The sequence below is a fragment of the Arthrobacter sp. lap29 genome (assembly GCF_032458965.1).
GTDB classification, from domain to species: domain Bacteria; phylum Actinomycetota; class Actinomycetes; order Actinomycetales; family Micrococcaceae; genus Specibacter; species Specibacter psychrochitiniphilus.
Genome location: NZ_JAUCEK010000005.1, coordinates 226891 through 284561 on the forward strand (window position 1 = coordinate 226891; position 57671 = coordinate 284561).

50 protein-coding genes (1 of these 50 running past the window's edge) are annotated in these 57671 nt (G+C 59.6%); 14 read left to right on the forward strand and 36 right to left on the reverse strand.

Annotation, left to right across the window (positions count from 1 at the left end):
* Window positions 1-87: 87 nt before the first annotated feature.
* Window positions 88-588: a DUF4190 domain-containing protein gene (locus RY113_RS10675; protein WP_110105798.1), complete on the reverse strand. Its 501-nt coding sequence runs from the start codon at window positions 586-588 to the stop codon at window positions 88-90.
* Between the two features lie 166 nt (window positions 589-754).
* On the opposite strand from RY113_RS10675, the gene pgm reads away from it, so the two are divergent.
* Entirely contained in the window at window positions 755-2398 is a 1644-nt protein-coding gene (pgm, locus tag RY113_RS10680) for a phosphoglucomutase (alpha-D-glucose-1,6-bisphosphate-dependent) (RefSeq protein ID WP_315914525.1), read from the forward strand.
* Window positions 2399-2488: 90 nt separating this feature from the next.
* Here the strand turns inward: pgm and RY113_RS10685 are convergent, their stop codons facing one another.
* Window positions 2489-3418, reverse strand: coding sequence for a cation diffusion facilitator family transporter (locus RY113_RS10685; protein WP_110105796.1), 930 nt, complete (start codon window positions 3416-3418; stop codon window positions 2489-2491).
* Between the two features lie 53 nt (window positions 3419-3471).
* Between RY113_RS10685 and RY113_RS10690 the strand changes: the two genes are divergently transcribed.
* On the forward strand, window positions 3472-3783 hold the full coding sequence (locus RY113_RS10690; RefSeq protein ID WP_110105795.1) for a helix-turn-helix transcriptional regulator: 312 nt from the start codon (window positions 3472-3474) through the stop codon (window positions 3781-3783).
* A 68-nt stretch (window positions 3784-3851) separates the two neighbouring features.
* Window positions 3852-5165, forward strand: coding sequence for a uracil-xanthine permease family protein (locus RY113_RS10695; RefSeq protein WP_110105794.1), 1314 nt, complete (start codon window positions 3852-3854; stop codon window positions 5163-5165).
* Between the two features lie 27 nt (window positions 5166-5192).
* Here the strand turns inward: RY113_RS10695 and RY113_RS10700 are convergent, their stop codons facing one another.
* From RY113_RS10700 to RY113_RS10720, 5 genes are all read right to left on the reverse strand, one after another.
* Window positions 5193-6308 carry a glycerate kinase gene (locus RY113_RS10700; RefSeq protein ID WP_315914526.1) on the reverse strand — a complete coding sequence of 372 codons (1116 nt, stop codon included), beginning with the start codon at window positions 6306-6308 and terminating at the stop codon, window positions 5193-5195.
* A 38-nt stretch (window positions 6309-6346) separates the two neighbouring features.
* Window positions 6347-7129: a glycerophosphodiester phosphodiesterase gene (locus RY113_RS10705; RefSeq protein WP_315914527.1), complete on the reverse strand. Its 783-nt coding sequence runs from the start codon at window positions 7127-7129 to the stop codon at window positions 6347-6349.
* 31 nt (window positions 7130-7160) lie between these two features.
* Window positions 7161-7964, reverse strand: a complete 804-nt coding sequence (locus RY113_RS10710; protein ID WP_110105791.1) for an HAD-IIB family hydrolase — start codon at window positions 7962-7964, stop codon at window positions 7161-7163.
* A 78-nt stretch (window positions 7965-8042) separates the two neighbouring features.
* Window positions 8043-8573, reverse strand: coding sequence for a YbhB/YbcL family Raf kinase inhibitor-like protein (locus tag RY113_RS10715; protein WP_110105790.1), 531 nt, complete (start codon window positions 8571-8573; stop codon window positions 8043-8045).
* A 24-nt stretch (window positions 8574-8597) separates the two neighbouring features.
* Window positions 8598-9548, reverse strand: coding sequence for a carbohydrate kinase (locus RY113_RS10720; RefSeq protein WP_315914528.1), 951 nt, complete (start codon window positions 9546-9548; stop codon window positions 8598-8600).
* A 136-nt stretch (window positions 9549-9684) separates the two neighbouring features.
* On the opposite strand from RY113_RS10720, the gene RY113_RS10725 reads away from it, so the two are divergent.
* Entirely contained in the window at window positions 9685-10788 is a 1104-nt protein-coding gene (locus RY113_RS10725) for a GTP pyrophosphokinase family protein (protein WP_110105788.1), read from the forward strand.
* Between the two features lie 69 nt (window positions 10789-10857).
* Here the strand turns inward: RY113_RS10725 and RY113_RS10730 are convergent, their stop codons facing one another.
* The 4 genes from RY113_RS10730 to RY113_RS10745 all read right to left on the reverse strand — a co-directional run bounded on the left by RY113_RS10730 (window position 10858) and on the right by RY113_RS10745 (window position 14747).
* On the reverse strand, window positions 10858-11097 hold the full coding sequence (locus RY113_RS10730; RefSeq protein WP_110105787.1) for a hypothetical protein: 240 nt from the start codon (window positions 11095-11097) through the stop codon (window positions 10858-10860).
* Between the two features lie 187 nt (window positions 11098-11284).
* Window positions 11285-11953, reverse strand: a complete 669-nt coding sequence (locus tag RY113_RS10735; protein WP_315914529.1) for a response regulator transcription factor — start codon at window positions 11951-11953, stop codon at window positions 11285-11287.
* 407 nt (window positions 11954-12360) lie between these two features.
* Window positions 12361-13515, reverse strand: coding sequence for a sensor histidine kinase (locus RY113_RS10740; protein ID WP_146213020.1), 1155 nt, complete (start codon window positions 13513-13515; stop codon window positions 12361-12363).
* A gap of 212 nt (window positions 13516-13727) precedes the next feature.
* Window positions 13728-14747: a proline racemase family protein gene (locus RY113_RS10745; protein WP_315914530.1), complete on the reverse strand. Its 1020-nt coding sequence runs from the start codon at window positions 14745-14747 to the stop codon at window positions 13728-13730.
* 282 nt (window positions 14748-15029) lie between these two features.
* Here RY113_RS10745 and RY113_RS10750 point away from each other — a divergent pair, with 282 nt between their 5' ends.
* Window positions 15030-15293 (forward strand): hypothetical protein, encoded by a 264-nt coding sequence (locus RY113_RS10750; RefSeq protein WP_146212954.1) that lies wholly within the window; start codon window positions 15030-15032, stop codon window positions 15291-15293.
* 262 nt (window positions 15294-15555) lie between these two features.
* Here the strand turns inward: RY113_RS10750 and RY113_RS10755 are convergent, their stop codons facing one another.
* Window positions 15556-16353 (reverse strand): substrate-binding domain-containing protein, encoded by a 798-nt coding sequence (locus tag RY113_RS10755; RefSeq protein ID WP_110105783.1) that lies wholly within the window; start codon window positions 16351-16353, stop codon window positions 15556-15558.
* Between the two features lie 90 nt (window positions 16354-16443).
* Between RY113_RS10755 and RY113_RS10760 the strand changes: the two genes are divergently transcribed.
* Window positions 16444-16806, forward strand: coding sequence for a DUF5997 family protein (locus RY113_RS10760; protein ID WP_110105939.1), 363 nt, complete (start codon window positions 16444-16446; stop codon window positions 16804-16806).
* Window positions 16807-16903: 97 nt separating this feature from the next.
* On the opposite strand, the gene RY113_RS10765 is transcribed toward RY113_RS10760, so the two are convergent.
* The 3 genes from RY113_RS10765 to RY113_RS10775 all read right to left on the reverse strand — a co-directional run bounded on the left by RY113_RS10765 (window position 16904) and on the right by RY113_RS10775 (window position 20846).
* The gene (locus tag RY113_RS10765; RefSeq protein ID WP_110105782.1) at window positions 16904-18436 is read right to left on the reverse strand and encodes an APC family permease; all 1533 of its coding nucleotides are present in this window, start codon (window positions 18434-18436) and stop codon (window positions 16904-16906) included.
* Window positions 18433-19392: a universal stress protein gene (locus RY113_RS10770; protein WP_315914531.1), complete on the reverse strand. Its 960-nt coding sequence runs from the start codon at window positions 19390-19392 to the stop codon at window positions 18433-18435. The genes RY113_RS10765 and RY113_RS10770 overlap by 4 nt, the downstream gene beginning before the upstream one ends.
* Window positions 19393-19466: 74 nt before the next feature.
* On the reverse strand, window positions 19467-20846 hold the full coding sequence (locus tag RY113_RS10775; RefSeq protein WP_315914532.1) for an NAD(P)/FAD-dependent oxidoreductase: 1380 nt from the start codon (window positions 20844-20846) through the stop codon (window positions 19467-19469).
* Window positions 20847-20992: 146 nt separating this feature from the next.
* Here RY113_RS10775 and RY113_RS10780 point away from each other — a divergent pair, with 146 nt between their 5' ends.
* Window positions 20993-21676, forward strand: coding sequence for a TetR/AcrR family transcriptional regulator (locus RY113_RS10780; RefSeq protein WP_315914641.1), 684 nt, complete (start codon window positions 20993-20995; stop codon window positions 21674-21676).
* 115 nt (window positions 21677-21791) lie between these two features.
* Here the strand turns inward: RY113_RS10780 and RY113_RS10785 are convergent, their stop codons facing one another.
* From RY113_RS10785 to RY113_RS10795, 3 genes are all read right to left on the reverse strand, one after another.
* Window positions 21792-22604, reverse strand: a complete 813-nt coding sequence (locus RY113_RS10785; RefSeq protein WP_315914533.1) for an ABC transporter ATP-binding protein — start codon at window positions 22602-22604, stop codon at window positions 21792-21794.
* A gap of 9 nt (window positions 22605-22613) precedes the next feature.
* A complete protein-coding gene (locus RY113_RS10790; protein ID WP_315914534.1) occupies window positions 22614-23639 on the reverse strand; it encodes an ABC transporter substrate-binding protein in 1026 nt (341 codons plus the stop codon).
* A 68-nt stretch (window positions 23640-23707) separates the two neighbouring features.
* The gene (locus RY113_RS10795; protein WP_315914535.1) at window positions 23708-24376 is read right to left on the reverse strand and encodes an ABC transporter permease; all 669 of its coding nucleotides are present in this window, start codon (window positions 24374-24376) and stop codon (window positions 23708-23710) included.
* Window positions 24377-24917: 541 nt separating this feature from the next.
* Here RY113_RS10795 and RY113_RS10800 point away from each other — a divergent pair.
* The 5 genes from RY113_RS10800 (at window position 24918) to RY113_RS10820 (ending at window position 28723) form a co-directional block, all read left to right on the forward strand.
* Window positions 24918-25292 (forward strand): hypothetical protein, encoded by a 375-nt coding sequence (locus tag RY113_RS10800; protein ID WP_315914536.1) that lies wholly within the window; start codon window positions 24918-24920, stop codon window positions 25290-25292.
* A 12-nt stretch (window positions 25293-25304) separates the two neighbouring features.
* A complete protein-coding gene (locus RY113_RS10805; protein ID WP_315914642.1) occupies window positions 25305-25574 on the forward strand; it encodes a transposase family protein in 270 nt (89 codons plus the stop codon).
* Window positions 25575-25640: 66 nt separating this feature from the next.
* Window positions 25641-25919, forward strand: coding sequence for a hypothetical protein (locus tag RY113_RS10810; protein WP_315914537.1), 279 nt, complete (start codon window positions 25641-25643; stop codon window positions 25917-25919).
* Between the two features lie 208 nt (window positions 25920-26127).
* Window positions 26128-26550 (forward strand): DoxX family membrane protein, encoded by a 423-nt coding sequence (locus tag RY113_RS10815; RefSeq protein ID WP_315914538.1) that lies wholly within the window; start codon window positions 26128-26130, stop codon window positions 26548-26550.
* 574 nt (window positions 26551-27124) lie between these two features.
* Window positions 27125-28723 (forward strand): stealth conserved region 3 domain-containing protein, encoded by a 1599-nt coding sequence (locus tag RY113_RS10820; protein ID WP_315914539.1) that lies wholly within the window; start codon window positions 27125-27127, stop codon window positions 28721-28723.
* Window positions 28724-28784: 61 nt separating this feature from the next.
* Here RY113_RS10820 and fdhA read toward each other — a convergent pair whose 3' ends face one another.
* Together fdhA and RY113_RS10830 are read right to left on the reverse strand one after the other, a co-directional pair.
* Window positions 28785-29996: a formaldehyde dehydrogenase, glutathione-independent gene (gene fdhA, locus RY113_RS10825; RefSeq protein WP_315914540.1), complete on the reverse strand. Its 1212-nt coding sequence runs from the start codon at window positions 29994-29996 to the stop codon at window positions 28785-28787.
* Between the two features lie 178 nt (window positions 29997-30174).
* Window positions 30175-30651, reverse strand: a complete 477-nt coding sequence (locus RY113_RS10830; protein WP_315914541.1) for a MarR family winged helix-turn-helix transcriptional regulator — start codon at window positions 30649-30651, stop codon at window positions 30175-30177.
* Window positions 30652-30766: 115 nt separating this feature from the next.
* On the opposite strand from RY113_RS10830, the gene RY113_RS10835 reads away from it, so the two are divergent.
* A complete protein-coding gene (locus tag RY113_RS10835; protein ID WP_315914542.1) occupies window positions 30767-32188 on the forward strand; it encodes an MFS transporter in 1422 nt (473 codons plus the stop codon).
* A 103-nt stretch (window positions 32189-32291) separates the two neighbouring features.
* On the opposite strand, the gene RY113_RS10840 is transcribed toward RY113_RS10835, so the two are convergent.
* The 5 genes from RY113_RS10840 to RY113_RS10860 all read right to left on the reverse strand — a co-directional run bounded on the left by RY113_RS10840 (window position 32292) and on the right by RY113_RS10860 (window position 36397).
* A complete protein-coding gene (locus RY113_RS10840; protein WP_315914543.1) occupies window positions 32292-32801 on the reverse strand; it encodes a mycothiol transferase in 510 nt (169 codons plus the stop codon).
* Window positions 32802-32871: 70 nt separating this feature from the next.
* Window positions 32872-33522, reverse strand: a complete 651-nt coding sequence (locus RY113_RS10845) for an LUD domain-containing protein (protein WP_315914544.1) — start codon at window positions 33520-33522, stop codon at window positions 32872-32874.
* Entirely contained in the window at window positions 33519-35057 is a 1539-nt protein-coding gene (locus RY113_RS10850) for a LutB/LldF family L-lactate oxidation iron-sulfur protein (protein ID WP_110105771.1), read from the reverse strand. The genes RY113_RS10845 and RY113_RS10850 overlap by 4 nt, the downstream gene beginning before the upstream one ends.
* The gene (locus RY113_RS10855; RefSeq protein ID WP_315914545.1) at window positions 35054-35851 is read right to left on the reverse strand and encodes a (Fe-S)-binding protein; all 798 of its coding nucleotides are present in this window, start codon (window positions 35849-35851) and stop codon (window positions 35054-35056) included. Before RY113_RS10855 ends, RY113_RS10850 begins: the two co-directional genes overlap by 4 nt.
* 90 nt (window positions 35852-35941) lie before the next feature.
* A complete protein-coding gene (locus RY113_RS10860; protein WP_315914546.1) occupies window positions 35942-36397 on the reverse strand; it encodes an Lrp/AsnC family transcriptional regulator in 456 nt (151 codons plus the stop codon).
* A 117-nt stretch (window positions 36398-36514) separates the two neighbouring features.
* Between RY113_RS10860 and RY113_RS10865 the strand changes: the two genes are divergently transcribed.
* A complete protein-coding gene (locus RY113_RS10865; RefSeq protein ID WP_315914547.1) occupies window positions 36515-37237 on the forward strand; it encodes a LysE family translocator in 723 nt (240 codons plus the stop codon).
* Between the two features lie 40 nt (window positions 37238-37277).
* On the opposite strand, the gene RY113_RS10870 is transcribed toward RY113_RS10865, so the two are convergent.
* The 11 genes from RY113_RS10870 to RY113_RS10920 all read right to left on the reverse strand — a co-directional run.
* The gene (locus tag RY113_RS10870; RefSeq protein ID WP_315914548.1) at window positions 37278-38330 is read right to left on the reverse strand and encodes an adenosine deaminase; all 1053 of its coding nucleotides are present in this window, start codon (window positions 38328-38330) and stop codon (window positions 37278-37280) included.
* A gap of 58 nt (window positions 38331-38388) precedes the next feature.
* On the reverse strand, window positions 38389-39519 hold the full coding sequence (locus tag RY113_RS10875) for a type I restriction enzyme HsdR N-terminal domain-containing protein (protein WP_315914549.1): 1131 nt from the start codon (window positions 39517-39519) through the stop codon (window positions 38389-38391).
* Window positions 39520-39630: 111 nt separating this feature from the next.
* Window positions 39631-40578, reverse strand: coding sequence for a hypothetical protein (locus tag RY113_RS10880; RefSeq protein ID WP_315914550.1), 948 nt, complete (start codon window positions 40576-40578; stop codon window positions 39631-39633).
* A 56-nt stretch (window positions 40579-40634) separates the two neighbouring features.
* On the reverse strand, window positions 40635-41702 hold the full coding sequence (locus RY113_RS10885; protein WP_211315105.1) for a hypothetical protein: 1068 nt from the start codon (window positions 41700-41702) through the stop codon (window positions 40635-40637).
* A gap of 92 nt (window positions 41703-41794) precedes the next feature.
* Window positions 41795-42853, reverse strand: coding sequence for a hypothetical protein (locus RY113_RS10890; RefSeq protein ID WP_315914551.1), 1059 nt, complete (start codon window positions 42851-42853; stop codon window positions 41795-41797).
* On the reverse strand, window positions 42853-45651 hold the full coding sequence (locus RY113_RS10895) for a hypothetical protein (RefSeq protein ID WP_315914552.1): 2799 nt from the start codon (window positions 45649-45651) through the stop codon (window positions 42853-42855). Before RY113_RS10895 ends, RY113_RS10890 begins: the two co-directional genes overlap by 1 nt.
* On the reverse strand, window positions 45641-48199 hold the full coding sequence (locus RY113_RS10900) for a hypothetical protein (protein ID WP_315914553.1): 2559 nt from the start codon (window positions 48197-48199) through the stop codon (window positions 45641-45643). The genes RY113_RS10895 and RY113_RS10900 overlap by 11 nt, the downstream gene beginning before the upstream one ends.
* An 86-nt stretch (window positions 48200-48285) precedes the next feature.
* The gene (locus RY113_RS10905) at window positions 48286-50964 is read right to left on the reverse strand and encodes a hypothetical protein (RefSeq protein ID WP_315914554.1); all 2679 of its coding nucleotides are present in this window, start codon (window positions 50962-50964) and stop codon (window positions 48286-48288) included.
* 1 nt (window position 50965) lies between these two features.
* On the reverse strand, window positions 50966-54493 hold the full coding sequence (locus RY113_RS10910) for a tubulin-like doman-containing protein (protein ID WP_315914555.1): 3528 nt from the start codon (window positions 54491-54493) through the stop codon (window positions 50966-50968).
* A gap of 62 nt (window positions 54494-54555) precedes the next feature.
* Window positions 54556-57387, reverse strand: a complete 2832-nt coding sequence (locus RY113_RS10915) for a VWA domain-containing protein (RefSeq protein WP_315914556.1) — start codon at window positions 57385-57387, stop codon at window positions 54556-54558.
* Window positions 57388-57671: the 3' portion of a hypothetical protein gene (locus tag RY113_RS10920; RefSeq protein WP_146213017.1), read on the reverse strand. It continues 241 nt past the right edge of the window; only the last 284 of its 525 coding nucleotides appear in the window; its start codon lies off the right edge, out of view; the stop codon is at window positions 57388-57390.

The following is a 57671-nucleotide window of genomic DNA, read 5'->3' on the forward strand; positions in this document are numbered from 1 at the left end:
CTCAAGCACTCCTGCGTTAAAGCACATGAGGCGGCACTGACCTTTGCTCGAAAAGGTCCGTGCCGCCTCATGTACTTTGGCAGATTATTAGTAGGAGTATGAGGAGGAGGAACCAACGGCCACCATCAGGACCACCCACAGCCCAACAATGAGGCCGTAACCCACCAGGGCCAGGTAGTTTGTCACCAGACCCGTGATAGCGAATCCACGGCCCTGGGGACTTTCCTGCTTGAGGCCCTTGTGTCCTAAGATGACGCCCACAATTTGCGGGACAATGAAGATGCCGAGCATGAAGATTGAGACCAGCCCAATGACCATGCTCGCCACGCTCAATCCCTTGGGCCCATAATTTCCGGGGTAGCCAGGGCCGCCTTGATAGTAGGCGGGGGCGTTGAACTGTGGCGGCTGCTGAAACTGCGGCTGGGCGTACTGCTCCTGCTGCGCCGGCTGGGCGTAGTTCGGTTGCGCATAGTTCGGCTGCGCATAGTTCGGCTGTTCCTGCTGGGCCGGAGGAATGTACGGGGGAACCGGTGGGGCGTAGTAGCCCGGGGGCACGTATGGCTGCGGCTGATCCGGCTGGTTGGACACTTTTTTCTCCTACAGGATGTGTGCCCGCCATGGCACAAATTTATAACTGGTATTGACCTCCATGGTAATCCAGCAGCCATCGTCACCCTAGAAACGGCACTCCTTTTGTAGTTCACACTCTGGGCAACGCGTGCCATACGGGGTTCGGCTCTGTCATGCTGTGTTCATGGCTAGCCGCGCGGGCACTCTTGCCCTTCCCCAAGACCTTGTTGACATCACTGCTTTGATGGATGCGTACTACGATCTGTTGCCGGACCTCAGCGATCCGGGGCAGCGGGTTGCCTTTGGCACCTCCGGACACCGCGGCAGCTCGTTGAAGGCATCCTTCAACGAGGGCCATATTGCCGCTATCACGCAAGCTATTGTGGAATACCGTGCCGGCCAGGGCATCACCGGCCCCTTGTTCATGGGCAAGGACACCCACGCCTTGAGTGAGCCTGCACAGAACACCGCCCTTGAGGTGTTGGCTGGCAACGGCGTACAGGTTTTGATCGACGCACGCCACGGCTACACACCGACCCCTGCTGTTTCGCACGCCATCCTCTCCTACAACAAGGGCCGCACTGATGCTTTGGCCGACGGCATTGTGGTGACCCCGTCCCACAATCCGCCTGGCGACGGAGGCTTTAAGTACAACCCCCCGCACGGCGGCCCGGCCGATTCCGACGCGACAGGCTGGATCGCCAACCGTGCCAATGCGCTGCTGGAGGACGGATTGCGCGGTGTGCGCCGAGTGCCCTTCACCGAGGCTCTGGCCGCGGCCACCACGGGGAAGTTCGATTTCCTCTCCGGCTACGTGGATGATCTGCCCTCCGTACTGAATCTGGATGCCATCCGGTCCGCGGGCGTGCGCATCGGGGCGGACCCCATGGGCGGCGCCTCCGTTGATTACTGGGGTGAAATTGGTGAGCGCCACCACTTGGACCTGACAGTGGTGAACCCCCTTGTGGACCCGCAGTGGGCCTTCATGACCCTGGACTGGGATGAGAAGATCCGCATGGACTGCTCATCGCCGTCGGCCATGGCCTCCTTGATCAACAAGCTTGCGGCCGGGGCACCTTATGACATTGCCACCGGTAACGACGCCGACGCCGACCGCCATGGCATCGTCACCCCGGATGCGGGGCTCATGAACCCGAACCACTACCTGGCCGTGGCCATCCAATACCTCTACACGCACCGCACCCAGTGGCCCGCAACAGCCGGGGTTGGCAAGACACTGGTGTCCTCCTCCATCATTGACCGGGTAGCTGCGGATCTTGGCCGCCAACTCGTCGAGGTGCCCGTCGGCTTCAAGTGGTTTGTGCCCGGACTACTCTCCGGCGAGGGCGTCTTTGGCGGCGAGGAGTCCGCTGGCGCATCGTTTGTAAAGAAGGACGGATCTGTCTGGACCACGGACAAGGACGGCATCCTGCTGGCCCTGCTCGCCTCGGAAATCACCGCCGTCACCGGCAAGTCTCCCTCGGTTCATTATGGTGAGCTGACAGACCGCTTCGGGGCGCCGTCGTACGCGCGCATTGACGCGGCCGCCACCCGTGAGCAAAAAGCTGCGTTGGGCAAGCTCTCCGCTGCGGACGTTTCCGCCACCACCTTGGCCGGGGAAACCATCACGGCCAAGCTGACCGAGGCGCCCGGCAACGGGGCGGCAATTGGCGGGTTGAAGGTCACCACCGAAAACGCCTGGTTCGCGGCCCGCCCCTCAGGCACCGAGGACGTCTACAAGATCTACGCCGAATCCTTCAAGGGTCCCGAGCACTTGGCACAGGTGCAGGCAGAGGCGAAGGCGCTCGTGGACGGCGTCATCTCCTAGCCTCGGCGGAAGTTTCGCGCCCGCCTCCCGAAAATGCGCCCCGCAGACGGGGCGCATTTTCGGGAGGCGGGCGCATTTTTCATGTCTCTCTTAGTGATGGGCGCCGAGTTCGTGTTCTGCGTGACTCGCGGTCTCCAGCTGGAAGGTGGAATGTTCAATGCTGAGAGCAAAGTGCCCAGCTACACAACTTTGCAGGGCGTCGAGCATCTGAGGTGCGTGCCCGTCATGGAAGCATTCATCGTCCACCACCACGTGGGCCGAGAGAATGGGCAGACCCGTTGCGATCTGGCTGGCGTGCAGATCGTGCACGCTGCGCACGTGGTCAATGCCGAGAATGTGCTCGCGGACTTCGTCCAGGTCCAGCCCGGACGGCGTCGATTCCAGCAGCACGTGGACTGTCTCCAGCAGCAACTTCACGGTGCGCGGCAGGATCAGGGCGCCAATCAGCATGGCAACAAGGGCGTCGGCCTGCATCCAGCCAGTGGTGGCGATGATGATCGCGGCCACAATCACGGCCACCGAGCCGAGCGCATCGTTGACCACCTCAAGGAACGCTGCCCTCATGTTGAAGTTCTTGTTGCGCCCGCCCATCAGCACAAACATGGAGACAATGTTGCCCAAGAGGCCGATGGCTCCGAACACAATCATTTCCTTGGAGGCAATCTCCGTGGGATTAAAGAGCCTCTGAATGCCTTCCACCAACACCACAAGTCCGACGGCGAGAAGCACCGCGGCTTGCGCTGTGGCCGCCAGTACCTCGGCACGGGCAAAGCCCCACGTGCGCCTGCTGTTAGCTGGCCGCACCATCAACCGTGCAGCCAATAGCGCCATGGCCAGCCCCCCGGCATCGGTGAGCACATGCGCTGAATCGAAAAGCAGGGCCAGCGAACCAGTGATAATGGAACCGATCACTTGGACAACAAAGACCACCAGCGTGATCCCCAAAGCCACAGCAATGCGGCCATGGTGACTTTCGCCGGGAGCCCCAGCATGGGAGTGGGAATGATTGTGACCAGACATGCTCTAATAGTACAGTCAACGCTGAATTCACCAAATGCTGTATGATATTGAGAATGAAGCCCATTAGCAACGCAGCAGTGCTGGCCCGTTTTGGCTATGCACTCTCCGACCCCACCCGGGCCGAAATCTTGATCAGCTTGGCCAGGGAACCGCAGTATCCCGCAGACCTGGCGAAGCGCTTGGACGTTTCCCGCCAGAAAATGTCCAACCACCTCTCCTGCCTGCGTGAATGCGGCCTGGCCGTTGCAGTAGCAGAAGGCCGGCGATCCCGGTATGAGCTAGCCCACCCGGACTTGGCCCACGCACTGAACGATCTCCTCGGCGTCGTACTTCTGGCCAACGAGGGACACATCCCGCACCCCTAAGCCCCGCGCCTCCTATATTCTTATCTGCGGACCGGATACTTAAGCCCGGCACAAACAGAGAGAAAAAGATGAGTTTGCTGGGCACAAAATGGAGCGTTCACGGCGATGGCAAGTCCATCACTCCAGGGCAGGTTGTCACTCCTGATGAGCGGCTAAGTTGGCCCCTCACCATCGGCATAGGCTTACAGCACGTGGTGGCCATGTTCGGCGCCACCTTCTTGGTGCCCCTGATCACCGGCATGCCCCCTGCCACCACACTGTTCTTCTCCGGCATCGGCACCTTGCTGTTCCTGGTCATGACCCGGGGCCGTGTGCCCAGTTACCTTGGCTCAAGCTTCGCCTTCATTGCCCCCATCATGGCCTCCCAACAGCAATTTGGCGTGTCCGGAGCACTGGGAGGCGTTGTGGTGGCCGGCGTGACACTGGCCCTCTTGGGGTTGATTGTGCAAAAGTTCGGTGCGGAGTGGATCAACCGCCTCATGCCCGCCCCGGTGACGGGAACTATTGTTGCCCTGATCGGCTTGAATCTGGCACCGGCGGCTCGCGGCAACTTTGAGCAGGCGCCCATCACGGCGCTCGTCACTCTCCTGACCATCATCTTGGTCAGCGTCTTGTTCCGCGGTATTTTGGGCCGTCTGGCCATATTGGTTGGCGTGGTGGTGGGTTACTTGGTGGCCGTGCTGCGCCATGAGGTTGACTTCAGCAAGATGGACTCCGCCGCATGGATTGGCCTGCCCCATTTCCAAACCCCCACGTTCCACTTCGCCGTCCTGGGCCTTTTCATCCCCGTGGTGCTGGTTCTGATTGCCGAGAACATTGGCCATGTGAAGTCTGTGGCACTCATGACCGGTGAGGACCTTGACCCGTACGCTGGGCGGGCCATTATTGCCGACGGCGTTGCCACCACCTTGGCCGGCTTTGGCGGCGGCTCCGGTACCACCACCTATGCAGAAAACATTGGCGTCATGGCGGCCACCAAGGTGTACTCCACCGCCGCCTACTACGTGGCCGGCCTGGCCGCGCTACTGCTGAGCTTCTCCCCCAAGTTCGGTGAACTGATCGCCACCGTCCCCGTGGGCGTATTGGGCGGCGCCGCGACGCTGCTCTACGGCATGATCGGTGTCCTGGGGGTGCGGATTTGGGTGCAGAACAAGGTCAGCTTCTCCAACAACATCAACTTGACCACGGCCGCCGTCGCACTGATTGTGGGCATTGCGAACTTCAGCTGGTCCGTAGGAACCCTCAGCTTTGAGGGCATCGCACTGGGCACGGCCACCGCGTTGATCATTTACCACGGCATGAGCGCCCTGGCGAAGTGGCGCGGCACGGCAAGCGATCCTTTGGAACACGAAGAAGAGCCGGCCCTGAGTAAGGCCCCCTAGCCGCACCTTATTCTCAACGCTGGGTTTTTAGATGCCGTTGAGCGCTTCGGAGGTGGCACGCGTGGTGTACCGGGCAGCGTCCGCCAATGCCGCTTCCGGGGACCCGGCAACATCCGTTACGCTGACCGCTGCAACCACCCCGTGCTTGGCCAATTGCTCGAACGTCACGGTGATGCGTCCGGCCACCACCACCACGGGAATGCCCCTCGCGTGGGCGGCGTCAGCCACGCCCAGGGGCCCCTTCCCTGATAACGACTGCTCATCCAGGGAGCCTTCGCCCGTGATGACTAGATCAGCTTCATCCAGGGCTTTTTCAAGTTCGATCAGGTCAGCGACAAGGTCAAATCCGCGCTCCACCAGGGCGCCGGCGTAGGCGATGAACGTTGACGGGAAACCGCCCGCTGCTCCCGCTCCGGGTGTGTCAATATCAACGCCTGTGGCTTCCCTGACCACCGAGGCCAGGTTGCGCAGCCCGGCATCCAAAAGTTCCACGGCGTCCGGGTCCGCTCCCTTCTGAGGGCCAAAAATGTGTGCGGCACCGTTGAGGCCGTAGAGCGGATTGTCCACATCCACAGCCATCCGCACCTTCACGTCCGCCAGCCGGGGATCCAAGCCGCTGGCATCAAGCGCCACCACGTCAAGCAGTGAGCCTCCGCCCAGCGGTACCAGGTTCCCTTGGCCATCTAGGAGTTTCAGGCCCAGCGCACGCAGGGCGCCCGTACCGGCGTCGGTCATGGCGGAACCACCCAAACCAATAATGATTTCCGTGGCACCGGCATCCAGTGCCGCGGCAATCAACTGTCCGCAGCCATAAGAGTGAGCGCGCAGGGAGTTTTCCACTGTGGGCTCGCTCAGCAGGTATCCACTGGCCTGCGCCGTTTCAATGACGGCCACCTTGCTGTCTTCGTGAAAACCCCAGACGGCACCAACGGGCTTGATGATGGGCCCCACCACGGCGTTCAGGCGCTCTGAAAAACCAGCAGCAACAGCAGCCTCCACTGTCCCTTCGCCGCCATCGGCTATGGGCAAGGCGGTGACTACTGCGTCGGGGTAGACCCGCAGCGCACCTTCAGCCATGGCTGCAGCGGCTTCCGGACCTGTGAGGGTCCCCTTGAACTTGTCCGGGGCAATGAGGATTCGCATGTCTCCATCCTCCCACCCGTCTCTAACATGGCCGAACGTTACGCCCAATAGCCCCTGCGGCGCATGACGGCGGCTAAAAGGTCTGCCCTGTCCGTCATAATGCCGTCCACACCCATGTCAAAAAGCCGTTCCATCTCTGCCGGATCATTAATGGTCCAGACATGAACTTTCAGGCCCAGCGCGTGCGCCCGGCGCACCCCAGACTCCGTAACAAGCGGTACACGGCCGTAGTGCGTAGGGATCTGCAAAACGTCCACATCACGCATTAATTTCCGAATAACCGGTGCCGGCAGCCACCATGAGAGAAGAAAATATGCCACAAGAAGACGTTGTCCGGGTGAGCTGGCCACGGGTTGACTCAACCCGGCCAACACCGAACGGCGCCGCTTGTCGGAGAAGGAAGCCACGCAAACCCTATGGTGCAGCCCGTGCTTTTCAATGGCCGCAATCAACGGGCCCACGGAGCCGGCATCCTTGACGTCAATGTTGAATCTGGCCTCCGGCAGGGCCGTAACAAATTCCTCCAGCGTGGCGATGACTTCCCTGCCAGCAATGCGCGCCTTGCGCACCTCGGCATACGGTAGCTCGGCAATGCTGCCATGACCATCGGTGGTGCGCTCCAGCGTTGCATCATGAAACACCATGGCAACACCGTCTGCCGTGGTGTTGATGTCAGTTTCAACGTAGTCAAAGCCTAAATCGAGAGCCTCTTTGAAGGCCGTTAAGGAATTCTCCAGACCATCCCGGGAGTAGCCTCGATGCGCAATGGCCAACCGCCCAGCGGAGAGTAAAAATGGTTTCGGAGGTTTATTCTTAGCCATCGGCTTCAGTCCCCGGCCCGTTCCCGCGCACTCATGCCAGCCGAAGCGCGGCCAGACGGGACTCGATGACTTGGGCTACGCCGTCGAGCTCAAAACGTGGCGCCTGCAACGCTGCGGCCGCGAGCGCATCCGGATGTCCACTGGCCATGGCGTACCCGGCCCCTGCCCAGGACAACATTTCAATGTCATTGGGCATGTCACCGAAAGCCACAACGTCAGCGGCATCGATCCCCCGGGCTGCTGCGTACTGGGCCAAGGTGACGGCCTTGTTGACACCCAGCGGGCCCATTTCAAGCAGGGCCATATCGGGTGCCGAGTGGGTGACGGTCATCAGGGAGGCCACGCCGGGGCGGACCAGGTTCAGGAACTCGTCGGCATTGCCGCTGTGGAGAATGGCGAGCATCTTGATGATGCCACCATCGGCCATGCCCGGGGTGAGCGCACCGGGCACCAAGCCTGCGCCGGCGGTCCGGTTGCCAAAGAAGCCGTCTTCCACGTGAAAGCCTGTGAGTGATTCCAGTGCAAAGTACGGTTCGGGCGCCAGCTCTGTGACGATGGCGCGTACCTGCGCCACGGTGTCCCAGTCCAGGACGTGCGACGCCGTCACTTCTTCCGTGGCGAGATCGTAACTGACGGCGCCGTTGGAGCAGATGACTGTGCCGGTGTGGCCGATCTGTTCCCGGATGGGGTCGAGCCAGCGGGGCGGACGTCCTGTCACAAACACAATGTCAACGCCCGCTGCGGCAGCGCCGGCAAAGGCCTCCACGGTGCGCTGGCTGATCAAACCGTCGTGGCCCAGAATGGTTCCGTCTATATCGCTGGCAATTAAACGCATACTCAAGGCTATCCAACTTCTGCCAAAGTCCCACTTGTGCGGGCCGCACTACGGCTACGGCTATGGCCCACCCAGTAGTTACAGTTCAAAAAGTCCCGTGAGCCGGGCACGGGCCAGCGTATGGAAATGCAGGTTGAAGCCCAGGGTAGCGGCAGTGGTATCTGGGGAAAGCTCCAACGTCTGCACATCCACAGCATGCACCACCACCATGTACCGGTGCGCCCCATGCCCTGCAGGAGGTGCCGAGCCCATGTAACCGGGGAACCCGGCGTCGTTCTTCAGGCACAGGGCTCCGGCGGGCAGCTGCGGCGATCCGGGTGTCCCGGCACCTTGCGCCAGCGAGGTGGTGGAAACCGGGAGGTCCGCCACTGCCCAATGCCAATACCCGCTCGCGGTGGGCGCGTCGGGATCAAACATGGTCACCACAAAACTGCGTGTTTCTGCCGGGAACCCGCTCCAGGACAGCGCCGGTGAAAGATCCAAACCGTCCGGATGCGCGCCGGCATGGACTTGCGCGGGGGCAAAAACGCTCCCGTCGGTGAAGGAATCACTGCGCACCTCAAAGCTCGGCACGGGGGTCAAAAATGCGTATGGATCGTAGTCAAACATGGTTACCTCTCTAGTTACTTCTGCTTAATTCTGCAGTTCGGTGCGGTGTGGCGGGTTGGCTCCCGCACGGGAAACGGTGATTGCTGCTGCACGGGCAGCATAATCAATGATGTCAGCCAGGACCCCGCTACTGATGGCTCGAAGTTCGGCTCGACGCTGGGCGCCGTCCAATTCCCTGTCCACGAGGCCAGAGAGCAGTGCCGCCATAAACGAATCCCCCGCCCCCACCGTATCCACAACCTCTACGGAGGGCACTTGGCAGGCTACTTCACCGGCTGCGCACACTGCCCACGGCCCGTCTGCACCCTGTGTAAGAACCACGACGGCGGGGCCTTCCGCACCGCCGTGAGCCAGCCATTTGCGGGCCGATTCCTTAGGGTCAACGCCGGGGTATAGCCAGGCGAGGTCCTCATCGGAGGCCTTGATGACGTCAGCTAGCTGGACAAATTTTTTCACCTGGCTGCGGGCGTGGGCCACATCCGCAATGATGCTGGGGCGGCAGTTGGGATCGTAGGAGATGGTTGCGTGAGGATGGGCGCTGATGACGGCAGCCAGCACGTGGTCCTCGCCGGGGGCCAGCATGGTGGCAATGGAGCCAGTGTGCAGCAAGGTGGTCCCGTTCAGCATGAAGCTCCCAACGCTTTCGCCCGAACCCCCGGAACTTGCCAGGGCAGGCAGCGTCCAGTCCAGCGCAAATTCGTAACTGGCGGCGCCGTTGGCATCCAACACCGCCCGAGCCACGGAGGTGGGCAGCTGATCGGGAAGCAACGGCACCAGGACGTCATTGCTTTTCAAGTGGCCGGACACCATGTCACCGTAGGCGTCCTGGCCCATGCGGCCAAGGAACTGGACGGGGTGCCCCAACCGTGCCAGCCCAACAGCCACGTTCATGGGGCTGCCACCCACATGCGGAACAGCCCCCTGTCCGGCGTGCACAACTTCATCGATCAAGGCTTCACCAATAACAGTCAACATGGCACAAGACTACGGTGCCAGCTGTGTTGGCGCTCTCATCGCAGCAGGCTGCCTAGCGACCAACTGGACTCAATTTTTCTCTGACACGCGGCATCGCTGTTCGCCCGTGCACCGCAATGCCGATTAAGCTCGGATAATGAGTAGCAATTGGGAACGTCTCGATGATTCACTGCGCCCGGCCGTGCGCGCCTCGGTGGCAGACTTCGAACGGACCAGGCCGGCACTAATGGACGTCACCGCTGAGCTGGAATCTCTCATCCGCGAAGTTCTTTCAGAAGCCGAGGACAAGCCGCTCTTTGTCACGAGCCGCACAAAAACAGTTGAATCGTTTAGGGAGAAGGCTTCCCGGATGGTGCCCGAACCCGATGCCGCCCCCACCTTGCAGTTCCCTGACCCGTTGCGCAACCTGACCGATATGGTGGGCGTGCGTGTCATCACCACCTTGCCGGGCGAGAACGCGCAGGCCGCCAACCTGATCAAGCGCCAGCGCAGTATTTTTGACTGCCGTGGCGATACCGAAAAGGATATTGGTTCCATTGAGTCGGGAACGTATGGCTACTCCAGCCGTCACCTGATCCTGCGCACCATTCAAAATGATGTGGTGCGGGCTTATCAGTCACTCCTGGATCCAGAGACAAAGCCCAGCGGCAGTTACTTTTTTGAATGCCAAATCCGCACCATCTTCGCGCATGCGTGGAGCGAGATTGAGCATGATATTCGTTTCAAGTCCCAGGATCCACGCGCGTGGAGCCCGTACTTTGACCGCCAGTTCACGGCTACGGCAGCCATGTTGGAGACCGTTGAGTCTGCGTTCTCGGAGCTCCATGACCGGTATGAAACAGTCACTAGTTACTGGGATACGGACGGTGAGGGCAATGTTTCACTGACCCCCAACCGGATCAAGGCTGTCTGGCAAACCTTGCTGCCGCATGTTGATAGGAAATCCGACGATGATTGGGGCTGGGCTGCCGAGCTGGTAGCCGCGCACGGGTTGGGTAAGACAGTGGACTTGGCCGCGCTCTTGCAGCCAGAGATCATTTCCAATGTTCGCAAGGCGCTGGATCACAGGTACTCCCCCGGACCGGATCGGTTATTGGATGATTTGCTGCTGTGGCAGTTCGGGGAGAGTCACATCGATTTGACAGCGGAAGAACCCGGAACGGAGCAAACCCCGCGCCGGGACAGCCTGATCCGCCGTCACCAGCAGATGCGCCGCTACCGTAAAGCCCAGGGTTTCTAAAGCAGAGAGCGTCATCGGGTTCACCCGATGACGCTCTCACTGCTATCAATCTGGATTGTATCGCTGCTTCTAGCAGAGGCGGAGGAAAAAGATGTTGCAGGGGATGAAGAACATGCCATAAGTGCTTACAGCCCCGCTAGAAATGGGATTGCCCGCATTCGAGCCTCCAGTAACGTTGGTGGACTGCGTCGACGTGATGGGGGCTTGAGTATCAGGGCCGCTAGCCTGGGCAGCTGAAAGCCCCGGCGCCATGATGAGTCCTGCGGTGAGCACTGCAGCGATGCCTACGGAGGTAAAGGGGGATTTCATGGGTGTTCCTTTCAATGGCGGGCCTGTAGCACCAGAGGCCACAGTTCTCTCAGCTTAGGTCCACAGCTTCCGCCCGGATACGGACAGCACACCCTTTAAGCCTGTCCTTTTGGATAGTCTTTAAAGAACGCTGCTGTAAGACCCCTTTTGGGGCCTTAAATGAGTGCTTTTGAGCAATAAGAGCTCTCTAGCTGACCAATCCGGAACGCAACGCTGTTACCACCAGTTGCAGGCGGTCTCGCGTGGAAAACTTCCTGCCTAATCGAACTAGATGGTATTTCACGGTCGATTCAGAGAGGTAAAGCTCAGCGGCAATCTCACTGTTGCTGCGGCCATCGCACAGCAATTTGAGTACTTCTTCTTCCCGCTCCGTCAGCTCAATGTTTTGGTCTCCCCGGGTCACCGGACGGCTGCCTCGGAGATCTTCAATAAGTAAGTGCGCAACGGCAGGGTCAATAGGGCAATCCCCCGCGTGTACATCCCTCACGGCTGCCACGATTCTTTCGGGTTCCGCGTCCTTGACCACGTAGCCGCCCGCACCTGCCAGCAGTGCCGCTTTAAGATGGATGTCGGAGATGTGGCCAGTGACCACAAGAATGCCTATCTCCTGATTTTGAGCCACAATGTGGCGAATGGCGGTGACACCGTCCATGACTGGCATCTGCAAATCAATTAGCATGACGTCGGGGCGGTGCTCCCGAGCCAGACGAATGGCATCTTCGCCGTTCTCCCCCTCAGCAACAACCACAAGGTCCTTGGTCTGGGATAGGTATGTTCGCAGGGCTCCCCGCACAAATTTTTCGTCGTCAACAATGACTATCTCAATTGTCTGGACTTCATCAATCGGCACACTCATGGTGTCAGTCTACGTAGCTCTGGCACTAGGGGAAATCATCCAGCCCGTCTCTAGCTACCTTCTAGCGCGTGGGAAGGGTGGTGGAATCTGTGGGCCAGATACCTGCCGGCATCAACTTTGCTGGCGCTACGGCGCTTGTGCGTGTTGAGAAAATGTGTGCGTTCATGATGATCTCCAAACGTGCGGGTTGGACGTGCTCTGGCTAGGTCCCTAATTAGCTGGGATAAACTGCCGCCCAATACATTTCAGGTTATGCACAGAGCACCCGCGCTTCAATGCTTTAGGGGCATGACTGTCCCCGTGGACTAGGGTTTGAAGAGCAAAAAGATCAAGATTAGCCTTATGGTCACTTTTTTCGATCGAGCCAATAAAATACCTTTTGTGGTCATCCTGACGGAGTTAGTCTGCTAGGCCAGTGTCTGGCGCCCTTTAAACGGCAAGACGGCACTGACACTCCACCAGCGTCCCTCTGCGCCTGCCTCGAGACTTCCGCCCAGCCGCGAAGTCCGTTCACGCAGCCCCGCCAAGCCGGTTCCGGAAGCAGGTAAGCGCGGCGTCCCTGCTGTCATGCGGCTGCGGATCACTACCTTCAAGCTGTCCTCTCCCACATTCAAGGAGATCTCACAGTGCGCACCCTTGCCCGAATGCTTGAGCACGTTGGTGGCGCTCTCTTGAAGAATTCGCAGGACTGTGGGACGCAGACCGTTGGGGATCCGCTCTAGATCTCCTGAGGTTGTCACCCGGGTGGGACGTCCCAGACCGCTGAGCCGCTTCTGTGAGTCGTTAAGACTAAGCCCCAAGTCAATACAAGCAACACTGGGCTTTATTCCAACATTATTCTCGGAGGAATTCTGGTTAGGGCGCTCGTCGATGCGAATGGTCACAAGTAGCCGGCGTAGATCATCTAGAGAACTGCGGGCCATGGACCCAATTTCATCGAGGGCCTCCTGCTTCGCCTGGCTTTCATGGGAAAACTTGCCAAGGTTGGCTTGCACAGCGATCATGGTGAGCCCATGAGTGACAACATCATGAAGCTCGCGCGCTAGTTCGCTGCGTTCTTCCAAGGCAGCACTGACAGCCTTCTCATCAGCTGCCATTTGGGTGCGCTCAACCTGGATAGCCCGCTCCCGCAACACTTTGATAGCTAATCCCGGTGTCATCACGAAGAGGGTGACCGGCACATAGGCCCACAGCTGCACAGTTCCCAAATCCGAGACAAAAGACGCCCAGAGAAACTGCCACACCAAGAAACTACCCGCCATCACTGCAAGGGAGCGCGCGGAAACCCTGTACGCCGCTACAGCTAGCGTGCCGAAGGCCAACAGGAGGGGCCCACCCAACTCTGTTTGTGGCAGCATGGTGGCAAGTTGGAGAACAAACAACGCAGCGACTAACCGTGGCCGGAAAGCCATTGACATCCACACTAACCAGTAGGCGAACGTGCAGGCGATCACCAGCCACTGGGCCTGTGATCCCTTATCGGAGAAGAAAAATAGCCGTACATCGTCAAAGGCCGAGACAGTGGCGAAAACAGCAAAGACGAAAGCAATCCACAGCGGCATGGGCGAGCTTCCCGCCCGCAGCACATCAGAAAATTTCAGATTCCGCCGGATTGCAGGCGCTTGTTGCGCGTGGTCCAAAGAAGGGCTTTTGTGTTCAATCACAGGCTTATCGTCCCAGCTTTTGCGCCAATCCACGAGCCCACCCCCACGCTGTAACGAAGCCGGCTCAAACAGCCGGGCCAACCAGTCCACTCAAACAGCCGGGCCCCGGGTTACCGCAAGACAAACCCCAGTCCCAGCTCATCGTCGGCATCGAGAGAAAATTTTCCTTCGCCTACGGGGAAAGACCGGCCGCTAACCTCCACCACGAGCCCTCCGTCCGGTCCGCTGAGCCGATCCACCACGCGTGCGGCAAAGCGCGAGTCAATGATGGAATAGCTCTCCAATGTCTCGCCCTCGGCCAACTCTCCTGAATCGCTGAGCAACGCCACACGTGCCGCCGTGCCCGATCCGCTGGGCGAGCGCGCCACCTGACCGTCAGCAAAAACGCTCACATTGCGTTGTTTCAAAGCAGCTCCGGGCGCCTTCACCGGTTCATGAAAAATGGTCCCGAAAACACCGTCCATCCCTGTTTCAAAGGGGCCGAAACTGGCTGGCTGCCTTTCAAGTCCGGCCACTATTTGATGCCCCGCAGCAACCACTCTTGCCAAGTTCGACGGCGTCACCTCCAGACCCACTGCTGCTGCCGGCAGCGATGCGTACAGTGCCCCGCTCCAGGCCAAGTCCACACGCAGCCGCCCAAAATCCGTGGTCTGGGCTTCAACGTCCCTGGCCACCACAAAGGAAGGCACGTTCCTAAATGCCACCTCATGAACTTTCCCCTCAAGCATGCTCACCCTTGCCGTGACGCGACCCGAAGGAATATCAATCACAACGTCAGTGTCGCCGTCGTCCGGGGCGCGGACAAGGCCGCTGCGCACGGCCCAGGTTCCTAACGCCATGGTGCCGTGGCCGCAGACCGTGGAGAATCCCTCACGGTGCCAGAAGAGGGCTCCGAAGTGTGCGCCCGGATCGTTGGGCGGCACCACAAACCCGCCGTACATATCGCCATGCCCGCGGGGCTCGTTCACCAGCAACTTGCGGATCTTATCCGCATCACCGGAGATGGCATATTCACGCCGTTCTTGCACCGTACTGCCCTCAATTAAGAAGGGCAAGGTAGGAACAATCCGGAAGGGTTCACCGGCTGTGTGATAGTCAAAAGTTTCAATTTCCCACATTGCCGCTTTCATAGCCGTCTCTCCCTCGAGCGCAGACACCAGGCGTGGGCTCTTCCTCCGCCATTTCACGTCAATATGGCACGGCACCTTCGGCGTGTCAATGATTCGCTGGCCCGTCCCCGGCGGTCCACAGCCGGGCCACAGGGCATGGGGAGGTCTGCATGGGTAGGCCAACCCATCGACGGTGTTGATGGAGCCGGGATAGATTCTAAGTAATCGCTTCCCCGGAAACCCCCGGTAACAGCGAAGGCACAGCGGCAGAACCGCAAATTTTTCTAGCAAAGGATGTTCATCATGGCAATGATCGGTAATGATCCCCAGGACATGGCAGAACTGGTTTCCAAGTTGGCTTCAGCCATTGACCAGATCACCACGGCAATGTCCACCCTTGACGGCAAGGCTCAGTCCGTTCGCTGGGAAGGCGCCGACGCCACCCGCTTCAAGGGCACCACCTGGCCCACCTCAAAGAAGCAGCTCAATAACGTCATCAATGATCTGACCCAGGTCAAGACCTTGGTCAACAAGCAGAAGCTGCAGCAGATCGAAGCTTCACGCTAAGAAGTTTTTTTACAGCGCAACTAAGGAACCCCCGGCAAACGCTGGGGGTTCCTTAGTTTAAGACGTGATCATAAGACGGGGGAGCAGGCGGGTGGGCCCCCGCCCCGAGGGACCCGCTACGAGCTTGCGAGCAGTGGGAGGGGTTGGGTGGGCCCCCGCCCCGAGGGACCCGCTACGAGCTTGCGAGCAGTGGGAGGGGTTGGGTGGGCCCCCGCCCCGAGGGACCCGCTACGAGCTTGCGAGCAGTGGGAGGGGTTGGGGACTAGCGCCGACCGCGCTTTGCGGCCCGCGCCTTGCCGCCTGGCCGGCCACCGCCGCGCAGGTTGGCACCGCCGGACTTGGACTTGGCCGCATTACTGCGTGCCGGCGTCGTACCTTTTGCAGACTTGGCGCCCTTTTTCGGTGCGGCATCCTGCTTGGCTAGGACGGAGGGCTGGCGGGAGCTGTTGGCACTGCGGCCACGCACCACGCCGATGAACTCTTGGAAGATTTCCTCGTCCGCGCTGGGCGGATCGAGAAGCGGCCAGGCGAGGCCAATGCTGGTGTCCGGCACACCGTGCAGCAGCCGTGATCGTAGGGTTTTACGGCTGAAGTGGCGGCCTACGGACATGGGCAGGATCAGGATGCCGAGCCCGGCCTCCACCAGATCCAGGGCCTCTTCGAGGGAGCCCATGGCGGGCAACGGCTTGCGGGTTCCGGCGGCAATTTCGGTGGAAATATCGCGCCAGGCCGGGAAGTCATCGGGGTCAGCCAGCAGGTATTCGTCGGCCAGATCCGCAACGTCGAGCTCTTCGAAGGCGGCGATAGGGTGATCCTTAGGTGCCACCACCACGGAGAGTTCGCTGTAGATGCTCACCACGTTCAGATCGGACTTGTCCACGGGCAGGCGGACAAACGCCATGTCCGCCTCGCCGGCGCGCAAGGCATCAAGTTGATGGGATTCCGGAACCGGATTTGAGACAAGCGGCACGTCAGGCATGCGCTCCTGCCATCGGTGGATCCACTTTCCAGGGGTCACGCCCGGGATGAAGGTCACTGTAAGTTCGCGGGATTCAGACACCTGTTTACCCTAACTCACAGCTTTGCCACTAAACTACCGTCTCCGCACCGGTACCCTTGATATATGAGCATCAAACCTTCCCCCCAAGCCATGAAATCCGCCACAGCGGCCAAGAAGCTGGGCATCCACCTGCCCGCGGCTCCCGCTGAATTCCAAGAGAACGCGATCAGCCGGGAGGAATTCAAGGTTTTGCAGGACACTCCCCCGGAGTGGCTGGCCGAGCTTCGCCGCAATGGCCCGCACCCGCGCCCAGTGATTGCGCAGAAGTTGAACATCTCCATTGGTGGCCTGAACCGTTCAGAAATTACCGAGGCACTCACGACGGCGGAGATCACCGCGCTGCTGCAGGCTCCCCCGGCGTGGCTGGTTGAGGAACGCTCCGTGCACGCCAAGGCTCGCGCCGAGGCGAAGCTGGCCAAGGAGCGCGAGGAAGCCCGCCGCCCCAAGAGCTGACCGCCGGAACGTTAAAGGACGGAGCTTGCGGGAAGGGACGGCGGTCTACCGCCGTCCCTTCCCGCAAGCTCCGTCCTTTTTGGGATCCCTGCTCCGGTTACGGGTTATAGGGCTGGCTGGCCCGGCTCAGGACTTGGCCCTTGAAGAACTCGGGGCTGCGCTTGTACATGATGAACATCAGCACCACCCCCAGCAAGAGCACCCCACAGCCCAGGATGAACACCAAGCCGAGCCCGCCAATGTTGGAGCCGGAACCGTAAGCGGGATCCATGGAGTCATAGGCGGTCTTGAAGAACATGACCAGCAAGATCACGCCGCCTACTAGTGGGGCCAGGAACTTGAACACAAAATTCTTTGCACCGTGAAAAGCTTCTGCCCGGAAGTACCAGACACAGGCCAGCGCGGTGATGCCGTAGTAGAAGCAGATCATCATGCCCAAGGCCGTAATGGTGTCCCACAGAGCATTCTCGGACAGTGTCCGGGTGACGATGTAGAACGCTGCTGCAGCAATGGCGGCGACGATCGTGGCATACCCCGGGGACTTATAGGTGGGGCTGATCTTGCCAAAGCTCTTCGGTAGGGCTTGGTAGTGTCCCATTGATAGCAGCGTCCTGGCTGGGGAGACAAAGGTGGATTGCAGTGATGCGGCGGATGAGCTCAAGATGGCCAGTGACATCAAGATGGCAAAGGGTCCCATGACTGGCCCTGCCAACACAGCAAAGATGCTGTTCTGATTCTCTGGGTTTCCCGCGCCCAGACCGGTTGTTCCAATCCCGGCGAAGGACAAGGTAGCCAAAGAAACCGTCATGTAGATCAAGACAATCACCACGATCGTGACGGTGGCGGCCCGCCCTGGGGTTTTCTTCGGGTTTTTTGTCTCCTCGTTCATGGTCAAGGTCACGTCCCAGCCCCAGAAGATGAAGATGGACAAGGACACTCCCGCAGCAAATTGGGAGAAGGATTCAACCGCGAAGGGGTTGAACCAGTCGGCCGAAATGGTAGTGGCGTCAAAGGCTGTGCCATTGGCAACGTGCGCGAAGGCCGCAATCGCAAACCAGCCCAGCACCAGCAGCTGAAATGCCACCAGTATGTACTGGAAGGATTTGGTTGTTTCCATGCCCCGGTATGAGATCCAGCAGGCGCCGGCAATGAAGACCAGCGTGGTGGCAATGTTCAAGGGCAGGATGCGGGTCAGATCAGCTAGGCCCGGATTGCTGAAGATCTGCGCCAACATTAGATAAAAGAAGTCCACCGCAACGGCAGCCAGGTTAGAGAGCACAATGATGGTGGCAGCGATCAGTCCCCAGCCACCCATCCACCCCAGCCATGGACCAAAGGCGCGCGATGCCCATGTGAAGGAGGTGCCGGCGTCGGGCATGGCATTGTTCAGTTCCCGATAACCAAGGGCCACCAAGAGCATGGGGATGAAGCCTACAAGGAAGATGGCAGGTAGGTGCACCCCCACTTCCGAAACGGTGGGGCCCAGAGCCGCGGTGAGCGTATAGGCCGGAGCGATGCAGGAGATACCTATGACTACCGCGCCAATCAGACCAACCGAGCCGGCCTTGAGGCCCTTCTCGCTCAGCCCGTGATCTCCCGTGGCATTCCTTACTGTGTCCCGAGAACTCATTTGCCTGCCTCTTTTACTTCCGATGTGGGGGCAACCGATGATGGCCCCGCGGGGTCAACCACGGGAACCTGGCTGGTTTGGAGCAGATCATCCGCAGTTCCCGCATAGTCTCGAGGAACCACGATCATAGGCACAGGCAGGGCGCGCAGGATGCGGTTGGCCGTGCTGCCCAGGAATATGGACTTACCTTGTGCTAGCCGGCTGGATCCGATGATCAAGATCTCACCCTTCTTCCAATGCAGGCCATCAACGGCGTCCTCAATGGTCCGCCCGCTACCGACCACAACTTCGATGTCCAGTTGCGCCAACAAGTCCGCATCGAGCGCTGCACTGGCATCGACGAGCCCATGCAAGTGCTTGCTGGCATCCTCTACTGTGGTGCCGCCGTCATCGTTGCCAAGGGCTACGAGGGAAACGAGGCGCAGCGGCAAGCCGCGGCGCCTAGCCGTGGTGAGCCCCACCATGAGCACTTGTTCGGCACCCTCACGCGAACCAACGGCGCAGGTCAGGCGGGTAATGGGCTCAGTGCGGCTATAACCGGCGGGAGCCAAAACCACAGGAACGGCCGATGCGTGCAGCAAGGCACTGGCCACCGAACCAACGGTGAAACGTTTGAACAGGCCTGTGCTGCTGGCGCCGATGATCAGCGCCGAAGCGTGGAGGTCTTTGGCTGCCTCGATCAAGGCGCTAGCTTCAGATTCACCCCGGACCACGTGCGCCGTGGCCACAACGTCGGAGGGGATCAAGGCCAAGCCTTCCTCCAGCCACTGACCAACCTGCTGAGCCAAAATGTTTTCAAAGCCCGCCGCGGGCGGGTAGACACCGTTGTATGGCGAATCCTCAGGCATCACCATGACAAGGTCCAAGGCGGCCCCTTGGCGGCGGGCCAAGGCAACCGCTAGGTTGACGGCATCGCCGCCACGGCCGTTGGCCGTATATCCAACTACATACCGCATAAAGGGTCCTCCTCAGGACGTCATTGTCATTGTGGTGCCGGGGATGCCGGGCGGGGCCAGCCCGCCAACGGTTGCTACACCAGTTCTGCGATCAGCTTCGCTGCAGTGTCCTGGCCCATGCGCACAGCCCCGTCAACGTGCTGGTAGCCCTCTGCTGCGAGGTCGGAACAGGACCAGTGGATGGGCCCAACGGGTGTCAGCTGATCGGCGCCATAGCGGTGCAGACCGCCCAGATCGTAGCTGGAAGCGTAGGCGCCACGGGTCCACTCCTCCGAGCCCCAATCAGATTCGTAGTAGACCACCGGCTCGGCTGCTTCATCGCCAAGGAATTCGGCGAGGGCTGCTGTGATGGCCTTCTTGCGTTCTTCAGCGCTGAGGGTGAAGACGTAGTCAGCTTTTTCATCGGAGATGAACCCCACCAAAGTGCCGCGGGGATCCTCGTGGTTCGTGTTGTCATACACCTCCTGAACCAGGGAGGAAGCGCTGAAGCCGGTACCGGAGAGTCCGTCCTTACGCCAGAACGGGGTTTCGTACACGGCGTGAACCTTGATCACGAAGCCCAGGGACTGGTGCTGGTGCATCTGGTGCTGGCGGCGCGGCAGCGGCGGGTCGAAGGAGACGCGGCTGTACAGGTTTGGCGGGACGGCCATGACTACGCGCTTGGCTCTCACGGTGGCGCCGTCGGCAATCACGGTGGCGCGGTAGCCGCCGTCGGCCTCTTCCCAGCGGATGGTGCGGGCCGGGGAGTTCAAGATAACGTCCTCACCCAAACCGGCAGCTATGGCGAGGGAGAGTCCCTGCATGCCGCCGATGACCCGCTTGTCCAGGATGAAATTGTCATCAACTAGGTTGCTGAAGGAGCCTGCCGAGGCGGCCATGAGCACGGCCTGTAATGCGGAGAAGGCGTGGGCGGGCTTGGTGAGCATGCCGCCGGCAATGAACAGGCCAATGTTGTTGCAGGCCTCCTCATTTTCGGACTGGCTGCGCAACCAATGGTGGAAGGAGATGATGTCCAGCTCGCGTGCCGCCGGGTGCTCCCAAGGTTTGGCCGGGTCCATGGCGGCAGCGAGCGCGTCTAGGGTCTCGATGAGCTTGTTCATCGCAGCCTCGGTTTCGGCGCTGACGGGGAACATCTCACCGGTGTAGCGGGTGCGGGTGCCATCCGGCGCCAGGTAAACGCTGTCGCCGTCGCGGTAGCGGGGGTAGGTGTCCAGGCCGAGCTCGTCGAGTAGACCAATCAGCGCAGTCTGATCCGGGGAGACCCACTGACCGCCAATTTCCAGCCAAGCGCCGTCGATCGTGTTGGACCAGGTGCGCCCGCCCACGCGATCCCGCGCCTCAAGAACGGCCACGCTCAGGCCAGCCTTTTTCAATTCGCGTGCTGCGGTGAGCCCTGACGGTCCTGCGCCGATGATGACGACGTCGCGGTCCATGCTGATTGTCTCGGATGTCATATTTCCCTCTCCTGCGAAGCTGCTCGTGACAGGCTTCACTAAATGAATGCCGTTCATTTAGATTAGACTGTAACCGACATCACCGCCTCCCGTAAAGAGGGTGGAGTAAAAATCTTGCGCCGTTGCGCACGGAAGGGGACGTGACCTTGGGCTCAGCTGCAGGCGCACCCACCCATGCACGACGCCGGGCAGGGCGCCCACCACAGGCGGTACTCAGTTCCGCTCGCATCACCAAAGCTGCACTGAAGCTGGTTAGCGCTGACGGGTACAAGGGCCTGACCATGGCGGCGCTCGCCAAATCACTGAATGTGGCCCCCTCGGCGCTGTATAACCATGTCCGCTCCAAGCAGGATGTGCTGCTGCTGGTGGAGGATCACTTGATGGGCCGGGTGGATGTCACTGCTTTTGGGGTGGAACCATGGGCGGAAGCCGTCAAGATTTGGGCGCATTCCTACCGTAATGTTTTTGCCGCGCACTTGCCGCTGATCCCTGTGATTGCACTGCTGCCGGTCACCAACGCACCCGCCACAATCACCATGTATGAGGCCGTTACGAAGGGCTTCCTTGCGGCCGGCTGGCCCTCGGATTCCATCATTGACGCCGTAGTGGCGCTGGAGTCATTCATTTATGGCTCCGCCTATGATGTCAATGCTCCCGCTGATATTTTCGACGCCGGATCCTTGGCCCCGCAGGCACCTCACTTTGCCGCCGCGGTCAACCAGCGGCGAAATCAGGGCGGTTTCAACGACGCTGACGCAGCTTTTACGCTGGGCCTGACCGCTATGGTGGCCGGACTTGCCGCGAATGCTCTAGGAACCAGACCCACATAGAGGGAGGCGCACGGGAAGCGTTACGTACCCTAGCTAGGGAAGACACGGAAAAGTCCGACGGCGGTTGTCTCATCTTAGTGAGGCAACCGCCGTCGGACTTTTCGCTTCTCCAACTTCAGTCTTCTGCGTGCGTGGCACCCAGCAAATCGCGAACTCGAGCTGAAATATCACCAAATTCGGGCAGCGCCAACGTTTCACCAAAGTCTCTATTGTTGCCGAACGGAACCTCAATAATCTCTTGGATCCGCCCGGGCCTCGGGCTCATGACAACAACCCGGTTGGCCAAGTAGACCGCTTCCGAAACCGAGTGAGTCACCAAAATGACGGTGGTACCGGTTTCACGCCAGATACGGTGCAACTCAATATTCATCTTCTCGCGTGTCAGCGCATCAAGTGCACCAAATGGTTCGTCCATGAGGAGAACATCCGGTTCATGCAGCAACGCCCGGCACAAGGAAACTCGCTGCTGCATGCCGCCCGAAAGCTCGTGCGGCAGTGATTTTTCAAAACCGGTTAGACCTGTCATGGCAATCAAGTCATCGGCCCGCCGATTGGCATGAGCCTTGTCCATACCCCGCATTTCTGCCTGCAATAGTATATTGGCGCGCACATTTCGCCACTCCAAGAGAGCCGCCCGTTGAAATACGTAGCCAATGTCCTGCCGGGGTCCCGTTACATCAGAACCACGGAGGCGCACCGATCCGCTAGTGGCACGTGTCAGCCCGGCCACCACCTTGAGCATGGTGGACTTTCCACAACCGGACGGGCCTGCGATAGATACGAATTCTCCCTGCCCAATGGCTAACGAGGCGTCCTCAACAGCCACCACGCGGTGGCCGCGCTTTGACGAAAACGTAACGTTCAGATGCTCAATTTCAACCACTGGCTCCAGTTGCAGGCTGGATTTCTCAGGTGACATTGCGGTCATGACAATTCCCTACTTAGGTGCGAATGCTGCGTTGAAGTATTTGCTGATCTCGCCAGCGGATTCGATCAATCCGGCATCCGCAAGTGTCTTGATAGTGGACGTCCAGTCTTCGTCAGCATTGGCCCCTGGACGCTTACCTTCGGTATTGGCGGTACTCAACAATTTGATGGTCTGCTTCCACTGCTCTTGAACCACTTCCTGGGCCGGGATCTGCGGGTCCTTGCCGTCCATGGCTTTGGCTGCCTCCTCTGGGTTCTTAATGGCCTCTTCGAATGACTCTGAGACAGCGGCCACCATGGCCGTGGCCAGGTCCGGGTTCTTGTCCAGGAAACCGTCGGAGGCCACCAGCCCGTTGGAGAAGAAGTTCACACCCGCGTCGGCGTAGCGTAGATAAGTCACATCTTTGCCACTCTTGGCCGCGATGGTGGGGCCCTGGTCGTGAGCGAAACCGATCAATCCATCCACCTTGCCGGAAAGCATCGCTGCCATCTTGCCTGCGGCATCAAGGTTCTGCTGTTTGACATCGCTTTCCGCTAGTCCGGCAGCCTTAAGGAAGATCGGGAAGGTAGTAGTGGGGGCGTCGCCCGCCGAAACCGCAATGGTCTTACCTTTTAGGTCCGCGGGTGTCATGATACCGGAGTCAGTAAATACTTGAACAGCCGACGGAGTGGTTTGCAAGAAGACGCCAATACTCTTGACCTTCACACCCTTATCTATATTAGCCAGCAGAGCGGGGGTATCGGCCCACCCGAAATCGACTTGATCCTGGCCAGCAGCCTGGACGGTTTTCGTGGAACCCTGCCCAGCCTTGATGGTTAGATCAATCCCGTGCTTCTTGAAAATTCCCTTTTCCACACCGTAGTACAGCGCCGCATGCTCCCCGTACGGGTACCAGTTGAGCATCAGTGTGGCCGCAGTTGGACCGCCTTCTTCAGGTATAGGTTTGGCGGGGCCATTGCCACCACAAGCAGCGAGGCCCAGTGCAGCCGCTGCCGCGAGGGAAGTAGTCAGGACAGAGCGACGTGAAATGTTCATTGTTTTCTCCCAAGATGAGTTACTGAAGGTGCTATTTGAACTGCCTACCAAGTCAAGGAAACGTGCAATCAGCCAGCCGTCGCAGCAGAACCGGTGATACGCCGGGATGAGTGCCAAGGGATCAGGAACCACTCGGCAATCTGAATCAGCGCAAAGAGAAGTATCCCCATGAGCGACATGATGATGAGCGCCGCAAAGAGCATTGCCGTGTCGATGTTCCCGTTGGCCTGCAAAATGACATATCCGAGCCCTTCGTTGGCTCCCACAAATTCACCAACGACGGCGCCCGTCACGGCCAAGGTGGCGGCCACCTTCAAACCCGAGAACAGCTGAGGCAAAGAAGCCGGCAACCGCACCTTTAGGAACGTCTTGATGGAGCTGGCTCCCATGGTGGAAGTGAGCTCCAAAATTTCAGGGTCAACCGATTTCAAGCCAGCCATACCGGATACCACAATGGGGAAGAACGCCATGAGGACGGCAATGACAATCTTCGGTTCCATTCCAAAGCCCAGCCACACCACGAAGAGGGGTGCCACAGCAATCTTTGGAATAACCTGGGCGAACAAGATTAGCGGGTATGCGGTTTTTTCGATGGTCTTCGAGTAGATCATCATGACGGCAACCAGTTCACCAATGACCACGGCAATTGCAAAACCGATGATTGTTTCAATGGCCGTGACCCAGGTGTGGGTGCTCAAGTATGCGGCGTTGTCCACCATGGTGGTCCAGGTGTCCACTGGGCTAGGCAAAATATATGGTGCGACCCAACCGTTTTCAGTTACCACCCACCATGTACCGAACAGGATCAAAACAAAGGTTGCGGGCCGCCAAAGGTCCAACAGCCAGCCAAAAACAGCCGGCGGCTTTTTCAATCGCGGTGCTGGCACAACGGGTGACGGCCGGCTCACCTCATCGGCTGACGAATTTACCACTTCGCTCGCAAGCTGCATTGCCATAACCCTTACTACTTTGTGAGGACAAAACTTGATCTCAATTCGCCGGAATATAATCTGGGAAAGCGCTGTCCCGGTACGGAAGAGACTATGTGCCAAACATCACAAATGTCAATCAAGCGACGAGACTCATCTAAAGTGCTCGCGAAATCTCTGGTGCATGTTCGGGTGCTTTGGTGTGCTGGAGGGATGGACTATGGGATGTCGTTGTCTGCGCGTAGGGAAATTACGATGAAGGAAGCCGGGGAGTATTCTCGGGCTTCGAAGAAGGCCAAGGGTGAGATCCTTGACCGGTTGATAGTTGAGATCGGGTGGTCTCGGGCGAATGCCCGCCGGCAGCTCGGCAGAGCCTTCAAACGACGGGGGCCAGCCCTGCGGGAAATACCTGGCCGCGGTCATGGGGACGACGCTGGCCAACATGGAATCTCACATGGGTTCCGGCGCGTTCGGGCGGGTCCGCTCTCGCCACAGCGCCGAGGTCCACGCGCAGTTGCTGGCGATGAGTGCGGCCACGATCGACCGATTGCTGGCACCGTTCAAACTCTCGATGTATCCGGACGGGAAATCCACGACTCGGTCGCGGCGGAATCAGTACACCGAGGTCATACCGATCACGTCCCGGATCCCGCCCATTGACTGGCAGCCCGGCATGGTCGCAATCGATACCGTCGCTCATTGTGGCAACAGTGCCAAGGGTTAGTACGCGTTCACACTGACCGTCACTGATCCCGTTACCGGGTGGACGATCAACCGGGCGATCAAGAACAAAGCCGCTAAATGGGTGGTCGCGGCGATGGAAGAAATCCAGGACGAATTCCCTTACCCCATCGATCATGTTCACTCCGACAATGGGTCTGAATTCCTCAACGAGGCAGTCACTACGTGGTGCAATACCCACAACATTCGCATGACCCGCTCCCGGCCCCACCACTCGAACGACAACCCGTTTGTTGAGCAAAAGAACGGTGCCATCGTGCGCTGATCCGCGTTCAATTACCGTTACGACACCGAGGTTGAACTCCACCTACTTAACGAACTCTGGCCGCTAGTGAACGCGCGCAAGAACCTGTTCCTGCCGACCAAGAAAGTCACCGGATACCACCTCAGCGGTAAAGAGAAATCGGTGCGCAGCTACGACGATCCACGCACCCCAGCCCAACGGATCAAAGACACCGGGATCATGCTCGAACCCCAACGCCGCCACTTGGAGGAGCTCTACGCCAGCCTCGATCTGGCCGATCTCACGAACCAGATCAATGAGATCCAGCAGCGACTGATCCGGCTGGCCGCGGCCAAGACATACTCCCAAACACCCCACGCCGCATGAGCATTACGCGAGCACTTTAGATGAGGCACGCAGTACTCACTTGGCGAGCATATTGACATGAGGCACCACGTCAAGTGACGTCTGGCTCTTGAGTCAGACCCGGGAAGCGGGACGTACCCTAGCCAGGAAACCATGGACCGCCATAAGGTGAAAGCATCAACACCACAGCTTTCAGCAGCACCAACTTTCACCACCACAGGAGAAAACCATGGGATTCAGCATCAGCAATGCCGCACTGCGACTCGTCTCTGGAGCGTTCATCCTCAACTCCGGCATTGGCAAGCTCAAGATCACTCCCGAACACGCCGCCGGATTGCAATCAGCGGCACAACAGGTATTCCCCCAAGTGGCCGCCTGGAAGCCCGAGCAATTCGGCTCTCGGCTGGCCTATACAGAGGTAGCCTTGGGAGCTTTCATCCTGGCCCCGTTTGTCTCCAGCCGCCTGGCCGGGCTGGCACTGGGCGGATTTTCCGGCGGGCTCGTGGCCACGTATCTGAAATCTCCCGGCATGACCGAGCAAGATGGCATCCGCCCTACCTCTGCCGGAACAGCTATGGCTAAGGACTTTTGGCTGGCCGGAATCTCCCTAGCGCTGCTCTTCCACCGCAAGAAGAGTCCGCAGAAAGATTGAGCCACCTACCGGCGCAGTACTTCACGCCCAGATCTAGCCAGAACACCCCTCCTATAGCCCGTTGGCCACTCCGTGGAACATGGCCATACAAACGCGACCGGCAGCCGTGGTGGAGGCCGCTCAGGCCTCAGATGTTATGGTCGCCCTGAAATTTGGGGCCGCCAACGGGATGCCAGTCGCCTTGTAGGCAACCGGCCACGGCACACTCCGATGCGGAGCTCTTCTGAGGGGTGCGCGGCGGCAAAGGCTCCGCCGCCGAACGTTCAGCTCTCCTGTCAGGTCCCTATTGAAGCGGCCAACGCCATGCTGGAACTCGCGCGGCCGGACAGCGCCTCACCCCATGTGCTGGTTGAAATCCGTCAATTTGGCGGGGCTTTTGCACAGAGGAACCCGAAGTACCCAGCGCACTGTGCCACAGGGAAGCAGGGTTCGCCCAAAACTACACTGCCCCAGTACTGGAGAAATTATCCGCCCTTGCCCGCCACCTCGATCCGGAGCATGTATTCCGGATCGGGCAGGTGCCAACGCGGTAGGCTCGGAGTTGGCCTGTCCCGCCAGCCTCCAGGAGAATGCCTTGCCCAGCCAGCCCACAGCCCGCAACGCAGCCGCCCATGACGCTGCCGCGACCAAGCCGGCCGCGACCAAGCCGACAAGCAAAAAGTCGGCTGCCTCGGAAGCCATTCTTGCCCGCACGGATATTGTGAGAAATCGCGGCCGGCTGACACTGCTCAATACTGCCGGGCTCACGCCCCAAGAAGCAATGGTTCTGGATCTCCTTGCGGTTCGCCGGGCCTTGGATGAAGGCGGAATTGAATACCTGCTGGTCCGGGGCAATGACGCACGCCCCGTCCTCGCGATCGATACCTCCCTACGCGAGAAGCTGCGGGAGTGCCTGGTTGCCGCCTTTGCCCGGGAGCCCTTCCATGCGCGCAGTGTTGACACTAGGAAATCCACTGTCTTGGTTGCCGATGGCCTGCTCGCCAAGGAGCCCAAGACACGGATTATCAGACTTTTCCGTCCCCGGGTGGCTCCCCTTGGCGGCCTGTATTACGGGGCCGCGTGGGGTGTCCAAATTGAGCTGTGGGCATTTTCACCCACACACATCGGCCTGCCCGTGGAGAACTCGCTCACGCGCCGAAACGTTGAACGCCGTGACGCGCGGCCCAGCACGGTGGAACTCCATGGCAAGTGCTGGCCCACCCTAGAAAACATGTTCATTGACCACGCCTTCGACATCCGTTTTGACATTGACATGGTGTTTTCGTGGGTTGACGGAAGCTCCGAAAATTACCAGGTGGCACGGCGAGAATTGGAGTCCGGGGCCGTACTGGGTGAGGGCGATGCCCACGCATCACGCTTCCGTCACGTGGACGAGCTCAAATACGCTTTACGTTCCGTGCATTTGTTCGCCCCGTGGATCCGGCACATCTACATTGCCACTGATTCTCCCGCCCCGGAATGGCTCGCTGAACACCCAAAAGTCACTCTGGTCCGCAGCCACGAGCACTTCGCGGACCCTTCCGTGTTGCCAACCCACAACTCCATGGCCGTGGAATCACAGCTGCATCACATCGAGGGGTTGGCCGAGCATTTTCTATATTCCAATGACGACATGTTTTTTGCTCGCCCACTCTCACCCGAGCTGTTTTTCACGACAGGGGGCATCAGCCGCTTCATGCTTTCCCCCAACCGTATTGGTCTGGGCGAAAGCGCCCAAGAACGCAGCGGCTTTGAGAATTCAGCCCGGGTCAACCGTAGACTTTTATGGGATCGATTCGGCGCCTTCACAACCCGCCACTTGGAACACAGCGCGGCCCCCTTGCGCAGGTCTGTCTTGACCCAATTGAACAAGGAATTTGAGCCCGAGTTTGCGGCAACCGCGGCCAGCACCTTCAGGGCTGCCAATAATATTTCCGTGACGAATTCGCTCTACCATTACTACGCCTTGCTGACCGGCCGGGCGGTCATGCACAAGGATGGCAGGGGTATCTATGTGGACACCGCCAACATGGCTGGCCTGACCCAACTCCCGCACGTGCTGGCCCGGCGCAATGCTGACTTTCTGTGCCTCAATGACGGCAGCTTCGGCGATGCCACACCAGAATTGCGCCGGAAACTTGTCACAGATTTCCTAGAGGACTACTTCCCGTTCAAAGCGCCGTGGGAAAAGTAACCGGATGCAAGCTGGCCCGGGCAACGAAACGCGTTTCCCGGGCCAGCGGTCACCGCCTGACTTAGTCCAGGTACCCGTTAGGGTTCAGGACATACTTGGTGGCCGCACCGGCGTCGAACTCGGCATAGCCGCGCGGCGCATCGGTGAGCGAGATCGCCTGGGCGTTGACGTTCTTGGCAATGGAGACCTTGTCATGCAAGATCGCCATCATGAGGCCGCGGTTGTACTTCATCACAGGGCACTGCCCCGTAGTGAAGGCCAGCGACTTGGCCCAGCCTGTGCCCAAACTCAGACTCAACGCACCCTTCTGCGCTGCCGTATCGATGCCGCCAGGATCACCTGTCACGTAGAGTCCCGGAATGCCCAAGGAACCACCTGCCGCGGTGATGTCCATGAGCGAGTTCAGCACGGTGGCCGGAGCCTCCCCCGCCCCATGACCGTGGCCCTTCGCCTCGAAGCCAACAGCATCTACGGCACAGTCAACCTCTGGAACACCCAGCAGTTGCTCAATTTGAGACCCCGGATCGCCATTGGATAGGTCAATGGTCTCGCAACCAAATGTGCGCGCCTGCGCCAACCTCTCCGCATTCATGTCTCCCACAATGACCACGGCGGCACCCAGCAAATGTGCCGAGGTGGCTGCGGCAAGGCCCACGGGTCCGGCACCGGCAATGTAGACCGTTGAACCAACCCCAACCCCGGCCGTTACCGCACCGTGGAACCCTGTCGGAAAAATATCGGAGAGCATGGTCAGATCCAGCATCTTCTCAAGTGCTTGATCCCGGTCCGGGAACTTCAAAAGGTTCCAGTCGGCGTAAGGGACCAGAACGTACTCGGCCTGCCCGCCTACCCAGCCGCCCATGTCCACATAACCGTAGGCACTGCCCGGACGGTCAGGGTTGACGTTCAGACAAATACCGGTCTTGCGCTCCTTACAGTTCCGGCAACGGCCACAGGCAATGTTGAAGGGCACGGAGCAGATGTCGCCCACCTTGATGAATTCGACGTCGGGGCCCACTTCAACGACCTCGCCGGTGATTTCGTGGCCCAGGACCAGATCAGCCGGAGCTGTGGTGCGTCCCCTGACCATGTGCTGATCGGAACCACAAATGTTAGTGGCCACTGTGCGCAAAATGACGCCGTGGGGAACCTTGCGTCCCACATTTGCCGGGTTGACGCCCGGCCCGTCCTTGAGCTCGAATGTGGGGTAGTCAATGTCAATGACCTCAACCACTCCGGGTCCCTTGTAGGCAACGGCTTTGTTTCCTGACATGGATATGCTTCCTATCTGTTAGTTCAGAAGGCGGCACTTGACGCCCTCTAGTGCAACGAGACACACCCCCAACGGCCGCTACAGGCAACTGCCACGCACACAACTACTTACGTGGCGAGAGCAGGGACGGTGGAGTAAAGCCCAGCCTAGGCCGGAAAAAGCAAATATGTAAGGAAAATCATGATGTGACGGCGCCGCGCGGCCAGGGGCTACCTTCCAGCCGCTCAACATCGCTGTTAAACTCCTGGAGTCCGGCCAGAAACTGTGCCCGGCGCGCCACCGGCCACTCCTCCATAACCCGCTCAATACCTTGGGCATGGATAGTGCGCGTCGCCTTCATGGCAGCAATCCCGGCTGGTGTGGGCGTCACACGGCGGGCCACCTCGCCGCTTGTATTTGGGGCATAGGCGAGCAATTCAGTGCGCAGCAGTGCCGCCACCTGACGGTGCACAGTGGAGGCATCCAACCGGAGCGCCGCGGCCAGCTCCTTGAGCGTCATGGGGGTAACATTTTCCAGCCAACTCAAGAGAACCATGGCCGAGCGGTCGAGGACTTCCTCGTGCCGGTGATACGGGCGCAGAGCATGCCGAGCCAGCAACATCAGCTCATATTCGAGCTGTTCCAGCACCTTTTCTTCGTGTAGCACAATCCTCATCTCAATAATCTTGTGTATGATGCATACTTATTGCATCATACACAAGATTGATTTTATCGGGAGCCCAGTGTTCAGTAGTAAAAACAAAAGTTCCACCCGCACACCTTCACCGGCCATGATTGTTGCAACGTTGGCGTTTTGCGGCATTGTTGTCTCGCTCATGCAAACGTTGATCATTCCGCTGATTCCCGAGCTGCCTAAGTTCCTCAACGCCTCCGCCACTGATGCCTCCTGGGCCATCACAGCAACGCTGGTGGCCGGCGCTGTAGTGACGCCCATCAGCGGACGTCTAGGTGACATGTTCGGCAAGCGCCGAATCCTGATCCTGAGCTTGCTAGCCATGGTGGTTGGCTCAGTGCTGTGTGCTCTAAGTGATTCGCTCTCGATCATCGTAGTGGGACGCACACTTCAGGGACTGGCCATGGGAGCCATCCCGTTGGGTATCAGCATCATGCGTGATGAGCTGCCGCCGGCAAAGGTGGGGCCTGCCATCGCCACCATGAGCGCCACCATGGGTGTGGGCGGGGCCATCGGTATCCCGTTGTCCGCCTTGATTGCCCAAACCGCCAACTGGCACATACTCTTCTGGGTTGCGGCGGGGCTGGGCCTTGCCTGCACGCTGCTCATAGCCTTTGTTCTGCCCGAATCCCCTGTTTTCACACCCGGCCGTTTTGATGGCTGGGGCGCTGCCGGACTGGCGGTAGGTCTGGTTGCACTGCTTGTACCTGTCACCAAGGGCAGTGAATGGGGCTGGGACAGCCCCCTAACCATCGGCATGTTTGTCGCGTCAGTGGTCGTCTTGCTCGTCTGGGGCTTCTACCAGCTTCGCACCACCAACGCACTGGTTGACCTGCGGGTTTCGGCGCGTCCGCGAGTACTGCTGACAAACCTCTCCTCCATCATGATCGGCTTCGCCATGTACGGCATGTCGCTGATTTTCATCCAGCTCTTGATGGCCCCGGCCGCAACCGGTTATGGGCTTGAACTGACCATGATCCAGGCAGGCCTGGCGCTGGCACCGGGTGGCATTGTCATGATGCTGCTCTCCCCCGTCTCGGCGAAGCTCTCCGCACGCCGCGGTCCGAAGGTGACCCTGACATTGGGTGCCCTCGTTATCGCAGCCGGATATGTCGTCGCCCTGTTCCTCAACGGCGCCGTATGGGAAATCATCGTCGCTTCCATGGTGATCAGCGCCGGCCTGGGCCTTGCCTTCGCCGCCATGCCGGCCCTGATCATGGGCGCCGTGCCCATTACCGAAACAGCCGCAGCAAATGGCCTCAACTCGTTAATGCGTGCCATCGGAACGTCCAGTTCAGCCGCCGTAATCACAGTGGTACTAGCCTCCATGAGCATGCAGCTTGGCCCGTACTCATTGCCCACCATGGATGCGTTCCGCGTGACATTCCTGCTGGCCATCGGCGCTGCTGTGGCCTCGGCCGTGCTCGCCGCCTGCATCCCCACAGGAGGTGCGGCGTCCTCCCATGCACCAGCTCATGGCACGACGCCGGCCGCCAAGTCGGGCGTGCCCGTCGCCTAACGTAGCGGCTTTGACAGCGCAGCTTCCCTTGGCAGCCACACACGCCGGGGGAAGCTGCGCTTTTGTGTTTTTTGCTCCGGCGCAGAGTCCCCGCAGATCCGCGTCAGAGAGTGGCGGGCAGGCCCTTGACGTAGGCCGCCTGCCCACCGTGCTGTACGCAGTCATCGACAATGCTGACGAGGCGGACCGCCAGCGTGACGGGTGGGTTCCACCTTGTGTCCACCACCCGATCCAGCTCAAAATTGGACAGTTCCCGGACGTAATCCAGGCTCTGAGCCAGGACGTTGTGGTGGTACTCCTGCAAGAGAGCCAAAGACTGTACACGCACCGCATCCACCTGCGCCGACGTGTGCCCATAGCCGTGATCGGCAGGGTCAAGCCCAAAGCCGAAACTCTCAGCATAGCCGCCCATGCTCCAGACAGACTCCAGGCCCGAAACGTTGGCAATCTGCTCGTCCTGTGCCCGGCTTAGATGCCATACGAGCCACGCGATGGAATTGCCTGTACCGCCGGGCCGCCAATTCGCCCGCTCCGGGCTCAGCCCGTCCAGAACCGCAGAGACAATTGTGTCAATCCGACCAAAAGCATCTTCCAAGAGCTGCGAAGTTTCCATAGGGGCCATGCTCCCACCACCGCCGGGCGCTGTCGAGGGGAAGTACGCCGGAGCCGCGGAGCGTCCTGGTTTATGTCAGGATGATGACATCCAGCGTGCGCGGACCGTGGACACCCTCAACCCGTTCAAGCTCAATATCACTCGTGGCGCTAGGCCCGCTGATCCACGTCTGCGGGCGGGTGGCTTCCAGGCGCGCAATGGCCTCGGGCAGCACCTCCACAATTTGGACCACCGTCAGGAGACATATGTGCCGGTCCGGAACCAGTGAGATGATGCGCCGGCCCTGATCCTCACTGCCGTCAAGCATGATAGTACCGGTCTCTGAAACTGCCACAGCCGAAGCAGTTACCACGGCGTCCACGGCATCCAACTCGGCGGTGGTGAGGCGATGCTCGGGTGAGTCAACATGGATAGCCAGCGCCCCGGCGTCGTTCTTCACAGCAACGTCTTTGAGCCGGGAAAGCCACGCCTGGGGCAGGCCGTGCGGCACCACAATCGAGGCCGATCCGGCCAGCAGTTCCGCCAGGCGCGCCGGGGCCTCAACGGCGGGCGTGAGGAACACGTTCGCCTTGTAGTCGATGAGCCGCTCCACGAGTTGCTCGAGCCGCTGCTCCGCGCTCATGTTCGAGGCGCGGCGGTACTCGCGTGGCACCACGGGAGTCTCGGGTGCATCGCGCAGTGCCGATTTGATCCTGGTCATGATCTCTTCGCGGGCGCTCATGCCTGCTCCCCTTCTGTGGTTCCAGCGCTGCTGTTTCCGGGTATCGCGGCGGCACCTGGCTGGTGTTCCTTGGCCCACCATTGGCGAAATGACTGGCTCGGCGGTGCGGGTATATCCCTGCTTTGCGTCCACCCACCAGCCAGTCCGGGAAGCTTCTTGATGACCTTGTCGCGGCCGGCGGCAAACTTGCCCAGAGGCAGCCCTTTTTCCAGCAGATTCAGGTGCGCACCGGAGGAAAACGCCCACTCGGCGCCCTTCATCATGAGGTCCATCTGGCTGGGTACCTTGAGCTTTGCACGTTGGGAGTCAACGTCCTCGCCGCGCAGGTGGACAAGGATTTCGGGGATGTTGATCTTCACCGGGCAGGCGTCAAAGCAGGCCCCGCACAAGGAGGAGGCGTAAGGCAGAGAGTTATTTTCTTCGCTCTTGATGCCGGTCATCAGCGGGGAGAGGATGGCGCCAATGGGTCCTGGGTAAGTGGAACCGTAGGCGTGTCCGCCGGTGCGTTCGTAGACGGGGCAAACGTTCATGCACGCCGAGCAGCGGATGCAGTTCAGCGCAGTCCGGCCGAACTCGTCGGCAAGTGCTGCGGTACGGCCGTTATCCAGCATCACCAGGTGCACGTTTTGGGGGCCGTCGCCGGGGGTGACGCCGGTCCACAACGAGGTGTAAGGGTTCATCCTCTCCCCTGTGGAGGAACGCGGCAGCAACTGCATGAACACTTCCAGGTCTTCCCAGCGGGGCAGCAGCTTTTCAATGCCCATGACGGTGATGAGGGTTTCCGGCAGGGTAAGGCACATGCGGCCGTTACCTTCGGACTCCACCACTGTCAGGGTGCCCGTGTCCGCCAAACCGAAGTTGGCACCAGAAATGGCCACTTTCGCAGAGAGGAATTTCTTACGAAGATGCGTGCGGGCAGCTTCGGCCAAACGCGCTGGTTCATCAGTCAGGTTCGGGTCCACAACAGGCATCTCGCGCAGGAAGATCTCCCGAACCTGGCTGCGGTTCTTGTGGATGGCCGGGACCAGAATGTGGCTGGGCTTGTCATGATCGAGCTGGACTATCAGCTCCGCAAGGTCGGTCTCATAGGCGGCAATGCCCTGCTCTTCGAGGTATTCATTGAGGCCAATCTCCTGGGTGGCCATGGACTTGACCTTGACCACCTCGGTTTCGCCGGTTTCACGGATAAGCGCGGTGACAATCTGGTTGGCTTCGTTGGCGTCGCGGGCCCAGTGGATGATCCCGCCGCGTGCGGTGAAGTTCGTCTCGAATTGTTCCAGCAGGGCCGGCAGGTTCGCCAGGGTGGCGTTCTTGATGGCGCTGCCAGCATCTCGCATGTCTTCCCAGTCGGGCAGCTCGGCAACAACTTTCAGCCGCTTGTCCCGGATGGTGTGGGTGGCGTGGCCCAGGTTGGCACGCAGCTGCTCATTGCCCAGTTCGCGGTGCGCGGCCTGCGGAAACGGCTCGGTCGCGTTGAGGTTACCGTGTCCAAAAACCGGAAGTGTAGGCATGCCCAGAAAAGTGTTGCTGCTCATCGCTTGCTCCCTGCCAATGTGACCTCGCCGGTGACGGTGATGGGGTTTTGAAGTGTGCTGGCCAGGATCTCGGCGAAGTGGAGGGTGCCCACGTCACTGCCTTGGCGAGACAGTCCGCCGCCAATGTGCATGAGGCAGCTGGCGTCGCCGCCGGAACACAGTTCGGCGCCGGTGCCACAAATATTGGCCGCCTTGTCAGCGTTCATGGCGGCGGAGACATCGGCGTTTTTCATGGAGAAGGTGCCGCCAAAGCCACAGCACTGATCCGCTTGCGGCAGTTCCACCATTTCAATGCCGCCCACGCTGGCCAGCAGGTTCAATTGGCGGTCTTCCAAGTGCAGTAGGCGCATGCCGTGGCAGCTGGGATGGTAGGTGACCTTGTGGGGGAAGTACGAGCCCAGTTGTTCAGCGGCGTTGGTTATGCCCAGGACATCTGTTAGCAGCTGGGACAACTCATACGTTTTTGCACCCACTACGGCGGCCCGGGCTTCCAATGCGGGGTCCCCACAACGGCGGGCCACCAGCTCATGCTGGTGCTTCACGCTGGCAACACAGGAACCAGAAGGCGCCACAGCGACGTCGTAATCCTGCGTGTCAAAGGCCTGAACATGGTTCGCCACCACGGCGTGGGCTTCCTTGAAGTAGCCGGAATTGACGTGCATCTGCCCACAGCAGGCCTGCCCCGCCGGGAACACCACCTCATGCCCCAGCCGTTCCAAAATGAGCACAGTGGCCTGTGCTGTGCGCGGATACATGGCGTCGACGATGCAAGTAGCGAAGAGCGCAATTTTCATGTTCTCCACTGTAGGCCAAAACACATTCAATGTGGACTGACCACACCCTAACTTTTGTCACGGCCTCTAACGCTGGTCCGTGGCGCAAGACTACAGCGGCAGTCCCGCACCCGGCTTGAGGTTTTTCATGACCAACGTTGAGCTCACACGCTGCACGCCGGGGAGCATGGTCAGTTCATTGTCAAAGCACTGCTGGTAATCGCTGAGGTCCTTCGCCATGACCTTGAGAATGTAGTCAGGGTCTCCGAAAAGGCGTTGGGCCGAGGTGATGTGCAAATTGGCCACAACCATGGCTTCGAACTCTTCGATGGTGGGGCGGTCCACGCGGGCCAGCGTGACAAAGACCAACGCTTCAAAGCCCAGCCCAACGGCGGCCGGATCAATGATGGCCCGGTAGCCGCTAATGACCCCCGACGCCTCCAAGTCCTTTAACCGGCGATGGCACGGCGCAACCGTCAACCCCACCTCAGAGGCGAGTGCGGTAGCGCTCTTACGGCCATCAGCTTGGAGCGTGCGCAAAATTTCTTTGTCTATAGCATCAATCACAGATATATCTTATCGCCATAACCACTATTGTGGGCGAAAAAGGTAAACACTTATGGCATAAATTTCCCTAAGATTGCGGTACCCATCAGCATCACCACAGCACGCAGCAGGAGCAGCATGGATCCGCAGGCCCTCACAGGCTTCCTTATAGTCGCCGTCACTCTGACATGCACCCCGGGCCCGGATTGGGCGTTCGCCATTGCGGCAGGCTTGAGCAAGCGCAGCTTTGTTCCCGCCGTTGCGGGGCTATCCTCCGGCTATGTGCTGCACACCATCTTGTTGGCGGCGGGAATTGCGGCATTGATGACTGCCATGCCCAGCTTGTTGCTCTGGCTGACCATAGCGGGGGCAATCTACCTTTTGTGGCTCGGGTTCATGACCACCAAGTCATGGCGTGGTGCCGGATTCCTCACCGTGGGACCCAACGGCGAACTGCCCGTGGATATGGCCGCCGGAAACTCCTTGCCAGCAGCTGACGCTCTTCGCAACCGTCCCGGATCTGAGTGGGGGGCGTTCCTGCAGGGCTTTGGCACCAGCAGCATCAACCCGAAGGGAATGCTGCTATTTGTGGCCCTGACGCCTCAGTTCATCAGGGCCGACGCCGCATTTTCGGTGCCACTGCAGTCCGCCATTCTGGGGCTTTCCTTTGTTCTGATGACCGCAATCATTTACACCTTCGTGGCAGCCGGCGCCCGTAAACTGCTGCGTTCACGCCCGGGTGCAGCCCGCGGTGTGACCCTCACCAGCGGCATCATCATGTGCGGGCTGGGAGGGGTGCTGTTGGTGGAGCAAATTGCCCCCGTGGCACAGGCGGCCAGCCAACTGCTGGCCGGAGGCTAGGCTCCCGCGCCTACGGACACTAAGTGCATTGGGCCAGCAACTAGCCCTGAGCTGCCCGCCAGGCCGCGAGTTCGGCCAGCAACTCGGCCTTGCGTGCAACCGATGCGAAGGAGGAACGGATGGAGTTGCCCGCCAGAAGCTCCACGGTTGCCACATCCCAGCCGAACTCGGCAGCCAGTGCTTCAAAGTTGGCGCTCACATAGCCGCCAAAATAGGCGGGGTCATCGGAATTGACGCAGACATTGAGCCCTGCTGAAATCATTTGCGGCAGGGGGTGCGCAGCCAAGGTGTCCACCGCCCGCAGGCGCACATTCGAGAGCGGACAAACTGTCAGGGGGGTTTGCTCCCGAACCAGCCGCTTGACCAGGATCCTGTCCTCAACAGCCCTGATGCCGTGGTCAATGCGTTCCACACCCAGCAAGTTCAAGGCGTCCTCAACGTAGCTGGGTGGGCCTTCCTCCCCCGCGTGCGCCGCGAGCCGCAGCCCCGCCTCGGCGGCCCGCTTGTACAACCGGATGAACTTCGACGGCGGATTGCCCACCTCTGCGGAGTCCAGCCCAATGCCGATGATTGGCGCCTTCATGGCCAGCAGTTCTTCCAACACCTCCAGCGCTGAGCCTTCGGATTCATCACGCAGGAAAGCAGCAATGAGTTCGGTGGAAATACCAAAGTCAGCCACGCTGGTAGCGAGCGCAGCCGCTATGCCGTTGACCGCCGTGGCCAATTTCACGCCCCGCGCCACATGGGCCTGCGGGTCAAACATGATTTCCGCGTGGCGTACCCCGCACTCTTTGGCCCGGCGCAAATACGCGCGAGTCATATCGGTAAAATCATCCGCCGCTACCAGCACTGCCATATTGGCGTAATAAAGATCCAAGAAGGATTGCAGATCGGTGAACTGGTACTGCTCACGCAGCAGCTCAAGCGTGGGGAAGGGCAACGCGATGCCATTGCGGGCCGCCAGTTCCAGGATCAATTCCGGTTCCAGCGTGCCCTCAATGTGCAGGTGCAGCTCAGCCTTGGGCAGGGCCGTCAGGGCCCCCGCGTCAACGTGGTTAACAGAGTCATCGCGTTCAGCAGAGGCGTCAGTCATGGTGCCAGTCTACGTGGGAGCGGCCATTGAGCCGCGGTGTGACTAGGCCCCCTCGTGGCTAGGCCTTAAACAGCTTTGCCAGCAGTTTTGGATCCACAATTTCAGTGCGAATCACTTCGCTGAGAGCCTCTGCCGTGGTGGCGATGCCCGTTCTGCGGCGTACTTCCTTGCGCAACTCATCCAGCATGGCCTCGGATAGGATCAACTCCAACAGCGCGCCAGGTTCGGTGGCTGCCCTGTGCCGCCACATCTCATCAATGCGCCGGCGCTTCAGGGCTTCCTTGTGCAACAGGAACATCAATTCTGTTTTCTCAGCCAGCGGTGCCGGCCCTAAAAGATCAACCTCAAACACCAGATCAACCACCACGGGCAACCCGCCGGTGAGGTGGTAGGTCTGCCACACGGCCCCGTTGGTCAGCACCATCCACTCCACACCTTCATTGACCGCGTACATGAGTACTTGGCGCAGGTGGCGTTCGTTGAGTTTCTGGCTGATCCGTTTGACCTCGATGAAGGCCACCATCTGCTTGTCGATCCGCACACCGTAGTCGGCAAAGTCCTGCTTGACCATGTATTCGGTGGTGAGGTCCTTGAACTTGTCATAGTCCAGCCCCTCACACAGCATGTCCGTCACCACCATGCGGGTATCTCCCTCGTTGGCATCCCGGGCCTTGAGCGCCTCAAGCGGCTTGACGTAGCGCTTAATGGCCTCGTGCACTTGTTCAATCGCCGCAAGTTCCCATTTGGGGGTGCGGGATACTGGCACCGCTTTGGGCTCTGCCGCCTGCGCCTCTGCCGGGACCGGGACAGAAACGCAGTCAAGAGAGGGGGCAAGCGATACTTCCACCTGCACTTCTTCTATCTGTACTGCTTCTACTGTCACCTCCACCTGGACGATGGCGGCCACCTCCGGTTCGCTTCCTGCCGGGACGAGAAGCTCTTCCGGCAGATGCAGGTAGGGGTCACCTACGCCAAAGGCTGCCTGTTTGAGCATCCAACTGATGGTGGGCTCCCAGGCCTGAACAATGTGAGCCCCGGCACCGTCTACTGCGACAACTTTGGTGTGGGCAATAAGTTCCAAGTCTGCATAATCTGGCACTTGACGCCCGGCGCGGGTTAGCTCAGCAGCCCACCTGATTAAGATATTGAGCCGGTTTTGGCCCTTGGCATCCAATGAAATTTTCTCCATACGTCCGTACTCCTTGCGTCTGTGCATTGAAGTTGCTGTTTTTTATCCACTGCCCGGCCCCGTTGGGCGCTTCCTTGGATAGTGCTGCAGCATCCGGGCCAGGGTGCCCGTTTACTGTTCCCAATAATTCCTTTGGCCGTTGTAAGGCTGCGGCATGTTGGTATATGGCCCCGGCGCTCCAAAACCCTGGGATTGAACGGGGTCAATTTTAATAAGATGCGCTGCTGGTGCCGCACACGCTCGGGTCCTCTCGGACGCCCTGTTGATCATGGCAAAGGACCACACCACGGCACCAAAACCGAAGGTGAGGGCCAACCACCACCCGGGCCCCACGCTGAAGGAGAGATCGGGGATGGCTTGGCCCAGATCAACCGTGGACAGGTCCACAGTGGAACTGTCCAAGCCCAACCATGCCGGGTCAACGCCGTCGGGAAGTCGCACCTCCCCCGCCACATTTTCCAGGTTCAGCAACTTCGTCACGTCCCCCACCGTATATTTGAGCGCACCCACCGAACTGGCAAGGGAGACAGCCGGGGCTTGGAGTGCAATGGCCACGACGGAGAGGAACATCCACCAGCAGCCAAACCAGCCCATCAGCACGGCCCCCGTACGTGTGGGACGCCTTACCCCGAGCGCAGCCGCACCCACAACAACCACGAGGGAAATCACCAAGACGGCCCCAATGACTGTGCCCCAGGCGCCAATGCTCAGCGCGGGTATCCCCGCAATTCGCATCTTGAACCAGCCCAGAAACATGGACAACAGCAACACTGCCGCCAGGATACCCAGTGCTGTCAAGAAAACTCTTCCTGCACGGGAGCGAATCCACCACAGTTCCCCGGGAAGGGGCGCCATCTTTTTGTGACTGGCCAAAGCCACAATGGCCAAGATCAGCAAACCGAGCACGGGTATCAAGGCGCCAACAAGGATTCCTACCCACACCGGGATACTGCCCAGAGAAGCCAGCGCATACCCGGCCAGTCCGCCAAAAACCAGACTGGCCAGGGCAGCAATCATGGCGGACTGCATGAGGAAATTCAACCAAATGTTCAGATCCATGACCGTTCCACCTTTGATAATGTTGCCCGTATCCGCTGGCCTAGCCGGGCGAACTTCTAGAGGACACCCGTAGCGCTCAGAACCCATTTCGCCGGGTCCAGGCACCTAAACGGGGCTATCCCCCGGGCGTGCACGGATTTCCCATTGGGTGATTCGCCGAGGGCTGAGACCGCGAAGAAGCGGTAGTTCAACGGCCGTCCGTTATTTGGATTCTCCAAACTCATAACAAGGTTCTTGGCCTCAAGTTTGTGCAACAGGCTGCGCACTTCCTCGTGCAGAAGGTCCCCATCCTGCTGGTTGTAGGCAGCACTTTGCAGACTTGGGTCTCGCAGAAAAGCAGCCCCTGAGTTGGACATGATTGACTGCCATGCAACATCATCCACATTGCGCATTTCCTGGAGCGCATCAAACTTGGACAGGATCACCGCCAAATGTGGTGTTGCGGAACCCAGCATGCGCAGCAGATTTCCCAAGACCATCTGCGGGTCCCCTCCGAGAAGGAGCTGCGCGGGGATGAGGTCCTGCAATTTGAGCCGAATATCGGGGACGGCCAGCGGATCAAACATGAAGAACAAAGCATCGGCATTAGCCAGGAAAGAGAGCGGACGCAGGTTTTCTGGAGGGTTCTCCATGTCCTCACCCGCAACGTCGCGAATGGAGAGGAAACGGCGCACCCCATTGACCATGCCAAGGCTCAAAATCACCGGGTCGCGGGTGTACGAATCCGCCTGCAGATTGCTGGGGGTGGGGTTCATGAGGCCGCGCTCCTTGAAGAGTGGCTTCTCATAAATTTCCGTGTACTTCTCCCGTGAACGGTTGTCTGCAAAGTCAACCGAGCAATTGAGCAGGCTCATCAAGTACTTCAGTTCTTTGACCAAAACAGCCAAATAAAGTGACTTCCCGGTTGCCCGGGCGCCACTCATGGCAATGCACGTAGCCCGCCCCACACGCCAATCAATAGGCAGCACGTAGTGACAGCGCGGGCATGCATCCTGTGCCGGTTCGTTGCAGCCACCGCACGCGGCGGTATCTGCCGGGCGCCAGTTTTTACCGGCATCAGCGGGTGGTGGCTGATATATTTTGGGACCATTTTTGACTTCGAAACCCATGAATCCGCTAGCCACTTCGTCAGTCTCTGTGGGGCATAGCCCTGTAGTACAGACCCAGAACGCCTGCTGATCCGTAATCTCCTGAAAACAACTAGGACATTTAGTGCTCATCGGTTCACCTTCCCTGACAAATCCGAGCCTGCAGGGAAACATGCCTGCAGTAGTGATGCGACCACTGCAGATAGTGCACGGGGGTCCCGCAGCAGCCTGTCACTGACCGATTCGCCTTGGATAGGCGCTTCTATGAGTGTGTTGGGAGCATGCGAGCCGCCCAAAAGCTGCCACGCTGCCGGATCACCAACTGCCACTATGTGGCGGATTTCCTCCCCGGACCCATACCGTGGCAGCTCTTCGGCATCCGCAGGCAGCCCATCAGTGAGCAGATACACCAGCTGCTGTGCGGGGAGCCCGTAGTGACTATCAAGGCGGCTCGTTGAACGGAAACCGCTGGATGGAATCCGGTTCTTGAAGTGTTCGTTGATAAGCGCTGGCAGTTGCGCCAGGTCAGCAGGTGGCAGCAGGTGGAACGACTCGTCAACAATTGCCGCGTTGACGTCCCGGCCGTTTGATACAACTTGGGAAATCCCGGCAATCACCTGAGCCACGGTAGCGATAGTCCCTTCTTGAACCAGATCCACGGTGGATCCTGAGCCATCCACAGCAACCACCATGTTCACGGACAGGGCTGGCTCCACCCATTGCAGTCCCAGAATTTCCCTCGTGGCCACTCGCGCTGCGTTGCCAAGCGCGCCTAAATCAGCGTCTGCCTGATTGTGTGCTGCCCGAACGCTCAAGGCCCCTTCGCCAGGAGAAATAAAGATCAGGTCCTTGCGATCCAGCCCGGAAACGTCAACGGGGGCCAACACAACCCGTTGTGGATCCGCGGTCACCTTGTCTTCCACAACAATGGACAGGTGGGCGATTGTGGGGGCCGGGAACCGTTCCATCCCAACCGGCAGTAGCGAGACCATGGTGGCACCAGCCACTTGCGGCAGGATCACCATACTTTCCGCACTGGGTGGACGCATCACGTTCTGTACGGCCCGGGAGTCTTGGGAGATCTCCAACCAGCCTTGGACGCCGGGGCCTTCAAGGCGAAGGATGAACCTCAGGGGGCGCACATTGAGCTTTACCTCAGCTGCGCCCTCCAACATGTAAGTGGGCATTATCGATCCTTCCACAACGCCGATTTGATGGACTTAATAGACTCACGGAAGGCTGGGCGGTCCTGTTCTGCCGCCATCCTTCCAGATTCGGTACACAACTGATGCCACCAAACGGAGAACATCTTTTCGCGTTTCTGGAACGCCTTCTCCCGTTGGCGATCCGATTCCGTTTCCGGCAATCCCTCGCGGATGACTTCCAGGGTTGCGGCAGCGGCGCCATCAAGATCGTACAGTGGCATGGTCGCCAGGACCTTGCGCAGCGGAACTTCCAGAACAGGAACGTAGCTTCCATTCAGAGGCACCCGGATACCGCCCAGGTAGCGCCCCTCCAGGCCAGCGCCCACTGGAAAGCCGGGCTGAATGTACAAGGCGATCCTGCCCAGATGCTCGGCGTCGGCAATACTGAGACAGCTCGTTTCCACACACCTGCCAAGCGCGTTGGCAATTCCGGGATCCGCCATCCTCCCGAGACTTCTCAGTTGTTGTTTCAGGGCGTGCGGCCACGGCCCAAATGGCTTGTCCGAACCCAGAACTATGACCGTTGCAACCACCAGAAGTGCGCTAACGCTTCCTGGCCCCAGCATCCGGCCCAAGCCTGTCAGAGCGTTGTCCAGTGTCCGCACGAACATCACGGCCTTCTCATAAACCACATCAGGACTGCCTTGCACCCAGGAGTGGGCCAGACCGGCCACTCCCGGAGCCTGGTCTTCGCTGGCCCGGCGCAGGTTGGCCAATTCAGCTTCCAACGGCGTGATGTCTTGAACCCCCCGCATACTCACTAGCTTGCACAGTTCCGCAAGGCCTTGGGACCACGGCTCTTCCAACAGAACGCTGTAAAACAATTCTCCGGGCAGTTCCTTGGGGCACCGTTTTTCAACGAGCCACAGCTCTTCACCATTCCACGCAGTGGCCTGGTTAAAGAGAAGCTGCGGCAATAGCTCTGGTTCTTGCGTTCCGGAAAAGGTTTCCATCAGCCCTACGGCCGCAACGACTCGCGCCCTATCAACGGCCCCCTGCCCGTTGACGCAACGCCACAGCGCCACCTCAACAATCATGGGATCGAGCTTCATGCCATTGCGGCTCAGCTCTTGCGGGACCACTGCCTGGGGCACACCGGGGAATAACCAATCCCGAAACACTGCAGGCATCCGGTTCCCAGGCAGGGATTGTTCAAATCGTCCTGTGCGTGCCACACCGTCCAAGAACCTCCGGGCCACATCGCCACTGCGCAAAGGGCCGTTCATCTCGGCTAATGCTTGTGCCTCATCATCAAAGTCAATGACAGCACCGATCACCCGTTCAATGATCTCTTCCGTGGCATCAGCAAGTTCAGTGTCAGCCCTTGCTGATAAATCAATCAGCTGGCATGAAGCAACAAAGTCCAGCACACCCGGAGCCGTCAACACGGATTGACGGCTGCTCTGTTCGGCCAGCCTGGTGCGAAGCCCAAGGATGGTTGACCGGGCCAGAGCCTTCAGGCTCGCAGTGTTAACCTCCACCCGGTAGTCCTCCGGCAACGGCACACTGCCGGGGAGTTCCAGCCAGTCAACATCGTTTAAGGCCCGTTCAAGATAAGTCTGCACCAGTGTTTCTCGGACCAGCTCGGATGTCTCACCCCTAAAGAGCTCATTCCACGCATCCTGCGCATGAACACTGCCGGATGCGCTGATGGCCGCCAGTGTCTGAGCCAAAAGTTCGCCGTCATTGCGCAGGGAGGGCGGCGAGGACATCTTCAACACAACAACAGCCTCGGCAGCCGCATCCGCAAAAATATGCGGTTGCCGCACAGCCGTCAATGCCAGTGGCCAGCTGGGGTCGGCCCCGGTCTCTCCCAACCGCGCACTGACGTGGTCCAATTCCGCCATGACTTCCTGTGTTGTTTCACGCGAGGCAACAGCGTCTTGAGCCAATGTTCCCCAATATGTTGCAGAAATGGTGGATCCGGCCGCCGTGGTGTGCGGGTGACCTCCCACGTCCCCCATATTTGGGGTTTCCGCCTCATCAAGAATCACAATGCCTGAGAGCTCACCCAACAACGGCGCATCTTCACGCGGTACACAAGCAAGATGGACACCACGGGCAAAGACTGTCTCCAGCGAAGCCGCACGTTCAAAGAGTGAAAAGTTAAGCTGCCGGGCAAAGTGGGGAGAACACAGGAAGCTCACTGCGGCCGTCCACAAGGCGGCGTTGTTCGTCGAGTCTGCAACCAGTACGACGCCGGGTCCCCCACGCATTGCCCCACTCACAGCATCAAGGAGAACAGCAAGCACTCCGGCCCGCCACACATTTTGGGCGAAGAGGAAGTCCAAGACGCTAGAGGCCCCCAGCCCAGGGGCGAAAGCTCCTGCCGAAAACACGGGGAGTTTTGCGCCATTGACCTGCTCAGCACCGTATGGCCGCAGTAACTCGGGCGAATTCCACCATTGGATGGGCCGGATTCCTGGGCTGGCATTTTCGGGGTTTCTGTCCACCAGGACATGGCTGAAAACGTTTCCCGGCCGTCCGGACGTATCCGCACCGGCCATGACGGCGTGCCAGTAGCGGCCTTGGCCGGATTCGTCGCGAACATGGGTAAAACGCCTGGGCATGGCTGCAATCTCTGCACTCCCAGGGAAATCATTGGGCGCTACCACTGGGTCGAATTGGGTTACTATCCTGGACTGCAGGGCAGCAAATTCCTGATCGAGTAGGCCACCGCTACGCTCCTTCAACTGCCACCCTCCCCGTGTCCCATGGCCCAGATCGAAGGAGGCATAGCTAAGCTGACCCCATCGCGGCAACGAAGTCTCAGCGTCCACCGAGCAGCCCCCACGCTGAATTGCCCCGGGACAACAATGAGAGCTCGTTGACGCCAGGATCCAGTACGGCCATCATCTTAAGCCCCTCCAGCGCCACTGCCGGGAATAGCCGAACATATCCTGTCCCCGGGCGAACTTCGGCATCCCACGTTGCCTGGTCAGTCTTCCAAACATCGGCAGGGTCTGATGGCGCCCTGTTTTCGGGTTGGAACACACGGGCCGCCGGAGCAGCTCCGTCCATGTCACGCATCATATTCAGGTGCAGCCCATCCGCCGCAGTCAGAGGCAGCCGCTCAGGATGATAGACGAGTACGAATCCCGGCAACTGTGCGTTCGGCATGCGGGATTGCACCGCCACCGTCAACCCGGTGATCTTGCCTGTGAATCGGTTCTTTCGCTGCGCCACGTTATAAGAAACACGCAGCAGCCAGGGGTAGTTGATGGTGGTGACAGTACCGCTGACCCTCGACCCGGCTTCATAGCTGACGGGAACCAAGTGCAGGTCGCAGCCTACCGCCGGCAGCAGAGTAGAGAAGTAGAGGCCGCCGCGCTGGTTATATCCCGAATGGGAAATCTCTTGCGGCTGGCCGGTCAACGCAGCTTCAGCACCTTGACCGGGAGCCCCGCTGTAAACCATCACAGCATCGGCACCGTCTGGCCATTCAAACGTCAGGATCTGACTGTCCACACGTTCCACAACCTTGGCATTGCGGATTCTGGTGGGCCGGGTGCTCACCGTGCTGGCGCCCACATGTGCGCGGCCCTCAAGAACTGTCACTGGTGTGAAGTACGTTCTGGTCCATTCCACCGGCCAGGGGACATTGAGCATGGAGGCCGTGCCATCCAAAGGCTCTATGGGGTGGGCCAACCGGAATTCAGGGCGCAGGCCACCCTGTTCCAAAGTAGCTTCTTCGATGGCTTTTAGCTCAATGCCGGCAGCCGGCCGGGTGGCGGTACGGTAAATGTCCACGCGGCCCCCGGGCGGAATGCTCCAGTTCAAGTCAACGAGGACGGTCTCATTATCGTCGTCGGCTTTGACCGTTGCGGCAAGATCATCAACGGGCAACAGGACAGAGGATACGTTCATATGGACCACGGCGGGTGCCGATAGCCGATTGACGTTATGGACCGCAGCTTCCGTATACACCTTGTAGATGTAGCTGACACCGCGCTCGGCCTCGGCATCGACAAAACCGCCCAGGTTGGTCCCACCAGCTAAGATCCGGTAGGCGGGGTCACTGCCAGCAAATGCTGCCACTGCGGCAGGAATACGGAAGATCTGAACTTTTTCAGTTCCGGGAAGCGCCGTCCATTGTCCAATGATCCTGCCGCTGTCTTCACGGATGTCCACCACAGGAACTTCACCCACCACATCCAGCATTGCGTGCAGAACGGGCTGGGAGTTTAACGCGTCAGTTTGGTCCCGACCGGAGTTGCACCAGACCTGAACATGGCGAACAGCAGTGCGGAATGCTCGAGGATCCAAGGCAGCCGCGTCTGTGGAGATGGCAATGACGTCAGCTTGGTCTGGGTTGTAAGGCACCATCCCATCGCCGGAAATAATGCGGTAAATCTTAAAGTCACCAGGGTCGGAGTTGGGGTCCCACGCGTAACGGCGGGACCCATCCTGGGTTCGCGTCAATTTGATCTCGCCCGGTGTTGTTTCTGCTGACATGAAGTCATAGGCAGCAAACATGCTCACCTCCAGCACCCCAGAAGCCGCTTGACCCGGCGCGCTGGCAGTTGCGGCCGCAGCAACGCTGGGCTGTGCTTGCTGGGCCATGGCTGAAGTGGAAGCCTTGGCCGGGGCCTCAGAGTGCACAGAGGCCGTTCCTGTGGAGACAGCGGGCGGCACCATCGATGGTTGAGCGCTAAGCGGGTGTGGCGCAGCATCCGGCAGAGGCGGTGCGCCGGAGTGGGACATCTCAGCCGGCGGGGCCACAGCGGCCAGAAGGTTCACGATTTCCTGCGCATAATCTTGTGCAAAACCAGGCAGTTGCGCCTGGACTGCTTCCAAATCACGTTTGCTGTTGGCCACGGCTCGCAAGTTTCGATCCTTGATTTGGTTGGCAAATGGCCGTCCTTCATCCACTGCCGCCCTGCGCCAGTTCTTCAACAGTTCCTCACATCGTTCCGCGAGCGTTGGCGGTGCAGGCGCTTGGGCTGCGGGGACCGACTGTTCGGTAACTTCCACGTCTACCTCTTCCACAACATATTCCAAAGGCTGAGCTCGCACAGGCCCGGGTGCGGTGACTTCGGGCGGGGCGGAGGCCCGGACAGCTGCTGCACCTTCTGGCCGGTCGTATTCGCTGCCCAGCTGACGGTGTGGATCGGCAATGTTGAATGCCACCTGCTTCAACAACGTGCGGATGGCACCCTGCCACGCCTGCACGAGATCCACATCCACGCCGGGCGCGTCAACTCCCTTGGCAATGGCAATCGCGGCCAAATCATTCTCCGACGGGGCAAGGTACCCCCTGGCCGCAACGTCGTTGGCCCATAAGCGCAATGCACTGAGCCGCGCCTCATACTTTTGATCAATTGTCATTGCGTTCACCTTTACTGCTGTGGATTTCCGCTGCTGTCCTCCCGCTGTCAAAGGACGACGACGAAATAGTACTGTCCCGCCGTGGTCTAGAAGACGGGCCCATCCGGCACCTCGACGTTGCAAACCTCAGGTGTGGGAACACCCTGCTCGGCAGAGCTTTCCCACCATTTGGGACCGCTCGGGGCTTCCCTATAGGCCTTGAATTCGTGCGCACCGATGCCTTGGCTCAACTGAACCAGCCCGGCCCATTGGCTCATGCCGTTACGGGCATGGAATGGGACGCTGCGTTCAACGCGGCCCTTGCCTGAGTTACGTCCCAGATCGGTGAGCACCTCGCCGTCGAACTGGCTCGGCATGGCTGCATCCGCCTGGCTCATGCCCGACATGAACGCTGCCAAAGTGGACTGCACCACCGTTGCTCCACGGACCTCGTTGACAGCCGAAGTCATTCCTTCGGCAAGGTCCGAACGCGTGGTTTGCAGTTCAGCCAACACACGGTTCCAGACTTCGTGACTGGCAGCATTGTTGATCCCTTGCTCATCCAACGCCGCAATCCACAAAGGCAGCAGGGAAGTGTCGCCGTCGCCTTGCTGGCGGAACAGCACATCCGGATTGCCTGCAATCTCAAAGCCTCGCGCACCCAATTGAGCGGGCGCACCATTGATGGCAGTGGTCCAGGACTGATTCAACCAGCCGGTGGAAAATATGCCTTGGCGGAGCTGCGCTGCAGCCATGCTGATGGACTGGGTCTGGATTGCGGCACTGCCAACTTTTACGTTCAAGGGCAGGCCCTGCACGTACACGTCCTTGACAGCACCCTGCCCCTCCACCTTGCCAAAGGGTTCATGTAACACATTGCCCACTACGTGCGACCACGCCAAGAACTGGCTGTAAGTGTCCCCCAAACGCCGCAAATCACGAAGGATGTGGCGTAAGTTCCGGCGGTTGATCTCATCCTGTTCCAGCATGACGCTACGGGCGTTGAGCAGCCTGAACAGTTCACGTTGCCCTCGCATGAAGACAATTAGTGCCGTGATCAACCAAAGGATGACAATGCCGCCAATAATGGCCGCAGCAACGCCTCCCTCGATCGTGGCGGTGAGTAGCAAAACAACTGTAACGATGACTGCAACCACGGCAATGCCCAGGATGATCTTCATCCAGGTGGCCAGTTTCTTCTGTGCCTGCAGAACAGGGGCCAGGCTGTCCGCAGCATCGCCGGCCTGGCGAATCCTTTGAAGGACCACCTGCAATTCGCTCGTGGTGGAGATCAGAAATTGTGCTATCCGGTTTCCTACGTGAACGGCGTAACTATCGGCAAAGTATTGTTTCCAGCCGCGCATTGCATTCAGTGCGGTACTTGCTGGAACGCCAAGATTGGGGTCTGCACTGGCCGTCTGCAGCCGCTGTTCGGTGTTGTAAATTCCCATCACATCGTATGGCGGCACCGGACTCAATGACATGGAAGCATTCAGATGGGCGGGAACATTGGAGAAGCTGTCAGCAGCCCGTGGAACGGCAGAATGCGGGCTGCGCAGGACCCCACGCTCGGTACCGATCTGGACAGGCGGCAGTGACGGTACCCGCTCTCCTGCATCCGCCAGCGTCAACGCGCCAGCGGCATAGTCTTGCCAGAGAGAGGACAGATCCGCATGGATCTCGTGTTCACGCGGCATGCCAGCATTTTCCAGCACTTTATCCAGTCCAATGGCTGCCTCACGGACATCCAGCCACGAGGCAGGCATGCCATCCGGGGCAATGCCATCAACAACTACCGTGTACTGGGCCGGGGCGGAACCGAACACAACCGAATGAACGGTGGCTGCGGCTTGAGACTTGATGCGCACAGCCATGCTGTTGACCCAGTTGCGCGGCGCATTTTTCAGAGCAGCCCAAATAAAGCCAAACATCATTTTCAGCGCCGTCCAGGCGCCTATCGGTTTGGCTGTAGAGACCACCTGCTGTTCCCTCGGACCTTGGAGCACATGCGCGTGTTTGGTCCACAACTGCTCGGCCATGGTCCGTGAGGCCAGTGCAACATCTTCAATGTAGATAGCTGAGGATCCCATTCGAGCTGGTAGCGGGAGCCGCTCCCCAACGTTTGTTACCTGGGAACGCAGTTCCTGCTCTACGGCTGTGGCATCCAAATTGCGGTAGAAGGAGCGCACCAGACGGGCATTACTTCCTGGCAATGGCATTTCATGGTCCAGCACCGAACCTTCCATGCCGTGCCACATCCCCAGGATTCCAGCGCACCCCACAGCAGCATGCCGGCCAAGGTCAAAGGGATCGGTGGTGGAGTACAGCAGACTGTGCCCCTGGTTCACACCGGAAGATTCTTCCGGCGCAAACACCACGTTGTGCCAACCCTCCTGGGCAAATTCCTGGACCGTCTCTACATCCTGGATCCGCGCCGTGACGGCCCTGACCCGAGTCACTGGCCTGCCGCCGAAAGATGACTCAAGGAACAGCGCAATCCGCTGCCCAATGTCTGCCGGAACCTGCAAGGCACCCTCGGCGGCATTAACCAGCACGGCTACCCGGATGCGGTCGTAGTTGCCCGCTGCGGCGGCCATGGACTGCAAGCTCACAGCCCGCTGGTTTCCACCGATGACTTCAATGCCTTTGATGCCGGTGGGAGTGACCATGTCCTGTTCCACCCAAATAAAGCCGTCCACCAGCCTAAGCCCTGACCAGTCAGTGAGGACCTCTCGCAGACCGGCCAACTGCCCCTTTGCGGCAACAAGAACATTCAAGGCTGCCATGCTAGAACGCCCCCAAATCAGGTAGGCCCATGCTATCCGGACCGGATTCGGGCCCGGACAATGCCCTCTTGTAGGCTATTTCCAAATGTTCCAGCAAACCACCCAGACTTGCGAAAATATCTGGGGCAATATCACGGAACAGGGGCGTTGATGCCGCCGTCTTACGGTTCTGAATCTTCGAGAATGATCCACCACCGGGCGCTCCGAGATATTCGGGTTCCATGAAATGAACCCCTGCTAGGTCGCGAATGGACGTGAGCCACTTGGCAGTGTTCTCGTACCGTTCTTCCATGGTGCTGTTCGCGGTCAGTTCCGGCACCCGGCCGGCCATGCCCGACTTCGTCTGGCCCCGCGCGATCCACTGGGCCAGATCGTCAACTGCCGAGATTTCAAACAGGCCGGACGCCGGCTCCTCTATGCTGCCGTCATAGATACTCCGCAGCAAGTTGTAGGGCCGCATGGAGGAGAGTACCGGGGTTTGGTGCGTGTTCGCTACGGCTAGCAGGTACGATTCCAGAACTGCCGGGAGCCAATCATAAGACTTGGCCAGGAACTGTGAGGGCGGTGTAAGGAGCGGGTTGGGGAATTGGGACCAGCGCTTGTTTTCCTCGTCCCAGACTTCCACGGCTGAGGTGTAGGGCGGTTCGGGCAGGCGCAGCCTGCCGGTGATTTGGGCAACGAACCAGCCTGATACGAGGGCCTGCCGTTCTTCATCGCCCATGGGCAAGGATGCGGCCAGTGGGCGTGAGCGGCGCTGGCTCCAGAAGCTCTTGCGTTCAGGCAATGATGTTCCCGCCCATTGCTGGGCAACGGGGGCCAGAACCGAATCAAAGACCAGCGGCGAGTAGTTGCGGTACGAGCCGAAGATATCGATCCGCTGGACCTTGTCCTCGCTTGTCATGGCTTGGGCCAGGATGGCCGCTGTTTCCTCCGCGATGTCATCATTCTCAGCAATTTTTGAGAATAATGCGGCGGATACCTCATCCAATTCACCGAAGGGCACGGAGGAGAACTTGAAACGGTATTTCACATCGTCAGTGTGGAGTTGTTGCACTACTTCACGGTTCACGCTGATCAGCGGCACTGCACGGTTGAGAGTCTCGTTGAACTTGGCGATCACATCGCGCTGACGCTCAGGGATTTCCGAGGGCCGCGCGTCAGTTCCCCTCACGTACTCGCGCAGTGAAAGTGAGCAGAATTTGTCGAAGGATTCGTTCTTGCGAGCCACGAACTTACGGGCCCGGTCCAGTAGTTCCGCGGGAGCAACATGCACATGGAACGATGCCCGAGACGGTGTTAGGGGCTTGGCCGTCAAGGGGTCACGGTTGAACTCTGCAGGCTGCCAGGACGTGAGCTGCTCCATCAAACCGCCCGGGGCTAGATCTCCGCCGGCCACAGGCCAAAGGCCCCTGATAGATTGGCCCACAGCAAGCCACTGGCCCTCCTTGAAGCCGCGCTGACCGGCGCCTGCCGAACCTGCCTCCACAATGTCATTCTCATATTGTGTGGAGAACGTCTTGGATTCGGTGATCAGGATTTCGTTATCTGCCACATCGAAGCGGGCAGGCACCGAAAGGTTGTCATCGCTGGGCCAGGCAGAGTACTGGTTCGTGGCAACGTTGGCGAGCCCCACTGCGGTGGGACGTGCTGCTTGGGCTTGATCCAGGATGGTCAAGGATTCGCTCAGCGCCTCGCGCATGGGCCCCACAACCTCGCTGGCAAAGGCGGACAACACGGTGGACATCGTTTTGCCTACCTGCAGTTGGAGCAGATTCGATGTCTGCCCGCGCAGCATGTCTACGAGTCGGTCAATGACTGCCTGCCCGTTTGCAATGACCTTCATCATGGCAATCTCGGTTTCAAACTGTTGCGGGATGGCTGCCACCGGCGGCACACCGTAAGCGGCCATGGTCTCCAGCGTGCCCAGGAGTTGCTCCTTGATGAGTGCTTCAATACGGTCCACCACGATCCGGGCGTAGGGCAACCCGAACTGGCTGATTGAATCTTCCACCACTGTGGTGAAACGGGCCAGCAGGTGATCCTTGTAGCCGTAGCCCCAGTGGTAGGCGGCTTCGACAGCCACATTGGTCAGCGCGGGTTTGCGCTCGTGCAGTCGTTGACGCAGGCCGCCCAGCCACTGACTAGCCGGGACACCTCCCGCCTGCGGAATGTAGGGCACAATCTGCTCGTCCGTAATGGAGTTAGAGATCCGGGCGGCGTCTTCACGGGTGAATGCGGATGCGCTGAACCAAGCTTGCACATCGTTTTGGTTGATGACGACGCCGCTGGGAACCGGCAGTTCCATGGCGCGGCAAATGTTGCTCCACTGACTATCCGCCAGGGCATTGACCTGATCAATGGATGACGCCGTACTGCCAGGCTGCATGTGTCCGAGCCGAAGCCTGTCAACAGCTGTACGAGCCAGACGCTGTGCCGCATACTCACTGTAACGATCACGGCCCATACTCAAACTGGCAAAGCCAAAGGCGCCCCAGGCCAGGTTCTCCGAGCTGGCGCCCCACCCGAAGGTGTCACGCAATGCAGGCTTGTCGGTGGAGTTATTAGTGAGGTCGTAAGCGATGAAGTCGCCTGAAGCCTTCCCGCTGAGCATCAAGGCGGCAAGGCCGCGGCCTAGGCCGCGATACAGCGTATTTTGGCTACCATCACCAAACATGGTCCGGGAAACGCCAGCAAAGCGGCCCACCGGGAAGACACGGGCAAAGGGTAGCCCGGGTTGTAGACCGTTCTTCTGGCCCAATGCGGACAAGGTTGCCGTGTCATGTCCGGCAGCGGCTGTTGTCTGTGCGGCAACAATCTCACCCAACATGGCCAACGCATTGGCACGTACCCCTCCACGGGCTGCCGGCGGAAGACCGTCGAAGGCATCCGCCGCCACCATGAAGACACCAATCATCGAGGGCGTGACGCCGGGAACCAGCGAGAGGAGTCTGCAAACGTCAAGTGCCATGGAGGCGCCGGCACCGCCTGCCATGGAGGAAACCACTAGGACCATGGGTGGATCGGCTTGATGGAAGTCGCCCATTCCGGGAACGTTCAGGGAAGCCATTTCGGTGTTCGTCTCAACGAGATTTAGTCGCTGGAAGGCGCGTTCTAGACCGCTGCGGACCTCATTGGTTTTGCTCAGCGTAATCATGCGGCCAACAGCACGCATCTGCCCCGCACCGCTGTGGATCGGTGTGTGGATCCGTTCTGGCTCCCGCGGTGCCCATGTGCCAATTTCGCCAAGCGCGGAGGCCTGGTTGAGTGTTTGGCTCAAGGCGTTATCCAAAATGGAGTAGCTGCCGCTGGCGGGGCCGGTGCCAATATAATCTCCACCTTGCTGGAAGACAGTCCCAATACCGGCAATATCAGTGTCAGGTGCTGTTGGGACATCAACGTGAACAAATTGCCAGCCTGCAGGAATTGAATCAACTCCGTGTGCTGCTAGCTCGGACTTGAGCTGGTCCATCATGAATGCCAGGGTCGATCCGCCGGATCCGCCACAACCCACTACTAGGAATTTGCGCATTATTGGTCTGCCTGTCCTGAAACTAGAGTGAAAAAATGCTGAAGAAGGTGAGTCTGCAGGCGCTAGGCACCAGGTGGTCCCCAAGGGTTGTACGGTCCAGCAGGCGGTGTTTCCTCAGGTCCGGGAACCCGCCCCGGAGGCGTCCCCCAACTCTGGTCTTGGCCAAAGCCCTGCTGCTGGGCAGGCCCTGATGCAAAGCCCTGCCCAAAACCCTGCTGCTGGTTGGCATCTTGGCCGAAACCCTGGCCTGTGTTCTGGCTAAATCCCCCGAAGCCACCATCACCGCCGGCTCCGGCGAGTGCCGGCTCCAAAACGGGTTCGGTGGCAGCTTCGTTGAGCCTGCCAAGCATTTCGGGCAAACGGCGCTTGATGTCATCTTCCAGGGTCTGCCTGCGCGCAGCTGAAATATCACCATTGGCCAGAAGTAGTACGTAGCCAGCCTGGGGATCGGTGCCCCTGTCACGCAGTAACACCCAGTGGTTGTGGATGGCCAGGGGCAGGCGCGCCTGCGTGCCCGTGCTGTCAGCACCAGGGTAGGCGGAGGAAATACCCACCCGGTTAGGGGATTCAACGCTCACGTAGCCGGTCCCCAAGGGTGAGAGGCCTGTCCGGGCCTTGAAGTCGACACCGAAAATACTGAGGGAGCGGGTTCCGCCCGGTTCCATGGGGACTAGCTGGACGAGGTCAGTGGGGCGCAACGCAAACGGCCCGCCATCACGTTCAAGCTGCCCGTAGGCCACGGTGATGGGGATCAGCTCTGCAGAAAGCGAGCTGCCGGGGATCTTGGCCACCAGCCACTTGGCTCCATAGAGCAGTAGTAGTGGGATGCCTGGTCCCAGGATCAGTGCCACTACTAGGGCGAGAATGAAGTTGGTGGTGTTCAGCGGCTTGGCCAGACTTGCGGTAAAGGCCACCTCAACGGCCATAGCCTTTGCCGGCTCACCATCGGGGGCGATCATCATGGTGATGGTCCCGTTGATGGAGCCGTTGCCCGCATGTTCGGCCTTGAATGTCAGGGGCAGGTCCGCACCGGAGGTGATGCTGATGCAGCTTTCCGCGGACTTGGCCTCACCCAGGGTGATGGCCGAGCCACCGATATCCGACGGCGATGCAACTACTTTCAGTTCCTGCCCGTCCGGGAGCCAGACACAACCCGAACCAGAAGCGGCCAGTTTGGCGTTCAAGTTGGGCACGCCCTCGGCCTGGCCGAAGTCCACCCTGGAGCCCAGCACAGGGAAGTCAGCTGGTGGAGTCAGGGTGACGGGGACGGAAACCATGGCCGGCTCCAACACGGTGCCGGGGACGTCCTTGCCCTTGAACGTGGTGGGGGCTGTGGTCAGTGTCAGGGATAGGCGCATCTGCGCCGGGCCCACGGGAAGATCCTTCAAATCCATGGAGGCAGCTGTGCCCAATGAATTTTTGTCCAATTCCCTGACAATCACGGTGCCCTTGCCTTGGGAATCGACCAGCGTTGCAGTCAATTGCGCGGTACCCAGCAGCGAAGTGGCGTCAACGGCATCGCCGTTTTGATCAACGAGCCCAAATTGTGCGTTCGGGACGGTGTCCCCGACGTGCAGGGGTGTCTCGTCCGGATTCAGCCAAACAGGTAGGAGATTTCCCGAGATGTGAACACTTGACTTGGACACCTTGTCTTTGGATGTTCCCGCAGGATCGGTGAACCCCAACTGCCACAGCCCACTCCAGCCCTTTCCGGAGGAACCGGACTTCATCGACACTGTCAGCGTCTTCTCTGACAGCCATGTGTAAAGAATGGTGTTCTGGCCATCAGCAAGCTTGGTTTCCTTGTTCAGTTCGCCACGCGGCAACTGGATTTGTTTGCCATCAGGGTTCACCATGGACGCCGTGATGCCATCAGCGTCGGCTGTGGCTAGCACGCGGACCTGAGGTGTGGTGGCATCAAGGACAAAGCGATGCGCCTGGTCTTCGCAGAAATCGATCTGGCAGATGCCGCTTGTCTGAACCAGGGGGCTGCGCCCTGGTGAGCTGATGCCGTCGAAGGCCATGAGTAGGCTGTCGATCCCGCTGGCCAGATGGAATTCACCGGGAATCGGGGTGGTCAACTTGCCGCACTCGGTCCCGCCTTTACCGGCAGTTCCGGTGGCAACGGACTTCATGAAATTAAACTCAGCCTCTTCCGGGGTTGCCCCGCCAAGGCCAATGCCGAACATGGCCACCTTGGATGAACGTAGCTGATCGGCTAACCCGCCGGCGCGGCAGATGTCCTCGGCCGCGAGCTTGCCGGCCTCGATGGTGTTTTTCCGGGTGGTCAGCTCTAAGTCAGGTGCGAAGGATTTGTTGCTTCCGAAGGCTTTCTTTGCAGCGTCGGTGGTGCGGGGTTCAAAGTTCAGTCCGCCGTCGGTGAACCAGACCACGGCCTGGCAACTCGGGGCATCACCCCTGGTAGCGGCCTTCGCAGCCAGGTCCCGGCGCGCGCCGTCCAATGCTGTCCAATAGTCGGTTTCCATGCCCTTGGTCATGGACTTCAGCGACGCAATGCTTCCTTGCAGATCCGGAAGGGTGGCCGGGGTCAGGGCAGTCCAATCCTTGACGTTGCGGTACTCGTTGGCAAAAACACTGATGGAAACATTGAGCGTACTTTCGGCACCGTCAGTGAATCCTGCCAATTGCTTAACAAGGTACTCTGCCGCCGTGACACGGGCATTTGCCGGGTCACGGTCACCCAGGCTGGCCGATTCGTCTACCAAAAGCAGCATGTCAGTGGCCCCACCACCAGCAATGCAGGCGCGAAAGTCATCAACCATGGTCACGGGACGGACCGGGGACTCGTCAGCGGCTTGTGCCGGGGCTGCCAACACGCCCGCTACTGGCAGGGCCAGAGCCGTGGCAGCTAAAAGGGAAAGTATGCGCTTCATTTAGATTCGTCCCACCCAATCAGCGATCTTCAAGGCGCTGATCACAACGGCGATCAGACTAAGCACAATGGCCCCGCGGTAGAGCCACGAGACAAATCCGCTGGAGGAATACAACGCGGCTGTGCGTGCTCGCGTGTCTTGGATGGAAAAAACCGCTACCAAAGCGATCGCAATGGGGCCTGCCAGGATCCAGGCGCCAATGGCGAATGCTGCGGTGCTGCCAAGCAGGAGTGCCACGAGCATGGCGATGATGCTGGCGGCAACTGCCGCGTACAGCCAAACAA

Coding starts and splice junctions, on each gene's coding strand:
- pgm (WP_315914525.1), top strand. CDS start 755: ATGGCTAGCCGCGCGGGCACTCTTGCCCTTCCCCAAGACCTTGTTGAC.
- RY113_RS10685 (WP_110105796.1), bottom strand. CDS start 3,418: ATGTCTGGTCACAATCATTCCCACTCCCATGCTGGGGCTCCCGGCGAA.
- RY113_RS10690 (WP_110105795.1), top strand. CDS start 3,472: ATGAAGCCCATTAGCAACGCAGCAGTGCTGGCCCGTTTTGGCTATGCA.
- RY113_RS10695 (WP_110105794.1), top strand. CDS start 3,852: ATGAGTTTGCTGGGCACAAAATGGAGCGTTCACGGCGATGGCAAGTCC.
- RY113_RS10700 (WP_315914526.1), bottom strand. CDS start 6,308: ATGCGAATCCTCATTGCCCCGGACAAGTTCAAGGGGACCCTCACAGGT.
- RY113_RS10705 (WP_315914527.1), bottom strand. CDS start 7,129: ATGGCTAAGAATAAACCTCCGAAACCATTTTTACTCTCCGCTGGGCGG.
- RY113_RS10710 (WP_110105791.1), bottom strand. CDS start 7,964: ATGCGTTTAATTGCCAGCGATATAGACGGAACCATTCTGGGCCACGAC.
- RY113_RS10715 (WP_110105790.1), bottom strand. CDS start 8,573: ATGTTTGACTACGATCCATACGCATTTTTGACCCCCGTGCCGAGCTTT.
- RY113_RS10720 (WP_315914528.1), bottom strand. CDS start 9,548: ATGTTGACTGTTATTGGTGAAGCCTTGATCGATGAAGTTGTGCACGCC.
- RY113_RS10725 (WP_110105788.1), top strand. CDS start 9,685: ATGAGTAGCAATTGGGAACGTCTCGATGATTCACTGCGCCCGGCCGTG.
- RY113_RS10730 (WP_110105787.1), bottom strand. CDS start 11,097: ATGAAATCCCCCTTTACCTCCGTAGGCATCGCTGCAGTGCTCACCGCA.
- RY113_RS10735 (WP_315914529.1), bottom strand. CDS start 11,953: ATGAGTGTGCCGATTGATGAAGTCCAGACAATTGAGATAGTCATTGTT.
- RY113_RS10740 (WP_146213020.1), bottom strand. CDS start 13,515: ATGCCGCTGTGGATTGCTTTCGTCTTTGCTGTTTTCGCCACTGTCTCG.
- RY113_RS10745 (WP_315914530.1), bottom strand. CDS start 14,747: ATGAAAGCGGCAATGTGGGAAATTGAAACTTTTGACTATCACACAGCC.
- RY113_RS10750 (WP_146212954.1), top strand. CDS start 15,030: ATGGCAATGATCGGTAATGATCCCCAGGACATGGCAGAACTGGTTTCC.
- RY113_RS10760 (WP_110105939.1), top strand. CDS start 16,444: ATGAAATCCGCCACAGCGGCCAAGAAGCTGGGCATCCACCTGCCCGCG.
- RY113_RS10765 (WP_110105782.1), bottom strand. CDS start 18,436: ATGAGTTCTCGGGACACAGTAAGGAATGCCACGGGAGATCACGGGCTG.
- RY113_RS10770 (WP_315914531.1), bottom strand. CDS start 19,392: ATGCGGTATGTAGTTGGATATACGGCCAACGGCCGTGGCGGCGATGCC.
- RY113_RS10775 (WP_315914532.1), bottom strand. CDS start 20,846: ATGACATCCGAGACAATCAGCATGGACCGCGACGTCGTCATCATCGGC.
- RY113_RS10785 (WP_315914533.1), bottom strand. CDS start 22,604: ATGACCGCAATGTCACCTGAGAAATCCAGCCTGCAACTGGAGCCAGTG.
- RY113_RS10790 (WP_315914534.1), bottom strand. CDS start 23,639: ATGAACATTTCACGTCGCTCTGTCCTGACTACTTCCCTCGCGGCAGCG.
- RY113_RS10800 (WP_315914536.1), top strand. CDS start 24,918: ATGCCCGCCGGCAGCTCGGCAGAGCCTTCAAACGACGGGGGCCAGCCC.
- RY113_RS10815 (WP_315914538.1), top strand. CDS start 26,128: ATGGGATTCAGCATCAGCAATGCCGCACTGCGACTCGTCTCTGGAGCG.
- fdhA (WP_315914540.1), bottom strand. CDS start 29,996: ATGTCAGGAAACAAAGCCGTTGCCTACAAGGGACCCGGAGTGGTTGAG.
- RY113_RS10830 (WP_315914541.1), bottom strand. CDS start 30,651: ATGAGGATTGTGCTACACGAAGAAAAGGTGCTGGAACAGCTCGAATAT.
- RY113_RS10835 (WP_315914542.1), top strand. CDS start 30,767: ATGATTGTTGCAACGTTGGCGTTTTGCGGCATTGTTGTCTCGCTCATG.
- RY113_RS10840 (WP_315914543.1), bottom strand. CDS start 32,801: ATGGAAACTTCGCAGCTCTTGGAAGATGCTTTTGGTCGGATTGACACA.
- RY113_RS10845 (WP_315914544.1), bottom strand. CDS start 33,522: ATGAGCGCCCGCGAAGAGATCATGACCAGGATCAAATCGGCACTGCGC.
- RY113_RS10850 (WP_110105771.1), bottom strand. CDS start 35,057: ATGAGCAGCAACACTTTTCTGGGCATGCCTACACTTCCGGTTTTTGGA.
- RY113_RS10855 (WP_315914545.1), bottom strand. CDS start 35,851: ATGAAAATTGCGCTCTTCGCTACTTGCATCGTCGACGCCATGTATCCG.
- RY113_RS10865 (WP_315914547.1), top strand. CDS start 36,515: ATGGATCCGCAGGCCCTCACAGGCTTCCTTATAGTCGCCGTCACTCTG.
- RY113_RS10870 (WP_315914548.1), bottom strand. CDS start 38,330: ATGACTGACGCCTCTGCTGAACGCGATGACTCTGTTAACCACGTTGAC.
- RY113_RS10875 (WP_315914549.1), bottom strand. CDS start 39,519: ATGGAGAAAATTTCATTGGATGCCAAGGGCCAAAACCGGCTCAATATC.
- RY113_RS10880 (WP_315914550.1), bottom strand. CDS start 40,578: ATGGATCTGAACATTTGGTTGAATTTCCTCATGCAGTCCGCCATGATT.
- RY113_RS10890 (WP_315914551.1), bottom strand. CDS start 42,853: ATGCCCACTTACATGTTGGAGGGCGCAGCTGAGGTAAAGCTCAATGTG.
- RY113_RS10900 (WP_315914553.1), bottom strand. CDS start 48,199: ATGACAATTGATCAAAAGTATGAGGCGCGGCTCAGTGCATTGCGCTTA.
- RY113_RS10905 (WP_315914554.1), bottom strand. CDS start 50,964: ATGGCAGCCTTGAATGTTCTTGTTGCCGCAAAGGGGCAGTTGGCCGGT.
- RY113_RS10910 (WP_315914555.1), bottom strand. CDS start 54,493: ATGCGCAAATTCCTAGTAGTGGGTTGTGGCGGATCCGGCGGATCGACC.
- RY113_RS10915 (WP_315914556.1), bottom strand. CDS start 57,387: ATGAAGCGCATACTTTCCCTTTTAGCTGCCACGGCTCTGGCCCTGCCA.